Genomic DNA, 56,342 nt, shown 5'->3' on the forward strand with positions numbered 1-56,342 from the left:
TCCGGATTTTGTTCTCGTAGGATACTGAACGTCTTTTTCAAGTTCGCTTGTGCCGTCGTGACGGTTTCGGCTGTCTTCTTCGCATTGAAGTTTGCGACGCCTTCACCACGATTGAATAAGTCATTTCCGCCAATCGTCACCGAGATGACTTTTGCTTGTTTGATTGAGCGTAAGACTTCTTTTTGTTCTAGTTGTTTCAGTAAATCTTCCGTCCGGGCACCACTGACGGCAAGATTCTGGAAGCGCTCGACAGTGTTATCTTTGACAAGATCGCGTCCGACGATTGCAGCGTAACTATTGCCGTTTGATGCTCCGACACCACGTGTCAAGGAATCACCAAGCGCGACGTACGTCCCGCCTTTTTTGACAGGCTCTTCCTTCGTAGGTGTCAAGACGGCACGTTTTGGTGGGTTGACGACGTCACTATAGGCACTGACGAAGCCGTATCCAAAGATTGCCGTCAAAACGAGTGAGACGGTTAAAAACAGGGGCCAGCGTAATCGCTTCATGAACGTTCCTCCTTCTAGGTTCTAACCTGATTGTAGCAAAAGTTGAAAGAATGTGCGGAAATGAAGTGTTCTGACAAGTCAAATGATTCATTATTCCGCTAGAATAGACAATAAGAGGTGAGAGACGTGAAACCAACAGTGAAATTAGAAGGTGTAACAAAGGTGATCGGAAAAAAGACGATCATTGATAATATCTCGTTTGAGATCCAACCAGGTGAAGTCTTTGGCTTCCTTGGACCGAACGGGGCAGGAAAAACGACGACGATCCGGATGCTCGTCGGCTTGATCAAACCGACGTCCGGTAAAATCACGGTCTGTGACTTCGACGTCCGCAAACAGTTCGTCCAAGCGATGGAGCGGATTGGCTCGATCGTCGAGAATCCAGAGTTGTATAAGTATTTAACGGGTCGCGAAAATCTACAAGTCTTTGCCCGGATGTTACCGAATGTCGATGAGGCTCGGATTCAGGAAGTCATCGATCTCGTCGATTTGACGGCGCGTGTTGATGATCAAGTCCGGACATACTCGCTCGGGATGCGTCAGCGTCTCGGCATTGCACAAGCATTACTCGGACGACCAAGCGTCTTGATTCTCGACGAACCGACGAATGGTCTCGATCCGATGGGGATTCGGGATTTACGTCAATTCATCCGCCGGCTCGTCGAGGAAACGGGACTGTCGGTCCTTGTCTCGAGTCATATCTTGGCTGAGATTGAAATGCTAGCTGATCGAGTTGCGATCATGAGTTATGGCAAAATCGTTCAAGTCGGAACGGTCAAGGAACTGGTCGAGTCGCTCGCACCAGGCGTTGACTGGCGTGTTGACGATGCCTTTAAGGCGAATGAGATTTTATCAGCATCCGATTTAGTCCAAGTGTCCGAAGTCGTCGATGCGAATACGGTTCATACTTTGATGGATGCAAGCAAGACACCAGCGCTCAATAAGCAGCTGCTCGAAGCAGGGGTCGAAGTCTGGACGATTGAACGGAAGGTCCAAACGCTCGAAGATCTATTCATCACGTTAACGGGAGGCGATCACATTGCGTAATCCGAACATGATCGGTCTCGTACGAAATGAAGTGACGAAAATTGCTTCGAAACGTCGTTTTGCCGTCGTTGCGATCATTCTCGTCGTTCTTGTCTCGATGTTTACGTACGCACAGTACCGAGACATCCAAGAACAAATCAAAAAGCAGGGAACGCTCGATTGGCGGGTTGAGTTACAACAAGACATCGTCGACACGCAGAACCGTCTTGCTTCCAGCAGTATTCAAGATGAGTTCCGTCAGTTCCTGGAGTTTGACCTCAAACAAAATCAATACTATCTCGATAACGACATCAACCCGAACTATCCGGGAGCCCCGACGTTCATCCGGATCTTCTTCTCGCAAGGATTGACGCTGATCTTACCGCTGTTCATCATCGTCATCATGGCGGATATCGTCAGTGGGGAGCAAAATGATGGAACGATCAAGACGCTCCTGTCGCGACCAGTCCGGCGCTGGAAAATCCTGATGGCGAAATGGTTGACGGTGTTACTCTATACGTCGATGTTGATGGCATTGACCGTTGCCGTCTGTTACGCGATATCCGGGATCGTCCTCGGCTATGACGGCTGGACCGCACCGATCTTGACCGGTTTCCAAGCCTCACCGAGCGGTACGTTCTCGACCGAGTTCGTGCATACGTTACCGATGTGGGAGTACCTCTTGATGGCAGTCGGTCTAGCGTGGATCGTCACAGCCGTTGTCGGAACGATCGCCTTGATGGTCTCTGTTCTCGTCAAAAACACAGCGACAGGGATCGGGATCATGATGGCAGTCTTGATTTCCGGTACGTTACTGACGACGCTTGGTTCAAGTTGGACGAGCTCGAAATATCTCGTCAACGTCAATTTCGGACTGATCAACTATCTCGATGGACAAGCACCACCAATCGAAGGAATGACGCTTCCGTTCTCACTTGCTGTCCTCGGTTGTTGGACGGTCGCGGCGCTAATCGTTGCGTTTTGGAACTTCACACAAAAAGATATGTATTAAGACGAACGGGTCCACCTATAGAGGGGGACCCGTTTTTCATGGATGAAGCGACAAACGATCGTATGTCTCGATTATTTTTTGATACTGAAGTTGTGTCGATAACGAAGCATCTACTATCAGAATCGGGGAAATCGACTGGTCCATCTGATACTGGTGTTCTGCGAACGTACCGATCATCGATGGATCCGTCGCCGTGTGATACGTCCGGCACCAGTCAAGGAATTCATTGGAGCCTGTAAAATCTGGGTATCGTGCTTTTTCGCGCGCGATGAGACGTTCCATCCGAACCGATTCGTCGAGCGACAGGAAGACAAGCAAGTCCCGATTGATGAAACCATCCGGATGCCAAGCGAAGACAGAGCCGGAGACGATGTAATCGTTGTAAGACATAAGATCTGCTTCATACATGGAAAATCGCTCGGAGACGTCTCGCTTTTCAGTGAACGTCGTATCTGTCCAAAGATAATGGTCGGTATCAATCCAGGGAATCTGTTCAGCTTGTCCGATGAAGGCGCCCAGTGTACTTTTTCCGGTACCTGATCCACCAATGATTTGAATACGCACGACAATCGGCTCCTTTCGAAATAATGTACCGGCACGCAGAACAGGCCCGGGCATGATGCCGGACCTGTCGCTTGGAAGAACGAATTCTCCCTATGTCGCCTCGTGCAAGCACAAGACATGGAATCGAGAGGCAGTGCCTCTAATAGGAAGCCGATGCAGGTCAGCCTCCGCGCTACGTACCAATCGTACTTTTATCATACTGATTCCAAGAATTGGTGTCAAACCTGCTCGAAAGGGTTTATATTCTGTGTAAACCGTCAAAAGAGAGAATAACGATGATTAGAGGAGGAACGACCATGGCAGATTGGGGCATCATGCTGACAGGCGTCGTCATTTGTGGGTGGTGCATCTTTAGTGCCATTTATGACGATTTCATCCGTCGCGTATAAGACGAGCAAGTGGAAGCCGTCCAGAATGGGCGGTTTTTTCATTGATTTTTTTAATCCGAGTAAGTGGCTGTGGTACACTCGAATCAGAATGAAAAGATAGAGAATGGGTGAAGAAAAATGAAGAAACAACCAGTCATCGTCATCGTCGGACCGACGGCAGTCGGAAAAACGAAGACGGGCATTGAACTAGCCAAACGATTAAACGGAGAAGTCTTATCGGGAGACTCCGTCCAAGTCTATCAAGGCATGGATATCGGATCAGCAAAAGTGACGACCGAAGAGATGGAAGGGGTGCCGCATCATCTGCTTGATCTTGTGACACCGGATGATGAGATGAGTGTAGCGCGTTTTCAGACGGTTGCCCGAGCGACGATCGATGAGATCGCAAGTCGGGGTAAGTTACCGATCATCGTCGGTGGAACAGGGCTTTATATCCGTTCGATTTTATATGATTACCAGTTCACTGAGCAGGCGGAAGATCCAGCCTTACGGGCTGAACTCGAAGCGTACGCGGCGACGCACGGTGCGAACGCGCTACATGATCAGTTGAAGGAACTTGATCCGGTGCGTGCCGAAGCGATTCATCCGAATAACATTCAGCGGGTCGTGCGGGCGATCGAGGTCGCGCGGACCGGTCAGACACAAACGACCGGTAGTAAGCCTGCACTTTACGAGAGTCTACTGTTCGTCCTACACATGGAAGACCGGGATCGCTTGTATGATCGGATCGATCAGCGGGTGGATTTGATGGTCGAAAGTGGGCTTCTTGAAGAAGTGGCGCGTCTGGATGCTGCCGGGTATCGACACACGAAGGCGCTACAAGCGATTGGTTATAAAGAGATGTTACCGGTCCTTGACGGGGCACCACTCGATCCTGCCGTCGATATGCTGAAACGGAACACGCGACGCTTCGCGAAACGTCAATTGACGTGGTTCCGTCACCAATTTGATGGCGTTTGGGTGGATATGGGAAAGTTTTCATTTGAAGAAACGTTCAAAATTATCTATGATAGAACTGTAGAGTTTCTGAAAGCGGTTAAATAAGAGTTGCCCGAAGACAGAAACAGATAAAAAGAGGGGGCACGGGGAATCATGAAAGCGACATACAACATTCAGGACGTCTTTTTAAATCAATTACGGAAAGATGCAGTCCCGACAACGGTTTTCTTAATCAGCGGGTATCAATTACGGGGGCTGATCAAGTCATTCGATAACTTCACGGTCATTTTGGAGTCGGAAGGCAAACAGCAGTTGATCTACAAGCACGCAATCTCGACGTTCGCACCAGCGCGCAACGTGACGTTATATGAGCAAGAAGAGACACAAGAAGTCTCTCGCTAAGTAAAAAAGACGACCGGGGGGTCGTCTTTTTTTGTTGACTTCATTATTTATACGCTGGCTGAGCAAGCGTACGAAGAACGTCGACAGGATATCGTTCTAAGTCAAGGATATCAAATCCGATAAATCCGGTATGATCGGATTCAGCGAAGTAGAACGTAACTCCTTGGAGGTGAGACGAACTTTTCGGAATCGTGTTTCGCAATCGGAGCGAGAAACGATCTGTATGTTCTGCGTATAAGAATGCTTGTGAATGGACGGCGCGGATCACGTTCGCTTCTTCATTGAAACATTCAATCCCGACGATGCGTCCCTCTTGATCAACGTCTACGTTGAGGAATTCATTTTCTTCTAGCTCGTCCGTTTCTTCAATCGCGGGAGTAAATGTTTCTGGGAAGAGATATAGATATCCCATTTCTGCTTCTTGATCATAAGTCATTCGAATCGTCATCTATGTCACATCCAAGCCTAATGATTTTTTTACAACAACGGTGTCAGTTCCTCGACCGCCTCTTCATAACGTCGGAGCGAGACATCCTTATAGAGGCATGTCTTCTGCAGACGTTCTTCCTTCGTCATCTCGTCCTGATACGTTTTTAAGATGAAACTGTTGCGTAACATCGACGGTGTCAAGACCCGTTTATTATCGGACCGTTCATTCAACTGACGCATCATCTTCGTGATCATGACGATCGACAGTTGCTTCGGTGCATTTTTGCTGTAAACCCAGCGGAACGTCATCCGAGCAAAGTCGAAGGCGACGAAAAAGGGGTCGGTGCTGTGATAACGGGGACGGACCGGTTCCGGAATCGTCTTCAAGTAACGCAACATGATGTCTTGATCTTCCCGCTCGAGATGGAGCAGGTAACGGTTACCAAGGCGATCGTGGACAGTCATCTCTTGCTGGGCGAAATTAAGGTCATGCATCTTCAAACCAATGATGTGATGAACACGTAGACCGTAGCGATAAAACAATCGAAGGATCAGTTCGTTTCGATCGATTAAAAACGGACGTGCCTTCAATTGATGTTCCGTCAAGCCGCGATCGGATTGATTCGTCCGGACCAATTGTTCATATTCCTTGAAGGAAGCGACGTGTTTTGCCGTCAATTCGTGCGTCGGTTGTGCGTATTCAATCAGCTTCGCCTTCGTTTGTCGAATCTGATAATTGACTTGATTGATGACGGTGACGATCCGGGCAACCGTTGCTTGCTGGTAGAGTTTCTCTTCGATCAAGTATTCATTGATGAACGTCTTCCACGTCTCGATCGAAATCGCCTTGAAATCGTCGATCGTCTCGAGTGGTTGGTCGACATCGGTCATGTAGCGATGGACTTCGATTAAATCATAGCGATAGCGGCGGACGGTCGAAAGTTGCCGTCCACTTGTCGTTAGATAAAACAAATAGCGTTCAATGAACTCTGGAAGCGTATACGACTGTTCGCGTGCCATGGTTTTCCTCCCCTTATCGTAATCTTTCTTCCATCATAAACCGAACGGATGTTTCCTGTCCAAAAAAGTTCAGACGAATCGGTGCCTGTGGTATGATAAAGGGCGCAGTACGTCTTTACTCGTGAAAGGAATGATATTATGTCAGAACGCGTCATCGTCGTTGGTTGCCAGCTCCCCGGTGTCCCGGACCATGTCTATGAAGAATCGGTCGCGGAGCTCGAAGCACTCGTCACGACTGCGCATGGTGTCGTCGTCGGTCGTCTGGATCAAAAACGACAAGCGATTGATCGCCGTACGTTCATCGGAAAAGGAAAGGTTGAAGAACTCGTTGCTTTAGCAGACGAACTTGAACCTGATTTAATCATATTCAATGCCGAGGTCACGCCCGGTCAGATGAAGAATATCCGGATCGCCTTGTCGGACCCGGAAGCCATCAAATTGATTGACCGGACGCAGTTGATCCTCGATATCTTCGCTGGCCGAGCCCAGTCACGCGAAGGGAAATTGCAGGTCGAACTGGCACAGATGAGTTATCTCTTACCACGTCTTGCCGGGCAGGGAACACAACTGTCACGTCTTGGTGGCGGAATCGGGACGCGTGGACCAGGTGAATCGAAACTCGAGACGGACCGCCGTCATATCCGGCGTCGGGTCGATGAGATCTCGAAACAACTCGAGACATCCGTCGCGCACCGTGCCCGTTACCGGGAACGTCGCAAAGAGAACCAAACATTCCAAATCGCGCTCGTCGGTTATACGAATGCCGGCAAATCAACGATCTTCAACCGGTTGACACAAGCCGACACATACGAGAAGGATGAGTTGTTCGCGACGCTTGATCCGTTGACACGTCAAGTCGATTTGCCGGAAGGTGGTCAAATCCTCCTGACGGATACGGTCGGTTTCATTCAAGATCTCCCGACGAAGTTGGTCGCGGCGTTCCGTTCGACACTCGAGGAAGTGCTGGAAGCCGACTTGATCCTCCATGTCGTTGATGCGTCGAGTGAGCATTACTTGAATCAGATGCAGACGACGAACGATGTCCTCGATGAACTCGGTGCCGGTGACATTCCGCAACTGGAAGTCTACAACAAGAAGGATCAATTGAATCGCTTGTTCACAGGTGGAAAACTGCTGATTTCTGCGCTTGACCCGCAGGATATCCAGCGCTTGATCGAAGAGATCGAACGTTCGATCAGCGAAATCCTCGAGTATCTCGAGATTCGCATTCCAGTTGACGGATTTGCCCATTACAATCCGGCGAAAGAAGTCATGATGAATTTGAAGGAATCGTTCGAAGAAGATGGTTCCGTCATTCTAAAAGGTTACTTGCGTAAAGATACGCGTCTATACGCGACATTGAAACAATACGAGGTGTAAACATGTTTTCAGAATTAACCCATTACGAAACGCTCCGTCCGCTCATTGACCGGGCGGAGGAACAGATCGCCCCGTACGTCAAGAAAGCGCAAGAGGTCGCGGAATACAATCAATTCCGTGTCCTCGATGCGTTCCGACGTCACAAGGTCAGTGATTTTCACTTCATGCCGTCAACAGGTTACGGCTACAACGATGAAGGACGCGATACGCTCGAACGGATCTATGCTGATGTCTTCGGTGCAGAAGCCGGTCTTTGTCGTCCGCAAATCATCAGCGGAACCCATGCAATCGGTATCGCGTTGTTCGGTTTGTTATTGCCTGGCGATGAATTGCTTTATATCACAGGAAAACCATACGACACGCTTGAAGAGATCGTCGGAATTCGTGGTGACGGACGCGGTTCATTAAAGGAACTGGGCGTCCAGTATGATGTCGTCGAGATGAAAAACGCCGAGACGATCGACGTACCGGCCGTTCTCGAACGGATCACACCACAGACGAAGGTCGTCGGGATTCAGCGTTCAAAAGGCTATGCGACGCGACGTAGTCTGCCGGTCAACGAGATCGGAGAAGCGATCGCCATCATAAAAGCTGTCCATCCGCACGTACTGATCTTCGTCGATAACTGCTACGGTGAGTTCGTCGAGACGATCGAACCGACACACGTCGGGGCGGACTTGATGGCAGGATCGTTGATTAAGAACCCGGGTGGTGGACTTGCGAAGACTGGCGGTTATCTCGTCGGTCGGACTGATTTGATTGAACGAGCGTCGTTCCGGATGACGACACCAGGGATTGGCGCCGAAGCCGGTCCATCGTTATCCGCACTTCCGGATATGTACCAAGGCTTCTATATGGCACCACATACGGTGAGCCAAGCGTTGATGGGCGCGATGTTCACGTCGAGCATGCTTGGTCAGTTCGGCTTTGACACGGCACCTCATCATACGGCAGAGCGGACGGATTTGATTCAATCGGTCTCGTTCCATGCGCCAGAGCCGATGATTGCCTTCTGTCAGGCGATTCAAGCCGCTTCACCCGTCAATGCACATGCGTTACCGATTCCGGATTATATGCCGGGCTATGCGGACGATGTCATCATGGCAGCAGGAACATTCGTACAAGGATCATCGATTGAGTTGTCAGCGGATGGTCCGATCCGTGCGCCCTATACCGCATACGTCCAAGGTGGTTTGACGTATAGCCACGTCAAGATTGCCATTATCTCAGCCGTCAATCACTTGATGGAAAAACAATTAATTCCAGAAAAAAACGTTTAATACTAGAATATCTCGTGAAAAGACCTCTGAACGACTTCATGTAAAGTGATTAAAAAAGTTGTGTTAACTTTTCTTACATCGCTTGACAAGTTGCCTGACAGAGGTTTATTCTCATGGAGTAAGGAAAAAGGAGGAACCACATGGCAGACTCATCACGCCAGTCCAAGCCACTATTTCCCATCGGAGTCGTTCAAGAGTTGACCGCGTTATCTGCCCGCCAGATCCGATACTACGAAGAACAAGGACTGATCAAACCGGAGCGGACAGAGACGAAGCGTCGCCTCTATTCGTTCAACGATGTCGATCGTCTGTTGTCGATCAAGGAATACCTGGATCAGGGACTGAATATCGCAGGGATCAAATTGATTTTTGAAAACGATCTCGTCAAACGCGAACGCGTTGCGGAGAGCGTCGTCGAGACGCGCCCGGAACTATCTGACGGCGAATTGTATAAACTCCTGAAAAATGAATTGAAGGAAGCAGGACGACATGGAAAGACGTCGCTCATCCAAGGTGAGCTCGGGCGTTTCTTCAAGTAAGGACCTGTAACCATATAAAAACGAATCGGAGAGGGGATTTGTCACATGACACGTCGCAACATTACACGAGAAGACATTTTGAAAATCGCTAAAGCTGAGGATGTACGCTTCATTCGCTTACAGTTCACAGATATCCTCGGAACGATCAAGAACGTTGAGATTCCAGTAAGCCAATTGGAAAAAGCACTTGATAACAAAATGATGTTCGATGGTTCATCGATCGAAGGATTCGTCCGGATCGAAGAATCAGATATGTATCTCTTCCCAGACTTGAACACATGGGTCGTCTTCCCATGGACAGAAGATGGAACAGGGAAAGTTGCACGTTTAATCTGTGACATCCACAATCCGGATGGCACGCCGTTCGCAGGAGACCCACGTGGTCAGCTCAAACGGGTACTTAAAGAGATGGAAGAGCTCGGTTTCTCATCATTCAACGTTGGACCAGAGCCAGAATTCTTCCTCTTCAAGAAAGATGAAAAAGGTCGTCCGACACTTGAATTGAACGACCAAGGTGGATACTTCGACCTCGCACCAGTCGACCTCGGTGAAAACTGCCGTAAAGAGATCGTCATTGAGCTCGAGAACATGGGCTTTGAAATCGAAGCATCACACCACGAAGTCGCTCCAGGTCAGCACGAAATCGACTTCAAATATGCGGATGCGATCACGACAGCGGATAACATCCAAACGTTCAAACTCGTCGTCAAGACGATTGCTGCGAAGCACAACTTGCACGCGACATTCATGCCAAAACCACTCTTCGGTGTCAACGGATCAGGCATGCACGCGAACATGTCGCTCTTCAAAGGCAACGAGAACGTCTTCTTCGATGAAGGCAACGAAGACATGCAATTGTCGGATGATGCACGTGCCTTCACGGCAGGTATCCTCAAACACGCTCGTGCGTTCACAGCGGTTTGTAACCCGACAGTCAACTCATACAAACGTCTTGTTCCTGGCTACGAAGCACCTTGCTACGTCGCATGGTCAGCACGTAACCGTTCACCACTCGTCCGTGTTCCTGCAGCACGTGGACTCTCGACTCGTATCGAAGTTCGTTCAGTCGACCCAGCAGCGAACCCGTACCTTGCGCTTGCGACATTGCTTGCTTCAGGTCTTGATGGAATCAAGAACAACTTGAAAGCACCGGCTCCAATCGACCGCAACATCTACGTCATGGACAAACCGGAACGCGTTGCAAACGGAATTGATGATCTTCCATCAACACTCAGCCACGCACTCGAAGTCTTGAAAGCGGATGACGTCGTCATGCACGCTCTCGGCGATCACATCGCAGAGCACTTCGTTGAATTGAAAGAAATCGAATGGGATATGTTCCGGACGCAAGTCACGGAATGGGAACGCGATCAGTACATGGTCTTGTTCTAATCCAACTCAAGCACTTTCGGACTTCTGTCCGGAAGTGCTTTTTTCATAGCGCCGACAGGGATTGAGTCAAGGATGTGGAAAGATATAAGAGTACAAAGAAAGGGAGACGATACATCATGAAAAAAGGATATGAAGGCAAAGAAATCACGGTCTATTTTGATTCGGAAGTCTGCATTCACTCTGGTCATTGTGTACGAAGTCTACCAACTGTCTTTGATGTCAAGCGGCGTCCGTGGATTGAAGCGGACGGGGCACCAGTGGACGATGTCATGCGGGTCGTCGACGGTTGTCCGAGCGGCGCCTTATCTTACGAACGGAGGGAAGCAAATGGAGCTGAAACGAGCGGAACGTAAAATCGAAGCCCATCAGGAAGGGGAAGTGATTGGGGAAATCACTTACAGCGATACGAACAACGGCATGTGGATCATTGATCACACATACGTCGATCCCTCGCACCGCAATCAACAGATCGGAGAACAACTCGTTGCCGAGATCGTCAACTGGGCACGAGAAGCAAACGTCAAGCTGTTACCGTTATGTCCGTTTGCGAAAAAAGAGTTTGAACATCAATCCGATTATCAGGACGTACAAGCAAATACGTGAACACAAAAATCTCCTCTAGTCTCTCAAGACCAGATGAGATTTTTTCGAGTCATTGTTTATGATCCCTAACTTTCATTTTGAGAGAAACCATCAGCGTGCCGAAATAGGCGATGACGTACAACACAATCAATCCTTGTTTTAGCAGATAAGGCAGATCCATTTGACTCGCGATTATAAAAATGACGCACAGCAATATCAAATAGGGTATGAACTGCTTATTTGGCATATCAGGACCTCCTTCACTATCCATTTATTTCTATTATAAGGATAACACAAGAGATGCATCGAAATAGGCTAAAGATGAATGACTTGCTTATAGATACAATCGTAGAAACGCCATCGTGACAACACCAGTCACGACCGTCCAGGATAAACTTTTACTGAAAATCGCGACCGCCATGGTCGGGAGTGCGGCGAAGACATGAAGCGTCGAAACCGTCGGAAACGCCTCATCTTGAGCGATGAGAAGATTTTGAAAGAAAAGGGCACCGAGCAGGCAGACCGGAATGAACGAGAGCCATTCTGTTACGAGGCGCGGTAACGTTAGTCCATGAAGGACGAGAAACGGTAAGACGCGTGGAATCCAAGTGACGAGTCCACAAGCTAAAAAAAGAGCGATTAATTCCGGGCGGATTTCCATCGTGTGATCACGACTCCTATACTTGCACCACCGAGCGTCGCGCAAAGAACGGCGACTTCTGGAGAAAAGTAGCGCATGGTTATGTAAAGCAATAGTAAGACAATCAGTAGGAGGCAACTATTCACGGCAATACGGGAACGTTCCCCTTCAAACTGTAAGTACAATAAGCCGATGAACATCGCTGTCAGGGCAAAATCGAGACCGAAGCGCTCGGGATCAGGGAACCAGCTGCCGACAAGGGCGCCGAGAACGGTTGCGACGATCCAGCTGAAGTAAGCAGTCAGATTCAAGCCATGCATGAAGGACGGGGAGAGCTTCCCTTTTTGCGCAGTGTTCATCGCGACAGCGAACGACTCATCCGTCAGTAGCGTTCCGGTACCGAGGCGGTCGCGGAGATGACGTGTCTCGACATGTGGCGCAAGCGTCAGACTCATTAACAAGTGCCTGAGATTGACGATGAACGTCGTCAGAATGATGGCAGAAGCAGGACCATTTAATAGTAAGAGACTCGTGATGATGAACTGAGCGGCGCCGGCATAGATGAAGACGGACATGAATCCGACTTCAAGAGGGGATAAGCCGGAGGCACGACCGACGATCCCAGCTGAAAAACCGATGCCGATATATCCGAGGACAGTGGGTAGACAGGCACGGACGCCTGCTTGAAAGGCTGATGACATTCGATTCCTCCTCTTTTTTAAGAGCATAGCACTCATGCGGAATATCGTCACCAACTGGTCAATATTTTCATCATTTTTTTCGACATATTCGACTTGATTTGGTGGTAAAGAGTAAGTGGTACGGCAAAATCAGTTAGGTAAAGGAGCGTTTTTCATGCACAAATTAATGAAAGATTCAAACCGGTTCGTTTCAGACATGGTCGACGGACTCGTACTAGCTCACCCTGATTTGTATAAAAAGGTCGAAGGAGTCAATGTCGTCGCGCGAAAAGTACCGCTTGATGGAAAAGTCGGTCTTGTCTCTGGTGGAGGAAGTGGTCATGAACCAGCGCACGCTGGATTCGTGGGGGACGGTATGCTTGCTGCGGCTGTTTGTGGGGAAGTCTTCACGTCACCGACACCGGACATGGTGCTCGAAGGTATCAAGGCAGCCCATGGTGGAAAAGGTGTCCTCCTTGTCGTCAAGAACTACTCCGGTGATGTCATGAACTTCGATATGGCGAAGGAACTCGCTGAACTCGAGGACATCGAAGTCGACACGGTCGTTGTCAATGATGACATCGCGATCAAAAAGGAAGAGGATCGTCGTGGTGTCGCGGGAACGGTCTTCGTCCATAAGATTGCCGGAGCTGCAGCTGCAGAAGGGAAATCACTGAGTGAAGTCAAAGCAGTCGCGGAAAAAGTCATCCAGGGCGTTCGTTCGATCGGAATGGCACTCTCACCATGTTACATGCCAGAGAGCGGCAAGCCGGGCTTTGAGTTGCACGATGACGAGATGGAGATCGGAATTGGCATCCATGGTGAAAAAGGACTTGAACGAAAAGCAGTCGCTTCCGTTGATGCGATCGTTAAAGAGTTGCTCGATCGTCTGACAAAAGAAGTACCAGACAAAAAAGTCGCAGTCATGGTGAATGGGATGGGTGGAACACCAGAATCCGAACTGTATATCACATATAAATATGTCGCGGAAGAACTTCAGGCACACGGTTACGAGATTGCCCGTTCGTTCGTTGGAAACTATATGACGTCGCTCGAGATGCACGGATTCTCAATCACGCTCTTACCAGTAGATGATGAACTGCTTGGGTATCTCGATGCAGAAACGAAAGCGATTGGATTCTAATTTAGATAAACGGGGTGTACAAAGATGAAGTTGACGACGGAACAGTTACGAAGCGCGCTCATCAAAGCAGCGGAACAGATTGACCAGCACAAGGATGAATTGACGGACCTTGACCGGGAAATCGGTGACGGGGACCACGGGATCAATATGTCACGTGGCTTCCAAGCAGTCCAAAAGACGTTAGAAGAACACGGCGAGTATGAGGACTTAGGAGCTTTATCGAAAGAGGTCGGGATGACGCTGATCAAGACGGTCGGTGGGGCATCCGGTCCTTTGTACGGCACGGCATTCGTTAAGTTCGCTGGTGCGTTCAAAGGAAAAACAGAAGTCGAAGGTGCAGAACTCGCGGATGCTTTCCATGAAGCGACGGAAGGCATCAAATCGCGTGGGAAATCGGAATTCGGTCAAAAGACGATGGTCGATATTTGGACACCGTTCCAAGAGGCGCTCTCGCAAGACGGGGATTTGAAAGCGGCAATCGATCAAGCGCTTGCTGATACGAAAGCGCGTATCGCAACGAAAGGGCGTGCGTCTTATTTCGGTGAAGCGACGGAAGGCGTCCAGGACCCAGGTAGTCTATCAAGTGCGTTGTTACTTGGCGAAATCGCGGAGGTGCTTCATGGTTAATCTTGTACTCGTTTCCCATAGTGAAAAGCTTGCGACTGGACTAAAGGAACTGTTGGCAGAGATGGCACCGGATACGCCAGTCTTAATAGCAGCAGGTCTTGAGGACGGTAGCATTGGAACGGACGCGACGCGAATCGAAGAAACACTAAATACACTGGACGATGATGGAGTCGTTTTAACGGATATCGGTTCTGCGACGATGAACACGGAACTGGCCCTTGAACTATATAGTGGCGAACGGACGGTTCGGTTTATCGACGCACCACTCGTCGAAGGTGCGTTTTTAGCGGCAGTCTTAAGTGGTCAGTCGAAATCCGTTGATGAGATTGAAGATGGATTGAAAAAAGAGTTTAGCAAATAAGTAGTAAATGCCCCTTTGCGAGTAGGCGAAGGGGCATTTTTTCTATTCGTATTAAAACTTAGATGAGTGTTTCATGAATCAAAACGACTGAAGCCATTTTGCTAACCACTCTCTAGGCAAACTAATTGTAGATAAATCAATGGTCTGTAATTCATTTAGAGAATAACTGTTAGCAAGATAAAGATCCCATTGTGCATCAATATCGTTTACTACTTCAGTCGCTTGCTCACTTAACGGATAGCTCCTACGTCCGTCGGTTGCAATATGATAAAGATCGTTCTGGTACACGTTTGTCATGTATCGATAACACCAATCTGCTAGTTTTTCATGCGTGATGTTGCCATCCAGCGCGGCCTGAATGTGTTCTTTTAGCTGTTGATCAGAATAAGTAGAATTCATGACACACCTCTCGCTATATTTTTTATAAGATATCAAAAACCCGGTCTCTCTGAAAAAGGGACCGGGTCAATTGTTTTATTTTGATGGTTTGAAGACCATTGTCGCTTCCACCGCTTTTTGCCATCCAGCATAGCGTTGCTCACGATCGTCTTCTTTCATCTCTGGTTTGAACTGGTGATCCAGCTTCCATTGTTGTTTGATTTCCGCTTTATCTTTCCAGTAACCAACAGCTAATCCAGCAAGGTAAGCTGCACCGAGTGCTGTCGTTTCGTTAATTTGCGGACGATCGACAGGAACGCCGAGAATGTCCGATTGGAACTGCATCAAGAAGTTGTTGGCTACAGCACCACCGTCGACACGAAGTGTCTTCAGTTCGATCCCAGAATCTTGTTCCATCGCTGTTAACACGTCGCGTGTTTGGTAAGCGAGTGATTCAAGCGTTGCCCGAACGAAGTGCTCCTTATCTGTTCCGCGTGTTAATCCGAAGATTGCCCCGCGAACATCTGAATCCCAGTACGGCGCACCAAGACCAACGAAGGCAGGTACGACATAAACACCGTCTGTCGAGTCAACTTTCGTTGCGTAACCTTCTGAATCTTTCGCATTTTTCAGCATCCGGAGTCCATCACGGAGCCACTGGATCGCAGAACCAGCGACGAAGATCGAACCTTCCAGCGCATATTCGACTTTTCCATCGACACCCCAAGCGATCGTCGTCAAGAGTCCATGATCAGAAGAAACAGCTTTCTCACCTGTGTTCATGAGCATGAAGCAACCTGTTCCGTATGTGTTTTTCCCTTCACCCGCTTCGAAGCACGTTTGACCGAAGAGTGCAGCTTGTTGGTCACCCGCAATACCAGCGATTGGCACTTCGTAACCGAAGAAGTGATACGGTACCGTTTTGTCGTAGACTTCACTCGACTGACGAACTTCTGGCAACATCGAAGCAGGAACACCGAGGATATCGAGTAATTCTTCATCCCATTTTTGTTCGTAGATGTTGTACATCAATGTTCGTGAAGCGTTCGTGTAGTCCGTGATGTGCGTTTTTCCACCAGACAGTTTCCAAACGAGCCACGTATCGATCGTACCGAAGAGCAATTCACCGTTTTCCGCTTGCTCCCGCGCACCTTCGACATTATCAAGGATCCATTTGACTTTCGTTCCAGAGAAGTAGGCATCAATCAGAAGTCCTGTTTTATCGCGGAACTTCTGGTTCAAACCTTGTTCTTTTAAATCGTCACAGATACCAGACGTTTGACGCGATTGCCAAACGAGTGCGTGATAGACCGGTTTACCTGTTTCTTTGTTCCAGACGACCGTCGTTTCGCGTTGGTTCGTAATGCCGATTCCGGCGATTTGCTCAGGTTTGATATCTGCTGTTCCGAGTGCTTCGGCCATGACGGCAAGAATCGAACCCCAGATTTCGTTTGCATCATGCTCGACCCAGCCTGGTTGTGGGAAGTACTGTTTGAATTCCCGTTGTGCCGAATTGACGATTTTCCCATCGTGATCGAAGATGATCGCACGTGAGCTTGTCGTACCTTGGTCGAGTGCTAGGATATACTTGTTTTCCATTTCGAAATCCCCCTTGAGCGGTATGTGTTAGTGAGACGTGATCTTAGTAGATCAATTGATAGATGAACACGGCAATCGCTCCACCGATGATTGGACCAACGACAGGAATCCATGAATAGCCCCAGTCAGATGAACCTTTATTCGGAATCGGTAGGATAGCGTGCGCGATACGCGGTCCAAGGTCACGAGCCGGGTTGATGGCATACCCTGTTGTACCACCGAGCGAGAGACCGATGACGACGACGAGTAAACCGACGATGAGTGGTTTTAAGCCATCTCCGAACGTTGTTAAACCAAGTGCCAAGATACCGAAGACGAGAACAAATGTCCCGATGATCTCAGAAATCAAGTTCGACGGCGTATGACGAATCGCTGGACCTGTTGCGAACACACCGAGTTTTGCAGCTTGATCATCAGTCGCTTCAAAATGTTTCATGTAATGAAGCCAAACGAGAATGGCGCCGATGAAAGCTCCGACAAGTTGTCCGGCAATGTAGATCGGAACGTCTGCCCACGGTAGGTCAGAGTTCAAAGCAAGTGCGATTGTCAATGCGGGGTTCAAGTGTGCTCCACTTTCAGCAGCGACGAATGCTGCTGTCATGACGGCAAGACCCCAAGCGAACGTGATGACGATCCATCCGCTGTTTTCCGATTTCGTCTTTTTCAAGACGACACCGGCGACGACTCCATCCCCGAGCAGGATGAGGATCATCGTACCGATCATTTCTAGTACAAAGTTATTCATGCAAAAACCCTCCCTTTGGATTAAAGCAGATAATGGCCTTTCTACTTTAAATTACTCCGATTTGAGAACGTTTTCAATACATATAATTGAAATATAGGAATGGAAATTTTTTATTTTGATGTTTAAAAATACGAAAAAGTGGATAAGAAAACACCTCTTCCTGCCTGCAAGCAAGCAAAAGAGGTGTTACCGACGACGTTTTTTTCTTTTTTTAGGTCGAAACCAACTGCTGGAATAATCTAGTAGGATATGAATCGTACTCGCCACCATGATGCCAACGATGAATGCAGGCAAGGAAGCAAACCACGAATCAATCGTAGCGGAATCAAGAACCTGAAAATATAGACTTATAAATAGTAGGGGAATCAGAATCGCAGCACTATAAAGAAGCCGAATGATGTCTCCGATGATCAGTCCATGCGACCAGATCGATCGGTGAGGCATGATCTTGACATACGGCATCCAAAGAACTCGAAATGGTCCAAAGCGATAATACGGTTCTGACTTTAAATCGAGGTCGGGTGACAACCAAAGGGTACCGACAGCGATACCGATGGCAGTCGGTAACCAATCGGTTTGTTGCGTTGCGACCGAATACGCAACGTAACCCGTCAGTGCGACGGTATTGACGGTATCATGTACATTTCCTGATGGCATGAAAAAAGACCAGTCGTAACTGGTCCCTCCGTCAATGAATCGTCCGATACACGCCGATTACCTTACCAAGAATGGAGACATTATCGAAATACATCGGATCCATCGAGTCATTTTCTGGTTGTAGACGTACCTGTTGATCTTCTAAGAAGAACCGTTTCACCGTCGCTTCGCTATCTTCGGTCATAGCTACGACGATTTCTCCGTTTTCTGCTGTGTTTTGTTGGCGCACGATGACACGATCGCCGTCAAGAATACCTGCGTTAATCATCGATTCACCATCGATCGTCAACATGAAGACCGTCTCGTTCCCTACATAATGTGCAGGGAGTGGGAACTGTTCTTCGATGTTTTCAATCGCTGTAATCGGAAGACCTGCTGTGACTTTCCCGATGACGGGAACATGGACGATGGCTTCCGTGATTTCTTCAGGCTTATCAAGCAATATCTCAATCGCACGTGGTTTCGTCGGGTCACGGCGAATCATTCCCCGTTTCTCGAGTCGATCCAAATGACCGTGTACCGTCGAGCTAGACGCGAGTCCGACTGCTTCTCCGATTTCACGAACTGATGGTGGATACCCCTTCAGTTTCACTTCAGAGACGATGTAGTCGAGAATCTCTTGTTGGCGCTTAGACATTTTCCGCATACGAATTGCCACCTCTTTCTGGATTGAAGTTTGAAATGTAAGAATATATGTTTCTAGATTCACTATAACATAGAACAAATGAGCGTACAAACAATTGTTCGACATTTTGTGTTGACCGAACACGGGTTCTGTGTTTATTATGAGTTATGCGAACAATTGTTCCGCGAACATTTATTCTAACTCATTCATTTCATATTTGGAGGGATTCATGATGATTCATACGATTCGTACTCATGCTTTTTCAATTCTCTTCTATGCATTAAGTATTGCCTTCGTGATCTTTTTACTCACACCGCGCCCGGATGAAAAAGTGGCGCAACTAATGACTGCTTCCGTTACGGTCGATGAGAACGCTACAGTTGAACAAATCGCTGAAGTCTACAATGACGGTTCGATGTCAGATGAAGAATACGTCAACTGGTTGATTAAAAATAATGATGTCGAGACAAAACACGTCATCTCAAAAAGCAAAATCGTTGTACCAATCGCACAACAATGACAAAATGGAAAAGTTGTGAAAGAACGAACAGGGATGTGAGGTACGATGAAGGTCGTGATTTATTGTCGGGTGTCGACCGAAAAAGAAGCACAAGATAGTTCGATTGAACGCCAACGGATGGAACTTTCGAAGGTCGCGTCTCAAAAGGGTTTTGATGTCGTGGATGTCGTCTCTGAAAAAGAGAGTGGATATGACGTCGATCGGGAAGGGATGCTGACGGTTCTTGATCATGTGACACGTGATGCGGTAGATGCGGTCCTCGTAACGGATGACACACGGATTGGTCGAGGGAATGCGAAAATCGCTATTTTGCACACGTTTAAGAAGCACGGTGTTCGGTTGATGACACTTGATTCCGATGGAGAATACCAACTTGCTGATGCAGAAGCTATGGTCCTTGAGATCGTCTCACTCGTGGAAGAATATCAACGTAAACTGCATAATGCAAAAATCGCGCGCGGCATGCGGCGAGCGGTCGAACAAGGCTTTCGCCCGGAACGAAATCTGAATCGCCAAGGAGAGAACGCCGGGCGTAGCCGAAAGGACGTACCGATCGAAGAAATCGTACGTCTCCGTGAACTCGGACTGACGTTTTCAGATATCGCCGTTACGCTTCGCGGGATGGGACATGATATTTCAAAGGCAACGGTCAATCGTCGATACCTTGAATACCGAGAATTGACGCCTAGCCCGGAATGAGAAGCAAGTAACCCGTCGACTGACGCGGTTAACTTGCTTTTTTTAGTAAGCTCTTTTACAGTAAGAATACAATTGAACTACTCAAGTTTGAGTCGTACAGAAAGAGGGATTCCATGTTATCACAAGAACAATTAGATCGAATCAACGCATTAGCGAATAAATCAAAAGTCGAGCCGTTATCAGAAGCAGAAGCGGCAGAGCAAAAAGAGTTACGTGCAGCGTATCTCGCAGCATTCCGTGGATCGTTCAAAAACCAACTCATGGGCATGAAGATTGTTGATGAAGAAGGTACGGACGTAACACCAGAGAAATTAAAACAAGCACAAGAAGAAGAACGGAATAAACAATAATCGTTTGTTTCTTCTATAGAAGAAAGAGGTTCGCGTTAAGCGGACCTCTTTTTTGTTTAGCGCTGTTAGATGAGGAAACATTGCACGATAGCAATACATCTTAATAACGATCTTTCATCAATTCATGCATCCTGTATGAGTCGATAGAACGGCTATAGATAGCGCATTCATTTTAATGTGACATACTATTTAGAAAAGTTGTATCACATTTAAGAGTGTGCTAAAATGAGTAGGAATTTGTGAAAAAGAGAGAGGATGATTGTTTTGACGAACATGACGACAGTAGAACAATTAGCAATTAATACGATTCGTACCTTATCGATTGATGCCGTACAAAAGGCGAACTCGGGTCACCCAGGTATGCCAATGGGAGCAGCGCCGATGGCATTCTCGCTTTGGGCGGATCATATGAACCACAACCCTAAAAATCCAGAATGGTTCAACCGCGACCGTTTTGTACTTTCAGCCGGACACGGTTCGATGCTTCTCTACTCACTCCTCCACCTATCGGGATATGATCTATCAATGGATGATCTTAAATCATTCCGTCAATGGGGATCAAAAACACCAGGTCACCCGGAATACCGTCACACGGCTGGTGTAGATGCGACGACAGGTCCACTTGGTCAAGGGATTGCAATGGCAGTTGGTATGGCGATGGCAGAACGTCATCTTGAAGCAAAATACAACCGTGACGATCTCAACGTCGTCGATCACTTCACATACGGAATTTGTGGAGATGGAGACTTAATGGAAGGTGTCTCAGCTGAAGCGGCTTCACTCGCAGGTCACCTTGGTCTTGGTAAATTGGTCGTATTGTATGATTCAAACGATATCTCACTTGATGGCGATCTCGATAAATCATTCTCTGAAAACGTCCAGAAGCGCTTCGAAGCGTACAACTGGCAAGTCATTCGCGTAGAAGACGGAACGGATATCGATTCGATTTCGAAAGCAATCGCGGCGGCGCAAGCAGAGACGACAAAACCAACATTGATCGAAGTCAAGACAGTCATCGGCTTCGGTTCACCGAACAAATCAGGGAAATCGGCTTCTCACGGTGCACCACTCGGTGAAGCGGAAATCAAATTGACGAAAGCTAGCTATGTATGGGATCACGAAGAGTTCTACGTCCCTGAAGAAGTCAAATCATTGTTCGACGAGCGGATCGTCCAACGTGGTGCTTCTGCGGAAGACGCATGGAACGAAACGATGAAACAATACGAAGCAGCTCACCCGGAATTGCATGCGGAACTCGTTCGCGCGATCGCAAACGAATTGCCAAGCAACTGGGAAGCAGATCTTCCAACGTACGACTTGTCATCGAAAAAAGCGACACGCCAAACGAGTGGTGAAGTCTTGAACGGTCTTGCGAAGAACGTTCCGACATTGTTCGGTGGTTCAGCTGACCTTGCAGGATCGAACAACACGATGCTCAAAGGCGAAGCAGACTTCGATATCGACCCAAGTGGTCGTAACATCTGGTTCGGTGTACGTGAATTCGCAATGGCTGCGGCTGTCAACGGTATGGCACTTCACGGCGGCGTCATTCCTTACGGCGCGACATTCTTCGTCTTCTCGGATTATCTCCGTCCAGCAGTTCGTTTAGCAGCATTAATGGGACTTCCATCAATTTTCGTCTTGACGCACGACTCGATCGCTGTCGGTGAAGATGGTCCAACACACGAGCCAGTCGAGCACTTGATGAGCTTCCGTGCAATGCCGAACGTCACGATCTACCGCCCAGCAGACGGAAAAGAGACGATCGCAGCATGGAAAACAGCAGTTCAAGCGAAAGACAAACCGACACTTCTTGTCTTAACACGTCAAGGTCTTCCTGAACTTGAAGGCACAACGACGGAAGGCGCAGAAAAAGGCGGTTATGTCATCGCTGGTGACGTCACGAAAGCCGACACGCTCTTGCTCGGTACGGGTTCAGAAGTTCACCTTCTTGTCGAAGCACAAAAAGAACTTGGTGAATCAGCAGCTGTCGTTTCGCTTCCATCATGGGAAGTATTTGAAGCGCAGTCAGCAGAGTATAAAGAATCAGTTCTTCCAAAACACATCACGAAACGTGTTGCGATCGAAGCAGGCGCTTCGCTCGGTTGGTACAAATATGTAGGAACAGAAGGACAAGTCATCGGAATCGATCGTTTCGGCGCATCTGCGCCTGGAGACTTCCTCTTGAAAGAATACGGCATGTCTGTTGAGAACGTTTTAGCGACAGTCAAACAACTCGGATAATCTTTTCCGGAAAAACGGGTCCGATCTTACGTCGGGCTCGTTTTTCATCTATTATCATCTATGCAAACAATTGGAATTATAGTATAGTAAAAAGCGACGTTTTAAGTTAGAGGAGGAAGCAACTTGGCTACATGGATTTGGATTTTAATTGCCCTTCTTTGCTTGGTAGCAGGTGTCGCCCTTGGTTTCTATATCGCTCGTCGATACATGATGAACTACTTGGAGCAAAACCCACCAATCAACGAAGATATGATTAAGACATTGATGATGCAAATGGGTCAAAAGCCATCACAAAAGAAAGTCAACCAAGTGATGCGTTCAATGAGTGGTTCAATGAAATCACCTAAAAAATAAGCTGTACGAAAGGGGACTAAATGGTCTCCTTTTTATTTGCTATTTTTTAGAAAGAGAACTAATCTAAAATGTGAGACTATTTCAAATAATCATAGGATTTAAAAAAGGGGGGAGACTTGAATGGGAGTCTTCAGGAAACTCGGTTGGTTTTTCCGGCGAGAATGGAAAGCGTATAGTCTTGGGGTCGTCAGTTTGATTTTTGTAGCGGCGTTAGAGTTGATTCCGCCAAAAATCATCGGGACGACGGTCAACGGTCTGAGTGAGGGAAGCTTGACGAAAGATGATTTGATTCGTCTCGCAGGTACGTTGTTGCTCATCGGGGTCGCGACATATATCATTCGTTATTTTTGGCGCTTTTATATCTTTGGAGCATCGATTCGTCTCGGTCGATTATTGCGCAGCCAACTGTATGGACATTTTTCAGATTTGGATCAATCGTTCTATAAGAAATATCGGAGCGGGGACTTGATGGCGCATGCGACGAACGACGTACAGGCGGTATCGATGACAGCAGGTGCCGGTATTCTCACGCTCGTCGACTCGGTGACGATGGGGAGCTTTGTCATCATCACGATGGTCACGACGATCAGTTGGAAATTGACGCTCGTATCACTTCTACCGATGCCGCTGATGGTCTACTTGACGTCACGCTACGGGAAAATGTTACATTCGCGTTTTCACGACGCGCAGGAAGCATTCTCCGATTTGAATGACAAGGTCGCGGAAAGTATTAGTGGTGTCCGCGTCTTAAAAGCAACAGGGGAAGTGGAATCAGACGTGCAGACGTTTACGGATCTATCGGATGACGTCGTCCAAAAGAACCGTCGTGTCGCAAAAATCGATGCATTATTTGATCCGACGATTTTTGGATTAGTCGGTCTATCGTACATCATCGCTGTCGGATATGGTGCATATCTGTTACAACAAGGTGAAATCCGAATTGGTGACATCGTCTCATTCACTACATATCTTGGTTTATTGACATGGCCAATGCTTGCCTTCGGTTGGTTGTTCAACATTGTCGAACGTGGTCGTGCTTCCTACGATCGGATCGAGCGAATGCTTGCGATCGAACCGGAAATTAAAGATGCGAAAGAAGCAGCAACAAGTGTTTCCTCACCTGAACTCCACGTTGGGATTGAGCGTTTCATCTATGATACGCAACCGGTCTTACAAGACATCGATGTGACGTTGAAGCCCGGTAAATCGCTCGGAATCGTCGGGAAGACAGGTGCTGGGAAATCGACGTTCGTTCGCTTATTGTCTCGCGAATACGACGTCAAACAAGGCGCCATCACGATTGGTGGACGAGACATCAAACAATTGACGCGTGACACCGTCCGTCGTCAAGTGGCGATCGTTCCACAGGATCATTTCTTATTCTCCGCGTCGATTGCTGATAATATTGCCTTTGCAAAACCGGATGCATCAATGGAAGACATCATGGAAGCAGCTCGGATCGCAGCGGTTCATGATGATATTCTTGGATTTAAGGAAGGGTATGCGACGATGGTCGGGGAGCGTGGGGTGACGTTATCCGGCGGTCAAAAACAACGGATCTCGATTGCCCGGGCATTACTAGCAGACTGTCCGATTTTAGTGCTCGATGATGCCTTATCTGCGGTTGATGCCAAAACTGAGGAAGCGATCATCCACCACTTCCGCACGGCGGATCACGATCAGGCACAAATCATCGTTGCTCATCGCCTGTCGGCTGTGTCACATACCGATGAGATCATCGTCCTTGAAGACGGTCGGATCATCGAGCGAGGCACACATGAGCAGTTACTCGCTCATGACGGTTGGTATAAAGAGACGTACGATCGTCAGCAACTAGAATCACTCGTCGAACAAGGAGGGCGTTCTAATGAATCATGATATCAATGAAAAAGCCGTCCTGAAACGATTACTTGATTTCGTCAAACCGTTCAAAAAACAGGTCAGTATCGCCTTCATCCTGCTGTTCATTACGACAGCGGCAAAACTCGGGGGACCGTATCTCGTCAAGATTTTCATTGATGAATACGTCGCACCGGGTACATATCCCGTACAGGAAGTCGCACTTTTGTTTACAGCGTACTTGTTACTGCATACGACAGGGATCATCGTCGATTACTTACAGGCGTTCGAATTCCAAAAGATTGCCTTGCAAGTCATTCAACGCTTACGGATTGATGTGTTCCGGCACGTCATGCACTTACGGCTTGCCTATTTTGACCGGACGCCTGCTGGAGTGCTCGTGTCCCGGATCACGAACGATACGGAAGCGATCAAGGAGCTCTACATCGGTGTCCTGTCGACATTCGTGCAAAGCGGCGTTCAGTTGATTGGAACATATATCTTCCTCTATCTGCTAGAGCCGCGACTCGCGACGATTGCGTTACTATTGTTACCGCTGTTTTATTTCATCATTTGGATTTACCGGAAGTATTCGACGAAGTATTACGCGGAAGTCCGCGATTTACTATCGAAAATCAATGCCCAACTGAACGAATCCATCAACGGGATGGCAATCATCCAACAATTCCGCCAAGAAAAACGCTTAATGGCAGAGTTCGAGGAGACGAACGTCGCCCACCAAAATGGACGTTATAAGAACTTGAAGCTCGATAGTTGGTTACTGCGACCCATCATTGAATTGTTACTGGCGGTTTCGATCGCAACACTCGTAACATATTTCGGTGTCCTATCGTTCTCGCAAACGGTCCAAGTCGGTGTCGTCTATGCCTTCATCAGCTACATGGAGCGGATTTTCCAACCGGTTCAGCAAATCATGCAACGGTTGTCCGAGTTCCAACAAGCTGTCGTCTCAGCAGACCGTGTGTTCAAGGTCCTCGATACGGATGAGCCGGAACCAACGAAACAACTCGAAGGAGATGCACGAGTATCGGAAGGACATATCGTCTTTGAAGACGTGCGCTTTAGTTATGACGGAGAGAAAGATGTCTTGAAAGGAATTTCGTTCGAGGCGAAAAAAGGACAGACGATTGCCCTCGTTGGTCATACGGGAAGTGGAAAAAGTTCAATCATCAATATCTTGATGCGCTTTTACGCATACCAATCGGGTCGGATTTTGATCGATGGTCAACCGCTTGAGCAGTTATCAGAAGAAGAACTACGACAGCATGTCGGACTCGTGTTGCAGGATTCATTCTTGTTCACGGGAACGGTCGCGGACAACATTCGATTATTCGATAGTTCGATTTCCTTTGATCGTGTCGAAGCAGCTGCTAAATTCGTACAAGCGGACGGATTCATCAATCAACTGGATCATCAATATGACAGTCCCGTTGCGGAACGGGGGGCGACGTTCTCAGCTGGGGAACGTCAGTTAATCTCCTTCGCACGCACGATGGCGCGGGATCCGAAAATCCTGATCCTTGATGAAGCGACGAGTTCGATCGATACGGAGACAGAGGAGAAAGTGCAAGTCGCACTTGAACGGATGCGTCAAGGGCGGACGACGATTGCTATTGCCCACCGTCTATCGACAATTCAAGATGCAGATTTGATTCTTGTATTGCATCAAGGGGAAGTGATCGAGCAAGGAAATCACCAAGAATTGATCGCACAAGATGGTCTGTATAAGAAGATGTATCAGTTGCAATCCGGTCATGTTACGGTTTCTTAAAAAAATAGACAAAAAAAGCCTGCCAGGCGATCTCGCCCGGCAGGTTGTTTGTTTTGATTAGTAGACTGTAACTGTAACGTTTTGGCGTCCCCAGTTGAGTGCTTCTTGTTGTGAACCAACGAGAAGGTCAAGTTTGTTACCTTGGATTGCGCCACCACGGTCGAGTACGATTGCTTCACCAATGCCTTCGATGTGCATACGTGTACCGATTGGGTATTGTGAAGAAGCTGCTACGATACGCATACCATTGTACGTGATCGTATTTGTAACGTCATAACCGCTTGCTGTCAACGCACGACCGTTGTAGAGTTGGCTACCGTTGTTAGATGGGTCGTTCGTGTAAGCACTGACGTTCATCGTCACTTTCGTACCTGATTTTGCAGGTGTTGATTGTTTTGTTGCAGTAGCTGGTTTAGCTGCTGCTTTTGGTGCTGGCTTCGCAGCAGGTTGTGCTTTTGCTGCTGGTGCTTTCGATACGCCAGCGAGTGAAGTATAGTCGCTGTGTACGTAGCGCGTTTTACCATCGATTGTTGTTTTGATCCATGCACCAACTTTACCTTCTACGTTGACTTTTTCGCCTTTGTAGAGGTTACCGACATCTTTCGAGCTTGTCGTTGGTTGTGTGCGGACGTTTAGTACTGCCGTAGTAACTGTCGCTTTTTTAAAGTCGAATGAGCCTGCTGCAGACGTATACGCACCATGGACATAACGTTTTTGACCGTTAACTGTTGTTTTGATCCATGCGCCAGAACGTCCTTCGACATTTAATGTTTGACCTTTATATACATTGCCTACGTCTGCTGATGCAGTTGTAGGTGCTGTGCGTACGTTGAGTACTGGTGTATTTACTGTTACCGTTTCTGAGGCAGCCTCTGTCTCTTGGGCAAATCCTACTGATAGAGCTGTTGCTGCAAGACCGGCAGCGAAAACTGCTTTTTTCATTATTGATGTCCTCCTGACATATGCTGTGTTTACTGTTCCTACTTTACACGGCAAATCTGACCTGTGCGTTTACAGGTCAATGTCATTCGAGTTACAAACCGAGCTTTTGTGACAACAAGATTGCAAAAGGACGGTTTTTGTCATCGATAGGACATACTGATTATGAAAAACGGACGTTTATAGGTATTTTGGCTTACTGAATATAAAAAATTCGCACAATTCAACAGAAAAAAGCCTTAAAGATAGAAAGTGTTGAATCCTTCTATCGTCTGATGATGAAAAAGTGAAACGGATGATACGTAGATCAATACTTGACGATCGTCGTCACGCCGAACGCTGTCAGGTAAGAACGATGATACAATTCCTGCATCCAATCGTTAGCGGAAAGTTGAAACGTGCCGTGAATCGTTTGGTACGTTCGCTGGCGAATATTGATTTCGATTGGTTCTAGTAGCGGAGTGGACGGTAGATGGTCATGCATGCTGTCATTTTGATTTTCGATATAGAGCAGCTCGAGGACATCTCCTTCTTCCATATAACGCTGTAGATAAATTATGAACTCCCACTGATCGGCACCATCGATCGTAGACAAGTAAGGTATCGTGAATTGTCCTCGCTTCAATGAGACGTATTTCAACCGCTTCGACTTCATGTACGTATAATTGAGGGAGATCGTCAGGTATATAAAGGGGACGAGAGCTAGAAATGAATGTAAGAGCGGACGTCAAGCACCCCATCAGAAATAAGAAGCCATAAAAAAGTCAGCATTCGCACTCGAATGCTGACCAAATCGCGCATTAAGATAAGAGCGGTTCGTTCGAACCGTGAATGGTGTAGTTTTGGACTGTCCGTGAATATTCTAAAAGCAGGACATCAAGTTCATGGCTAAGTTGTAGAACACGCGGGGAGGTGAAGCTGGACTGGTCAGCTTGATGATATAGTTCGCTACGTTTGGCTTCGATGGCTAACGTCAATAGTTGTTGTGTCGTCATAGCAGTCTCCCTTACATTGGTGTCGTATCCATATTCTAGCAAGTCCATTTACGAGGTGCAATGAGATTTCAGTAAAATCGATGAAATGTAATTTTTTTGTAATTTTGGCGGACACGAATCTTTTGCAACTTTCTGTGAGATAATAGGTGCTAAATGCAGAGGAGTTTGGCAAAATAGAGGAGGAACTTCTTCTATAGTAGTAAAGAAAGGGGATGCTCATATGGAGCTCTCATTATGGTTAGCGTTTGGAGCAGGATTATTATCTTTCGTCTCTCCATGTACGCTACCACTGTATCCTGTGTTTCTCTCATACATCACAGGCGTGTCGGTAACGGATTTAAAAGAACGGGGCGTACGAGAAAAGCGATCCTTGTTTCATACGTTAGCGTTCCTCGTTGGTTTTGCGATGGTATTCGTTGTACTCGGTTTATCTACATCGTTGTTCGCAGATGTCTTTATCACATATCGAGATACGTTACGGATGGTTGGGGCACTCGTCATCTTCGTATTTGGGATTGTTCTCGTCGGATTATGGCAACCAACATTCTTGATGCGTGAAAAGAAACTGAATCTCGGGGAACGAAAAGGAGGATACGTCGGGACGGTACTCGTCGGAATCGGTTTTGCAGCCGGTTGGACACCGTGTACAGGTCCGATTCTCGCAGGAGTCATCGGATTAGCTGCGACCAATCCGAGTCAAGGCATGTTCTACATGCTCGCGTATGTCCTTGGCTTCTCGATTCCGTTCTTATTGATGGCGTTCTTCGTCGGTCGTTCGCGCTTGTTCGTGCAGTATAGTCTGAAATTAACGAAATTCGGGGGAGCCTTGATGATGGTGTTCGGAGTCATGCTGTATTTTGATGGCTTGAGTAAATTCGCAGCATGGATGAGTGACATCGTCGGATTCACTGGATTTTAATCAAGGAAGTGATCGGATGATTTGGATATCAACTGGGGTAGCGCTCGTCATGGGATTGCTGATCAGCTTCATTCGTGTGAAGGCATCAGCAAAACCGACGAATGCTAAAAAAATCTTGATCCCGCCCTTTGCGATGTCGACGGGGATGCTACAGTTTTTATACCCAGCATCCCGTCTGACATGGACGGAGGTAGCAGAAGCATTGCTCGTTGGAGCCATCTTCAGTATCTTTTTGATCAAGACATCCAATTTTTATGAAGCGGAAGGGCAAATTTATTTGCAACGTTCGAAAGCATTTTTCATCGTCTTATTCGGCATCTTACTCGTTCGGACGGTTGCGAAATTTTTCATCGGCGGACAGATCGATATCTTCGAAACGGGTGGGATTTTTTATCTCGTTGCCTTCGGAATGATTGCACCGTGGCGCTTCGCGATGTATATGAAATACAAACGAGTCAAGTCGGGCATCGTGCCGGTTGCGCACTTACCTCACTAAAAAAACCGCTGAAGGCGACTTCGGCGGTTTTTCGTGCATCCTTCAATTTTGGAAGTATAATGCGTAGTCTCGCCAGTCGATGGCGTGCTCCGTTAGTGCTTTTTTCAAGAATTTATGATCGCGTTTCGGTGTCGCAGAAATATATCCTTTGACGACCAGTTCGGATGTCATCTCTGTCGCCCGTTCTTCAAGTGCGAACTGTCCGATCCGCCCGGCAATCTTGCGGCGTGCGACATCACGAAATGCCGATGGAACCGGCATGACGAGAGCGTTCAACAATTCCATCGTCTCATCCGTCCAAAGATGTCGTGTTTGGTCGATGTACTCATCTTCCCAGTCCATCATCGATTTACCGTCTTCTTTCGGTAACTTCTTGAGGAACTTCCGGAACATGAAAAACCCGCCAATTGCCATGAGTGTGATCATGATAAAGCCCCAGAGCAGAATCCCGTTCATGAACCATTCCATGCGCGACTCATCCCCCTTTCACATCAAATATAGATTAGCATAAATCAGGTGGACGTGCTATGATGAATGACGGAGAAAGTGAGGCGAAAGAATGCTGCAACCATACGTACAATTGGACGAGACCGGACAGCCCCGTAAAGGTGTTTTACCTGAAACAGCGGACGGTCGGATCGTTGAATTCTATTATGATACGAAGGGTGAAGAGATCACGGTGATCTTCGTCACCGTTCCGGCAGAAGATGCGAGCCGGAAGCGTGCGTTTACGGTCGGGAAAACGTTCAAGACGGTTTCGACACTCGAAGACTTCACGTTACTTCACTATGAATGGGCAAATGACCAGATTTTTGCGACACTTGAGATGTTCGCGGATGGGTCGAAACGTCAAATCGACGCTTCGAGATTGCTCGACTATTAAAAAAGAAGGAGATGCGGATTGCCGCGTCTCCTTCTTTTGATATTCAAGAAATATGAAGTCGGATGACCTCGTCATGCAGTTCCACCTGACCACCAATCGGGAACGTGAACAAAGGACTCGTATGTCCGAAGTCGACATTCGCAAGAACCGGTACGTGCTCTAGGAATGGATAGAGTGAGATCAGATATCGCAGATGCTCTTCCGTCATCTTCGTTGTGAGTTGGAAGCGTCCAAAGACGATCCCACGAATCGTTTCCGCACCTGGTTGTGCCATCAAAGAGGCGAAATCACGGGCGAACGTCGCTGGATGGACTTCGTAATCATCTTCAAGGAATAAAATCGTATCCCGTAAATCAGGGAAGTGCGGTGTGCCTTGCAGGAGATTTAACGTACAAAGATTCCCACCGAGCAGTCGACCGCTTGCTTGCCCATTGGATAAAAGAATCGGTCCTTTGTTTGGTAACGTAATGATATGTCCACGATCGGTATCACGCCAATGGACTGAAGGCTTGATCGTAACGGGTTCTGTTCCGAACAACACTTGCTTGAAGTAATCGATCGTATAAGCATCGCGATCACGGAAAGCCCGTAACATCGGTCCGGAGTAAGTGATTAATCCAGTGTTCGTTAGAATGGCGTGACTGAGTGCTGTGATATCGGAGAAGCCACACAGGATTTTCGGATGTGTCCGAATCAATTCGTAGTCGAGTAAGTCGACAAGTTCATTCGTGCTGAACCCACCGCGAACGCACAGGATCGCATCAACGTTCGGATCAGCGAACGCGGCATGGAGGTCTGCGACGCGTAATTCAGGATCACTGGAACCGAACGGATTGACGGCACGCGCATGTTGACTGATCGAGACACGTAATCCAAGCGATTCGAGCGTTTGGATCGCACCATCGATGATCTTCATCTCGACCGTTGAGAGGCTAGAAGCGGGTGCGATTAAGCGGACATGAGAACCATCCGTCAACTTCTTTGGCGTTAACGTCGGCAGGTGGGCAGCGATGATCTCTAAACGGTTACCGAATGGATCGATTGTGAAGAAACGACGACGTGGCGCAAGGCGTGTGTCATGCTCAACCGGATAACCGGCAGCTTGAAGAGAATCGCTCAACGCTTCGAACGCAGCGACGGTTAATCCAGGATGCGCTTTTTTAGCAGGGGAGAAGGGATCCTCGATGCCGAGATGAAGTGCTGCACCATGTTCTTCGAACCAGACACCACCACTGGCTTGAACACCAGTCGGTTTTTCGACTTCCTTCATATGTAAAAGCCCGGCATAAAATGCACGGGCGCGATCTTCTTCGTTTTTCGGCATAGCGAGCTGGACATGATCTAACATGAAGACACTTCCTTTACGAATTAGATTCAGGCAACGAACTGAGTGATCCGTTTCAGTTCACGTTCGACGAGGTTCAAGTAGAAGACACCTTCGATCCGGCGATCGAGAGATTGTGCGATCTCATAGAGATTCGTCCGAAGCGCTGCGAGATACGACGCTTCCTCACCAAGAGATTGACGATGGGCGAACGCATAGTGAGCGAGTAAGAACTGAAGATACCCACGATCAGTCAAGAATGGAATCAATTGTTTTTTCTCTTCCATCGACCAGGTATAGTTCGTATCGTAATACATCTTCGCATATAGGTGGTACGGCTCGTCGCCACCTGTAAAGAGGGTTTCACCCCGTTTGACTTCTTCGATCAAGCGTTCACTCCAATCGAAGCGTTCTTTTTTGCGACTAAGGAACAACGGTAGGATGTATGGATGTGCCTGATCCGGCATCCGTGAACAACCCCGTTCATGCCGAAGTGCTGCATAAAGTAACAAGGCACGATCTTCGAAGCCACGTTCGATCGCATACGTCATCCGGCTAAATGCTTCGCAGGATGGGCAATCACTAAGTTCGTCACTTGGCGCGTCAACCCATTCCGATAGATAATGATCGGCTTGTTCCTCGTCACCGAGTTTGCTATAGACCATGAAGCTGATATAGTCGCGCGTCCGAATAAAGCCATGCGCGTCACAGAAATCGATGAAGCGATCGAGATCTTCTTCGAGAAGCGAGACCGTCACGTCTTCTTGTTCTGCCATATAGATCAAGTAGGACTTGTAGTTCCAGTACAAATCAAGTTCTTGTTTTGGAGTCAGTGTCATCTCATCTTTTCGGATCCATTCCATCAAGAGCGTGAAGGACACAAGAAACGATCGGAAGTGTCCTAAATCAAATTGATTTTGTGAAAATGTCCATAAGGAGAGGAAGCGGAGTGAATCATCAGCTGTTTCCTCAAAGATGGCCCATAAGGCCTCACCGCGTGCAACGGAGGGTTCTTCTTCCTTTAAACGAAGATATAAGAGATGGAGTTCTTCTTGAGGGTTCATCTGTACCCCTCCTTTCTTATATAAGTATACCACGAGCGTTTTGAGAAATCGCAATTGAGCGAGGACGGAATAAAAAAAGATTCCGAACCCGCTCAATCGCGGTTCGGAATCATTTCAAGTATTTGTGGATGAGTTTCAGCTGTCGGATGTAGCAAATCATGTACTGTGTAACCATTGAGTACTTGATGGAACGCCGCAATGGCATCATCGAAAGCATCACGTGCTGGATTGAGCGAAGGAATCTCGTGAATGCCTTCTTGCGGATCGAGAAAATGAACGGTTGGTTCAAACAGTTGTACGACGTCACCGATATGAATTGCATCCGGAGGGCTCGCTAATCGAAAACCACCTCCACGACCACGGACAGATTCAATCAGACCACTCTGTCCTAAACGATAGACTACTTTCATCAAATGATTCTTAGAAATGTCGTAACAATCCGCTACTTCCTGGATTCGGACTAAACGATCGGGATGAGCTGCTGCGAACAGCAGGGACCGAATCGCGTAATCCGTATAACGTGTCATGCGCATTTTCATCACCTACTTAACACACATACTAGGGGGGGACGCAAGCATTTACAACTTTTAATGTGCAAAAAATAAGATGCATTTTAGAGATTGTTTTTGAGAGTGGATTCACGCATAATGGACGGTGAAAGGTAGGTTAAATTATGCATTTCGATCAGGCATTACACCTTTTGCAACAGCTCGGTCCATCGATGGAGCAAAAGGGATTGCGGATCGCGACGCGCTTCTATGACTCGCTCGAGGCGACGTACGAAGAAGAATTGCGCGCGCTTCGAGAAGCAGGAGCTCAGGACGGAACTCGCGCATTACGGATTTTACGCCTGAGTCAATTACTGAACCAGATTACCAACCAGCACGAATCGAGTGAACTGTTTAAATTGATTTTGCTGAATGAAATCGATCAGACGAAATCGTTTCTGCTGACGTACCCGGACATCATCAGTCGTGAAATTCTTCAAGCTATTCAAATCGAATATGACCTTAAAGAAGATGCACCTTTACTTCAAGCATGGGCAATTGTTCACCATCAACTCGTCGATACGTGCCGCCATTTTTGTAAATACCGTCATGCTGAAAATTGGCGTCAACAAGATATTTTGTTGATCGCAGAAGAACATCATCTCGGAGCCGTCATCGATGAAGCCAGGCACGCGCTCTTGAGTGGTCGAAAAACGACATTGTTACATGTCTCAGCTGAGGAACTGGCAGAACGAATGTTAGCGAATGTCGTATCCTTGACGACGAAAGGGATGGTCGTTCATCACATTCGTCAAGAAGGATGGGAACAACAGATGCACGAATTCTTGACGATGATCACGGCGAATGATCCGATTGTCTTCGTCAGTGGATCGACGAATTTCATTGAAGAAATCCAGCAACGACTTGATCCGCTACCGGTCCTGTTCGGTCCGTTCGTAGCGGCAAATCAATTACCCTCTTAACGAGAAAAGCGATGTGTAACGCTCTGACAAAAGTCGGAGCATGACACATCGCTTTTTTAAGCTGATTTCGTTAAGCGTTTCGCGCGTTGAATCGATCGGTCTAGTGCGAGATAGACCCCACCTGATACACAGCAGAGCAGTCCGACGAATCCGAGCGCAAAGTCACCTTTTCCGGTATCAAGGAATAACGATCCGAGAAGCGGTGCGGTGACGCCGCCAATCAACCACTGGAGACTCGCAGCACCGTTATACGTTCCGCGGAGGTGTTCTGGGGCGATCAAAGCGATGAACGTCATCTGGACAGGTGACATGATCATCTCACCAAGCGTATAGAACGCATAAATCGCAAGCAATACCGTTACGAGCACGACATAACTCGTTCCGAGTGAGAACAGGTAGGACGGCACGAACGCGAGGAAAATCATACCGATGCCGAAAATCGATGCCCCGAGCAACATGACTTTTCCGAATGCTTTGCCGGACAAGCGAGCAGCAATCGGGAACTGGAACAAGACGACCATGATTCCGTTCAGAGCCATCAGATAAGGGAACGGATTTTGTTTCGTTGGTAATCCCGGTAGTGCTTCCTTCAAGAAGACCGGTAACATACTCTCGACGAGGGCAAATCCCATCGAGATGAAGACACCCGCCCCGATGAAGATTAAAAAGACATGATCCTTCCGCAATACAGTGAGCGGTGATACTTTGACTTCGTCCGTCTTTTCGATATACTCCGGTTTCGTCTCTTCGATGAAGAAGTAGAGAACGAGTCCGTACAGGAAAAAGACGAAAGCGGCAGAGTAGAAGATGAGTGAACGGTCAACGAACAGGACGGCACTTCCGAGAAGTGGACCGAATGCGGCCCCGACGTTATGCCCCATCCGGAGCAGACCGAACGATTCGTTCAGGCGTTCTGGTGGTGTGACGTCAGCGACCATCGCGCTTGCTGCTGGATGGAACAGTGAACTGGATAAACCGAGTAGCGCGTTCAACGCGAGAAGCGGTCCGAATGAATCAGCGAACGAAAAACCGATTAAAGCAATGACGTCACCGATGATCGAGAGGACCATCAGTGGTTTTCGACCGAATTTATCGGCGAAGTGACCACCGAGAACGGCGCCGACGAGCGACATGATCGGTCCGGTCGCCATGATGACACCGACCAAGAAGTAGGAATCGAGTCGATCCGCATAATAAAGAACTAAAAATGGTGCAATCATGAACATCATGATCCCCGTGATCGTTTCCCCGACGAACCGGATCCAGATGTTGCGATCAAGCTGTTTGAGTGCGTTAAACATAGTAAAAACCCCTTATATTCCGTTTTTAGACAATAGAAAAGACGGATACGCACAAATATGGGCATACCCGTCCTAATATAAGAGGGCAGCATGTACGTATACGCATACGCACACCCTGCTTAATTAAAAATTAAACGATTGGGTGACGTACAGTTGTAGCCGATACAAAGACAGTGTGGACAGATGTCCGGGCTTGATGGAATACCATTGTACGTCTCCTCCTTCTGTAATAGTGAACTTCCTAGTCATCGTAAAGAAGATCGTGATGAATTGTCAACATTTAATCTGAAAATTAAGTCAATGAAGTGAAATGGACGAGACCTTGAAAATTCGGTATGATAGACTAGTTGCGAAAAAGATTGATCGGACTTTTGAATATATCGGTGAAAGGAACTACCATACATGACAAACATTCTACAAACGGAAGTCGAAAAGCGTCGGATTTTCGGCATCATTTCCCACCCGGATGCGGGTAAGACGACATTAACTGAAAAATTCCTCCTGCATGGAGGCGCAATCCGTGAGGCAGGTTCTGTCAAGGCACGGAAAAACTCGAAATTTGCGAAATCGGACTGGATGGAAATCGAAAAACAACGCGGAATCTCCGTTACGTCTTCGGTCATGCAATTCGAATACAACAAAAAGATCGTCTCGATCATGGATACACCGGGTCACTCGGACTTCGGTGAAGATACGTACCGGATCCTCACAGCGGTTGACTCAGCGATCATGGTCATCGATGCGGCGAAAGGAATCGAGTCGCAAACGAAGAAACTGTTCCAAGTCTGTCGGATGCGCGGAATTCCAATCTTTACGTTCATCAACAAGATGGACCGTCAAGCGCGTGACCCGCTCGAATTGATGGAAGAACTCGAAGAAGTCCTCGGCATCCCGTCGGTTGCTGTGACGTGGCCAGCTGGTTCGGGTCAACAGTTCGAAGGGGTCTATGACCGTGTCAAAGGACAATTCCATTGTTTCAAGAACGATCGTAAGTCGATCGAACTCGGTGAGGAAGGTCTCGCGAACGAAGAACTCGCGACGACGATCAACTCGGAAATGTATGAGACGTTGATGGATGAAGTCGACTTACTCGACGGCGCAGGTAACGAATATGATGAAGAATTGATCGCAAAAGGTGAACTGACTCCAGTCTTCTTCGGATCAGCACTCGTCGATTTTGGTGTCACACCACTTCTTGAACATTACTTGAACTTGTCTCCTTCACCGACACCACGCGAGTCGAACAAAGGGAAAGTCGAGCCGGCACAAGACTTCTTCAGCGGTTTCGTCTTCAAGATTCAAGCGAACATGAACCCGAACCACCGTGACCGGATCGCGTTTGTCCGTATTTGTACGGGTAAATTTGATCGTGGAATGGACGTCGTCCTGACACGGACAGGCAAGAAGATGAAGTTATCTCAATCGACACAATTCATGGCGGATGAGCGGGAAACGGTCAATGAAGCGTTCGCAGGAGACGTCATCGGGTTGTACGATTCAGGCAACTATCAAATCGGTGATACGATCACGAACGGTGATCCATCATTGCAATATGAAGCACTACCAACGTTCGCACCAGAACTCTTCTTGAAGGTCTACACGAAAAACGCCTTGAAGTCGAAACAGTTCCAAAAAGGTGTCGAACAGCTCGCGCAAGAAGGTGCGATCCAGGTCTACAAGACGGAATACAACGAAATCATCCTCGGAGCAATCGGACAACTCCAATTCGAAGTCTTCGAGCACCGGCTCAAAGGCGAGTATGGCGTTGACATCTTGAAGGATGCCGCGAACTTCCAAGTCGCGAAATGGATCAAGCCAGCTGAAGTCACTGCCGTCAAACAATTGACGGATTCACGGACGGTTCTCGTCTACGACCGTTGGGAAAATGCTGTTCTATTATTTGCGAATGATTTCGTTTACGAGCGATTCGTTCAGAAGAACGAAGGAACGATCACATTGGTCGATTCACCGCAACAACTCTAAGTTTTTGACGGACTACTTTTCGAAGTGGTCCGTTTTTTCGTTCCTGAAATCTCGTTTGATGGCAAGCGAACAAGGGTAAAAACAGAGCGAGTTTGAATTCATATGAAAAAGGAAGGTGTCATGTGATGGCGAAACGGTTTGTTGGAATCTATCAGGATCAATCGAGTCTGGAACGAAAAATCGAGGAATTGAAACAACAGGGGCATCATGATTCGGATTTTTCTGTCGTCGGTCGAGATGACGCGGCAGACGAAGCATCGGGTGCAAGTTGGATTGATCAGGTCAAATCAAAATTTTCTAAAGAACCACCGCTCCGCGAGACATTAAAACGTGTCGGACATTCGGACGATGAGGCAGAACGGCATTACGCAGAAGTCGAGCGTGGCGGTCTTGCATTGTTCGTCAAGGATCGAGATCTCGATCATGACCACGACCATGAGCACCATCATCACCATGACCATGATCATGACCATCGACACGATGATAACAAGGTCGAAAATCCGGGGAACAATGCCTATGAATCCAATCACCGCGGGGACGGTGAGAAGAGCGACCGGGCGAAGTGGAAAGCGGACGATCTCGACTAATACCTAAAAGTGAAGGCGCCGCTTGCGGTGGACTTCACTTTTTTTCATATCTGGAGGCGTAGGGCGAGATGTGTGAGGAATCGAGGTGCTATACTGAGAGCATCGAAGAGGTGATAAGACATGAAAAAAATAGTGACAGCTTTAGCAGGAATTGGTCTTGCCAGTGCTTGGTTCATTAACCGGTACCCAGTTTTCGGGAAACGACCAAGCCGTGCAGAGCGGCTGAGTTTCGAACGATCAGATCGTTTTGTCGACGGGAAGTTCAAAAATGAGATGGATTTCCAGTTGAAGATGGAATGGGACTCGATGAAAAGTATCTTAAAGGATTACGGAAGAAACATTCCGAATCTGCGTCCTGTCAAAGCGTTACCGACGCTTCCGTATCAGCGACGTCAAGACGATAGTGAAACACCACGTGTCACATGGTTCGGACATTCGGCATTTTTACTCGAACTCGATGGGCAAACGATTTTCTTTGACCCGATGCTCGGGCGCGCACCATCACCGTTCCCGAAACTGGGCGGAGGACGTTTTCAAACGACGCAGAAGGTTGATCTCGAACGTCTACCGTTGATTGATGTCGTCGTCTATTCGCATGATCATTATGATCATCTCGATTATCCATCCGTCCTCGCCTTGAAAAATCGAGTCGGTCGCTTCATCGTGCCGCTCGGTGTCGGAAGTCGTCTCCGTGGATGGGGCGTCTCGGCTGAGCGAATCACGGAACTCGACTGGCATGAATCGACACAAGTCGGTGGCATCAAACTGACAGCGGCTCCTTCGCGCCATTATTCAGGACGAAATGGTCTTGATCAATTTTCAACGCTATGGGCGTCATGGGTCATCGAAGGCTCGCAAAAGGTCTTCTTTAGTGGCGATAGTGGATATGGTCCACACTTCAAAGCAATCGGCGAACAATATGGTCCGTTTGATTTGACGATGATGGAATGTGGACAGTACGATGTCCGGTGGTCCAATTCGCATATGTTACCGGAACAAACAGTTCAAGCTCATCGAGATGTCAAAGGTCGCGTCCTGATGCCGATTCACTGGTCTGCCTTCATCCTCGCTTTTCATGCCTGGTTCGAACCGGTCGAACGGTTGCTCAAGGAAGCGAAACGCGATGAGATTCCGGTTCTGACACCAATGATCGGGGAGAGTGTGACACCCGAGAGCACGACACGAAAATGGTGGCGGGAAGTGCGTTGAGTAAAATAACTTTTTGATTTTAATTGAATGAAATGAGAAAAAAGTAGCCTTATCGAATCACATCGAAAAGGCTACTTTTTTAGGTGAATAAACAGACGAAATGTTCATCCTCGACCCTTACAGGAAAGCGAGGATGATGCCATCGTCCGGTCGTACAATACCATTTAGCTCGCCAATTGATCCGCTTGTTTCGCGCGACGAGAACGAACTTTTTCGATGATTTCGAAACCGAGCACAAGCATCGTTCCGACGAGTAATCCGTTACTGAGGAACGGACGAAGCGTCAAAGGCAGGACTTCCGCGATGACGGTCGATTGCAACAAGATACTGATGCCGATGACGGCACTGATCGCAAACGCATGGCGGCGGCGACTGTTCTCCATGTTACTTTCCGCAGACTGCCAGGCAATCAGGAACATGTGCGGCAATGTCGCAAGCAACGCGGCACTCGCAACGCTACGCGGTAATGTCGCGATGATCCCGATCAAGCTTGGGAAGAAACCGATCAGTGCGATGACGAGCGAGGCAATCAAGAACGGGCGACGTTTCCGGCTTCCCGTTTGCGCGATGAATCCGCTCGTGATGGGTAATGGCACCGGGACAAGCGTCGAGAATGTAGCAGCGAGTAAATGAATGACACCTTCGATGGATAATCCTTGGTGCAGACGTCCTTGTTTTTGAAGCGTCGCTTCGACGGCGCTTAAAGCGGCAATTAAATTGACGACGAGCAAGATCGCGAACGGAATCGCGACAAGGAATGCACTGCCGTCAAACTGTGGCCATCCGAACGGTAGCGCTTGCGGTGGTGCGAACAAACTAGATGATGCAGGAAGCGACGGACGGCTGACGAGCCAACCGACGATGATTCCGATCATCAAGGCAAACGGACGTAAGCGACTCGGTCCAAATTGGCTGAGTCCGAGCACGAGCAAGAACGTGACGATTCCGGCGAGGCGTGTTGCCTCGACGGCGAGAACGGCACCGAGCATAACACCTGTCAATTGAATACATAATAAGAGCAAAAACGTTCCGCTGACGAGCGGTGTAAAGACGGGTAATAAGTACTTCGTCCATCCTGTCAAACCGAGAATGATGAGGACGACGCCGGCAATGACGACGGCTGCCATCGCGATTGTAAAGGCAGTTTTTGAATCGACCGGTAGTGCGGCGATGACGACGAAGATGCTGACCCATGATCCGGCAGGTCCCGATACGATCGGAAGCCGGTGGCCGAAGGCTCCGTGTAGGAAACAGGCAATCCCGCCTACAAAGAACGACCGTTGGACAAGGGAAGCAGTCTCAACTGATGAGAGGTCGAACAGACTGGCGACGACGATTGGTAAAGCAATCGTGTTCGCGAGTAAAAAGACGATCCACTGGAAGGTAGAAGTCGTTTGTTTCATGAAAAAGCTCCTTTCTTAAACTTCAGATATTCCTGCATCATAGCATATGATTGATGTTATGATTCATATATCTTTATACATGAAAACATATGAAAGAGATGATGAATATGGATTTACGCCAGTACCGCTATTTTTGTGCGGTCGTCGAGGAACAATCCGTCACGCGGGCAGCGGAGCGCTTACGGATGGCGCAACCTGCCTTGACGCAGCAAATTCGGCGGATGGAAGAAGAGCTAGGCGTTCGTCTGATTGAGCGGGCAGGACGCGGGATCCGGATTACCCCGAGCGGCAACCGCTTATATGAACGAGCGGTTTCTTTGCTGCAGTTCGAGCAGGAGACACGGATGGAAGTGAGCGACATCGAAGCCGGACGAACGGGAATCTTGCGCATTGGTGTGAACACTTTATCAGCCAGTCGGCTCGTCGAATGGATTGAACAGATGAAACGACGACATCCTGGCATTATCTTACAAGTCCATCAAGGAGAATCGAGTGCGCTCATCGAACGGTTGAAAGAGCGGTCGCTTGATGCGGCGTTCGTCCGTCTGCCGATTGATGCGCAAGGGATTTCGATTGAATGGATGGAAGAAGAACCGTTTCATCAAGTCTGGCACCCCGATCATCCGACTGCGGATCTCATCATTCCGAGTCAGGAAGGACTCGGTGTCTTTCAGACGTTAAGTCAACGGCTCGGCGTCGTATCGCAAGAGACGTGTTCCGATGTTTTGACGCTGATCGGACTTGTCCGCAGTGGACAGGCGGTGACTGTATTGCCGGAGAGTACGTTGCGGGAACTGGATATGACAGGACTGCACCAGACATACCTATCCGGTGCAGCAAGTACGACAGCCTTCGTCTGGTTGACGGAGACGGGACCGACGACACTGACGAAACAATTCATTGAAATCATGAAAGAAACAGCAGATTGATCAACTGACAGGAAAGAAAGGATAGATCGTATGAAAACGATTCAAGGCACGTATGGAGAAGCAAAGATTTTCACGGATAACGTCGACGACCTGACGATTAAGCAAGTCACAGCTATGTTAGAGGAACAATTTGCGACAGACAGTCGCGTCCGGATCATGCCAGATTGCCATGCTGGAAAAGGATCTGTCATCGGAACGACGATGCATGTGACGGACGAGGTCGTACCGAATCTCGTTGGTGTCGATATCGGTTGCGGCATGTTATGTACACGACTTGCTGAACAAGAACCAATCGATTATGCGAAACTTGACGCGACGATTCAGCGTCTCGTTCCAAGTGGCATGTCGGTACGTCAGCAAGCTCATCCATTGTCCGAACAGGTACCGTTTGATCAAGTACTTGCACCGTTTAATGAGACACGGGCACGATTATCGATTGGTACGCTTGGTGGAGGGAATCATTTCATCGAACTGAACCAGGATGCAGCAGGACAGCGCTATCTCGTCATTCATTCTGGTAGTCGCAATCTTGGGAAGACGATTGCCGAACATTATCAAGCAGAGGCAGAAACTGCACGCTTCCAATTTGACGCTGACCAAGTCATCGCCGAATTAAAACAACAAGGGCGCGAGTCGGATATACAGACGACCTTACAGCAATTGAAGGAAAAACGGTCTACGTTTAACAAAGATTTAGCATCTGTTTCCGGCGAAGCGATGGAGCGTTATCTCCATGATCTTAAGATCGCTCAACGATACGCAGCATTGAACCGTCAGGCGATGACCGAGGTCATTTTCGAGGCGATGGGATGGACGGTAGCGGATCAATTCGATACGATCCACAACTACATCGATCTTGACGCGATGATTCTACGAAAAGGTGCCATCTCTGCAAAAGCCGGCGAGCGGGCAATCATTCCGATGAACATGCGTGATGGTTCCTTGATCGTCGTAGGAAAAGGAAATCCCGATTGGAACTATTCCGCGCCACACGGAGCAGGACGAATCATGTCGCGGTCAAAAGCATTCAAAACAGTTGAACTGGATGCGTTCGAAAAGACGATGACCGATGTCTGGTCAAGTTCAGTCGTCGCATCGACGCGTGACGAGTCGCCGTTCGTCTACAAGCCGATGGACGAAATCATCCGTAATACGAAAGAAACGGTCGATGTCGTCGAGATCATTAAACCGCTGTACAATTTTAAGGCGAAATGATGGAAGGTTATTATCAATTGGGGAGGATATTCTATGAATTATAAGGGGACTATGTTGATTCTGTTTTCAAGTGTGTTTTTGATCGCTGGATGCACGGATGAGGCGGTCACGACGGAACAGAAAAAAGTAGAAGTCAAAACTACTACGCATACGAATCAGACGAAACACCCCATCTTAAATCCAGTTCAGTATGAAAAGCTGTTCAAGCATATGAATGAACACTTGAAGATGGATCAGTTTCAGTTGAAGGATAGTACGATCGGTGCAGATTTCACGGCTGTCGACCAATCCTTGAGTTTTGAGAAGAGAAGATGGTTAACGGTTGACGGAACGATTGATACGCCATCGACCCAGGAGACACTTTATTTTGAAAACCAAAAACAAGATACGCAGTTAGCGATTCATTTTGCGTATACGAATCGATACATAGGCAATGATCTGGTTCAGTATCAATCAAACGGTAGTTACGGCGAGCTCCTCATCATTAGCTACAAAAACATCCTCATATCCGTACAACAAAATTCATTAAACAAAGTAGATCCTGACACGACACAGGAAGCAGCAAAACAGGTGATCCAGGAATTAAAAAACGTCCCCGTTTAAAACGAGAACGTAAAGGTGACAACTCTGATTTGATTAGACCGTACCATCCGGTAATGTCTCACCAGTCCGACGAATCGTCGCGCCAAGTTCAGCGGCGATCGCATTGACGGCTTCTGAATCTTCGTTGACCTCACTGATCAAGATGACACCGTAATGGTCAGGATTGATCTGATTCAGCGTCCGGTTGAACAAATCAAATGATTCCCGCTCGTTCTTCTCATCCCGGTTCGCACCAATCAAGTAACCAGCAACGGAGCCGACGAGCATACCGAACGGACCACCAACGACACCGATTGCCATGCCGATCAATGAGCCTTTGAAGGATTGGTCCTGTTGCGTGAAGTCGATGGCATCGATGAAAGAGAAGCCCTCTGCTTCGTCACGTTTTGCGAGAACCATCTGATCCATCTCGATTTCCTTTATTGCCTCGAGATCCTTAATCATCGCAAAGCCTGTTTTTGCTTTTTCTAAATCACTAAAAATGATTGTCGTAATAACGTGCGTTGCATCGCTTTTGTATTTCGCCATAATAAACGCCTCCACAAGAATCGGATATCGTACTACACTTTTTAAGTACCCTGAACATTCTAAATGGAAACGCGAGACTGGAAATATGAAAAAAACAGGACAACAGAATAATTTTCTAATATCGGCAATAAGTAAAACTTATCGAAAGTCTTTTGTTCTTTCAAATTGTAACGGAATCCATATTATACTATGATAGAACTGTACAAGTAAGCGGTATCAGGGGCTTGATGTCGTGAACACTTAAAGGGGGAATCACCATGAAGCAAACAGATGTGTCGCAAGATGTCTTTGGCGCACGCCGTTCGTTTGAAGCAAACGGTAAGAATTATCAGTACTATAGTCTTGAAAAATTGGAAGAACTCGGATTGACGGAAGTCAAACGCCTTCCATACTCGATTCGTGTCCTGCTCGAGTCAGTACTTCGTCAACAAGATGGTCGTTCGATCACACGTGAACACGTCGAGAACTTGGCGAAATGGGGAACAGCTCAAGTTTCGAACGATGTCGATGTGCCGTTCAAACCGTCACGCGTCATCCTTCAGGATTTCACAGGTGTTCCAACGGTCGTTGACCTCGCGTCACTTCGTAAAGCCATGCAAGATCTCGGTGGAGACCCATCGGTCATCAACCCAGAAGTACCAGTCGACCTCGTCGTTGACCACTCGGTTCAAGTCGATGCTTACGGTTTTGCTGGAGCACTTGCAGAAAACATGGATCTCGAATTCGAACGTAACGAAGAGCGTTACAAATTACTTCGCTGGGCGACATCGGCATTCGATAACTACCGTGCCGTACCACCAGCAACAGGGATCGTCCACCAAGTTAACCTCGAGTACTTGGCATCTGTCGTCCTTGAAAAGGAAACAGCAGACGGTACAGTTGATGTGTACCCGGATACACTCGTCGGAACGGACTCACACACGACGATGATCAACGGTCTTGGCGTCCTCGGTTGGGGAGTCGGTGGGATCGAAGCGGAAGCGGGCATGCTCGGACAGCCATCGTTCTTCCCAGTACCAGAAGTCATCGGTGTACGCATTACAGGTGAGATGCACCCAGGAACGACAGCAACAGACGTTGCCCTTCGTGTAACGGAAATGCTCCGTCAAGAGAACGTCGTTGGTAAATTCGTCGAGTTCTTCGGTCCATCACTCCACTTGATGTCACTTTCTGACCGGGCAACAATCGCGAACATGGCGCCAGAATATGGTGCAACATGTGGATTCTTCCCAGTCGACACAGAAACATTGACGTACCTTCGTCTGACAGGTCGCGATGAAGAATTGATCGAAAAAGTCGAGAACTACTCGAAAGCAAACGGTTTGTTCTACACGCCACAAAACGAAGATCCAACATTCACGAAAACAGTCGAACTCGATCTTTCGACAATCGTTCCTGCCCTTGCTGGACCAAAACGTCCACAAGACCGGATCGATTTGACGGATGTTCATACATCATTCAAAAAAGCGTTGACGGCTCCACAAGGAAACGCTGGATTCGGCTTAGCGGAAGAAGAAGCGAACAAAGTCGCTGTCGTTCAGTTCGAAGACGAAGCAGTTGAAATGCGTACGGGTGACGTGGCAATCGCTGCGATCACGAGCTGTACGAACACATCAAACCCATACGTCATGATCGGTGCTGGACTCGTCGCGAAAAAAGCGATCGAACTCGGTCTTTCGGTTCCAAAATACGTCAAGACATCACTTGCGCCAGGATCGAAGGTCGTTACGGATTACCTCGAGAAATCAGGACTCCAAACGTACCTTGACGAACTCGGCTTCAACACGGTCGGTTACGGCTGTACGACATGTATCGGGAACTCTGGTCCACTCGACCGCGCAGTCGAAGACGCAATCCTCGGTTCAGACTTACTCGTTTCGTCTGTCCTCTCCGGTAACCGTAACTTCGAAGGTCGTGTCCACCCGCTCGTCAAAGCGAACTACTTGGCTTCACCGCCACTCGTCGTCGCGTATGCACTTGCAGGAACAGTCGACGTCGATATCATGAACGCGTCACTCGGAACAGGCAAAGACGGACAAGAAGTCTTCTTCGCTGACATCTGGCCGTCACGTGATGAGATCCAAACGATCATCAACACGGTCGTCACACCAGAAAGCTTCCGTGCAGAATACGATTCAGTCTTCACAGGAAACGAACGTTGGAACAATCTTGACGTGCCAACAGGGGATCAGTACGACTTCGACGGTGAGTCGACGTACATCCAAAACCCACCGTTCTTCGAGAACTTGGCGAAGGAAGCTGGTCAAGTCGAAGCCCTCAACGGACTCCGTGTCTTCGGTAAGTTTGCTGATTCGGTTACGACGGACCACATCTCACCAGCGGGTTCATTCTCGAAAACGACACCAGCCGGTCAATACCTCGTCAACAAAGGGGTTGCACCAAAAGACTTCAACTCATACGGTTCACGTCGTGGTAACCACGAAATCATGATGCGCGGAACGTTCGCGAACATCCGCATCCGTAACCAAGTCGCACCAGGTACAGAAGGTGGCTTCACGACGTACTGGCCAACAGGCGAAACGATGGCGATGTACGATGCTGCGATGAAGTACAAAGAAGATGGCACAGGTCTCGTCATCCTCGCTGGTAAAGATTACGGTATGGGTTCTTCACGTGACTGGGCAGCAAAAGGAACGAACTTGCTCGGCGTCAAAGCCGTCATCGCGGAAAGCTTCGAGCGGATTCACCGTTCAAACCTCGTCATGATGGGTGTTCTTCCACTGCAATACGTGGCAGGCACGACAGCTGAAACACTTGGTTTAACAGGTGAAGAAGCGATCAGCATCGCAATCGATGAGTCTGTTCGTCCACGTGACATCGTTAAAGTCACAGCGACAGCGGCAGACGGAAAAGTCACTGAATTCGAAGCGATCGCTCGTTTCGACTCAGAAGTCGATATCGATTACTACCGTCACGGCGGGATCCTTCCAATGGTCCTTCGTGAGCGTCTCCAACAAGCATAAGTTGTCTAATCAAAGGTGGGGGAAACCCCACCTTTTTTTGACGAGAGGAGGAAAAAGGTGAACCGATTCAAGAAGTGGTTTCAACCGAAGGAAGACCAGCCGTTGCCGATGCGTGACGTGACGCTTGATGAAGTCAAACAAGCGACGCATGCCTTTGAATCCGAACTACCGAAAGGGACGAATCGGACAGTGCTTCTAGATAATGAGCAACGCATTGACTTAAAGCAGCTGGAGCCGTATTTGAAAGCACGTTCGACACAAGTGTTTTACATGTCGCGTGAGACATTCACCATCATGGAGGCAAAAGATCGGGAACTCGTCTATGAGATGGATCATGTCCAGGTTGCCGTCGATCGCTATTTTGACCGGGTGAAGAAACTCCCCTTGAAACCGTATAGTAAAACGTTCCAAGTCGACTGCGCGATGTTGTTTCAAGATGGCTATTTGCGTGAAATGCCGCATCATAGCTATTACTTGGTCGATGAGTCGATGATCGTCTCGCTGACGCCGAAAGAAGCATAAACGTAATCAAGGGTGGACCGAATTCATTCGGTTCGCCTTTTTTTGTCGTCCTGACCATTTTCTGATTTGTTCAAAAGTCTGACGAATTTAGTCAGAAATCGTGAAATCTCGGACAAACCCTTTGTATTCTCCTTATAAAACCGATACGATGATAAGGAATAGAGACTTGAGCTAGGAAGGTGTACATGGCATGACGAAACGAACGAGCACGTGGATTGCAGTAGCAATCGTGGCAATGGCGATCCTCCTTGCCTACAATTTTTATCTCTTGAACAAGACGCAGACCGCAAGCGATGAAAAAGCCGCGACGGTCAAACCGTTTTATACGATGACACGCATCCAATATGTTGAGAAGAAGCTCGCGACGAAAAAAGATGAACTTGAATCACGCACGTATGAAGTCGTCTTTAATGACAAAGGTCATTTCCGGACAGAAGTCGTAGACGGTCCGTCAAAAGGATCGCTTGCGATCTGGAACGGGACGATGTTCCGTGAGTATGATGCGACAGGGAAGTTAGTCAATGAGACGAAAGCCGGCAAAAGTGTCAGTGCGCCGCGCCCATTCCTCTCACGTGGCTTCAACGAACAGATCCTCGCCTTCATCAACAAAGGTGACTTCGGACAAGTCGAGGGAGAAGCGGACATCGCTGGAATGGCAGCAGACGTGTACGTGAAAAAAGAACCATCAAGCACGGTACCAGAAGACTGGATCAAACAATATCCATCGATCTTCGATAAAGAAAACAACCAAGAACAAGCAACGTATTATGTCGCTTCCGACCGTTCGAAAGTACTCGGTGCGGAGTCACGTAATAACGGTAAGCTGTTCTACTCTGTCAAGATGAAGAGTTTTGAAACGATCGATACGTTCGATCCGGATTGGTTAAAAGCAAAATAAACAAGAAACGACCGGCGATGACGCTACGAAACGGTAGCGGACAAAGTCGGTTTTTTCGAGACGCAGGAGGTTCAACATGGAAGCATTCTCGAAAGAGGAGATGTTCAATCAAATCAAAGCGTGGGAAGAGGGCGCGAAGGTCGAGGAGGTGCTCGCCTTACGGTATGCTCAAAGTAGCCGGTTGCTTGGAGAGACGGAAGCACTCGTCCGCATCTTGGCGTTACTCGTCGAACATCGCTATATCATGACGGGACGACTGGATGCCTTAGCTGAGAGTTGGATGCAAGAAATCCGTCAGCATGGTCGTTTGCCAGCTCGTCTTGAGCAGTTGTTGACGGAACAACAATTACAAAGTACGTATCAGCGCCTTGTTGCGCATACGTTTCCGACGATTCGCGAGACGGACAATGCGAACGCCAAACGATCAGCGACGAAAGAACTGATTCTCCAAGCAAGCCAAATCGTCGAGGAGACGGAACAAATCGTCGAACTGACGGAACGGTTGCGTCGATTGGATGCTGGTCGCTGGACGGAACTGTTCGAAGCTGGAACGGCATTACTGCGTTCGAGTGCCACGCTTGAACAGACAGCGCAGACATTCGTCGATAGCTTGCAAGAGCGTTTCTATTCCCGAGAAGCGTTTCGCGAGATGACGGAACTGAAAGCGACGACAATCCAGGATCTCAAACGTGTCGTCGCTTTGCTCCCCGTCGAAAGCAAACAAGTCGAACGCTCAGCACTCGAAGAACTCGACGCGATGATTGGTCTCGAAGACATCAAACAACGGGTCCATCATATGTATCGCTTCTTGAAGTATCAACAAAAACGATCGGAAGATGGCTACCGTTCAAGCGATCAACCATCGCTACACATGATCTTCATGGGTAACCCCGGAACCGGAAAGACGACGCTTGCCCGTTTGATGGCAAAAATCTATCACGAGCTCGGACTTCTCGAACGACCGGAAGTCGTCGAGACGGATCGTTCATCGCTTGTCGGTGCGTTCGTCGGTCAGACGGAAGAACAGGTCATGAGTAAAGTCCGCGAAGCCGTCGGAGGGGTGCTCTTCATCGATGAAGCCTATGCCTTAAAACGTGCCGGACAAAGTGGGAACGATTATGGTCAGGCCGCGATCGATACGCTCGTCGCAGCGATGACGAGTGGGGAATATGCAGGGCGATTTGCGGTCGTGCTTGCTGGTTACCCAGAAGAGATGCGTGATTTCCTGAAGGCGAACCCTGGACTGCGGAGTCGTTTCCCGGAATCAAATCATTATCTACTCGCCGACTATACGGATCAGGAGCTGCTCGCCATCGGACGGTCGATCGCGACCGCGAACGATTACGTCTTGACGGAACAAGCAGAGCGGGCGTTGCTCGGACGGCTTGAGCGAGAACGAGTTGACGCCAGTTTCGGAAATGGACGCGCCGTCCGTAATATCGTGCTTGATGCGATCTTCAAGAAGGGATCAAGCCTTGGAGAGAGTGCTAGTCACGAAGACTTTGCCTTACTCGAACAAGAAGACTTCGAGATGGTGCAAGAACCGGACGCAACCGTTGAGGAGCGGATCGCTTCGCTCGTCGGATTGTCTGATCTCAAAGATGAACTCAAACAGATTGAAGCTCTGTTGTCGATGCAAAAACGTCGCCGGGAAGCCGGTTATAAAGTCTTACCGGTCGAATTGCATGCGGTCTTTAGCGGCAATAGCGGAACCGGAAAGACGACTGTCGCGCAGCTTTATGCTGATGTGTTACGACAATGCGGTTATTTGAAACGCGGACATCTGAAAGTCGTCAGCCGGGCGGATCTCGTCTCCGGTTACGTCGGACAAACAGCGCAAAAGACGCGCGACGCAATTCGCGACGCGCTGGGTGGTGTCTTATTCATTGATGAAGCGTATGCGTTAAACGGTGGAGCGAACGACTTCGGGAAGGAAGCGATTGATACGCTCGTGGATGAGATGACGAAACATCAAGACAATCTCGTCGTCGTCCTTGCGGGTTACGAGCAACAGATGAACGCTTTGCTTGCGAGTAACCCAGGACTGAAATCACGCTTTAAGCGATCGTTCCACTTCCCGAATTATTCGCCAGACGAGTTGATTCAAATCATTGAAGGATACGCAGCACGGTTCGGATACGAGCTGACGGAGGACGCACGGTTGACGCTTACCGAGAAGATTGATGTCGTTCCGAACGGAAACGCACGGGCGGCGATCACGATCGTCGAACAGGCGATCGCGAAGCAGTCGATGCGATTAATTGACAAAGTTAGCTTGTCCGGTTCAGAATGGTCCTATCTTGAAAAAGAGGATTTTTAAGGGGGAAGCTACATGCACACGATTGAAATACCTGTCCGCTACGCCGAGACGGACATGATGGGCATCGTCTATCATTCGAATTATCTCGTCTATTTGGAACTCGCACGGACAGAATTAATCCAGTCCTTGGGTCTTGATTACAAGGAGATGGAAGATGCGGGTTATGTCTCCCCTGTCACGAATGTCAATCTCGATTACAAACGCTCGTTGACGTACGGTGATACAGCGGTCGTCACGGTTTGGATTGATCATTACGATGGACTACGGACGATTTATGGCTATACAGTCAAACATCCGGACGGGAAGCTTGCGGTATCTGCGAAAACGACACACGTCGTCGTCAAGAAGGAAAACTTCCGACCGATTCGCTTGCCGAAGGTGTTCCCGAACTGGCACGAAATTTATGAGAAGATGAGCGAGACGGACGCAGCACTCTTAACGGAAGCGTGAAGAGATACATCAAAAGCGGAATCGATTTTTGAATCGGTTCTGCTTTTTTCTTTTTCAGTCTGAACAGTAAAATTTAGCACTTGGTACTAACGACCGATGACAAAGTCAGAATCATTTGCGAAAATAAAGAAGCTGAAGTAAGGTAGGGACTTACTCTATCTGTCGGAAGTAGACTCGACGGATGGAACGATTAGCGGTAACATAGAGAAGCATAAAAAGAAGAGGGGTCTTACTCATGAAAAAAATCGTAACCGTCAGTACGTTAGCGCTTCTCCTTGCAGGATGTAATCCTGGGGATCAACAAGCGGATGATACAACAAAAACGGAACAGAAATCAGATGAGACAAAACAATCAAACGACGAAACGAAAAAAGAAGACACAGCAAAAGACACGAACAAAGACGAAACAAATAAAACAGACGAAACAGCAAAAGACGATACGTCAGAAGAAGCAAAACAAGAAGACAATTCGTCTGACGCGGCAACGCAAGAAGATCAAGGTTCTTCGGATGAGACGAAAAAAGAAGAAGAACAAAAAGACGATACACCAGCTTCAGAGAACAAAACAGAAGACAACAAAGACGAATCGACGGATAAACCGGATAGTTCATCTCAGGATCCAGAACAAGAGAAACCGTCGAAACCAGAAGATGAAACACCGGACGTCGATAAATCAGCAAATGCCAAAGCAAATCTATCACTGGGTAATCTCGTCGTCGTCAATAAGAAATACGGCTTGCCGATCGACTACAAGCCATCGGATCTTGTCGTCCCGAACGTCAGCTTCTCATACTCGGGCGTGCTCGAGCAAAGCTACATGCGGGCGCCGGCTGCGAAACAGATGGAGAAGATGTTTGCCGCTGCTAAAAAAGAAGGCGTGACATTGAACGCTGTTAGTGGATTCCGTTCAGGCGAACGTCAAAAAGTATTGTATAATAATTATGTTGCACGTGATGGCAAGGCTGCTGCTGATCAATATTCAGCTCGCCCTGGTAACAGTGAGCACCAAACAGGTCTTGCTTTTGATATTTCGGCACCAAGCGTTGGTAACGGATTGACGGCTGCCCTTGGTGATACGAAAGAAGGAAAATGGATCGCGAATAACGCAGCCAAATATGGTTTCATCGTGCGCTACGATCGTGGCTTCCAATCACGGACAGGCTATACGTATGAGCCATGGCACATTCGTTATGTCGGTGTCGATGTCGCGACACAAATTAAAAATAACGGACAGACTCTTGAGGAATATATGAAAGTCGGTCACTAAGAGGTTGGAGGTTGACTATGATTGAAATCATAGGGATTTTAGTTCTTGGCTATCTGCTTGGTTCGATTCCGTTCGCACTCCTTGTAGGGAAGTGGGGACATGGAATCGATATTCGCCAACATGGTAGTGGGAATCTCGGGACGACGAATACGTTTCGTGTCTTAGGGAAAAAGGCAGGAATCATCGTATTGATTGGTGATCTCGGAAAAGGAGCTGTCGCAAGTCTCGTTCCGATCTTAATGGGAGCGGATGTACATCCGTTGTTTGCTGGACTAGCAGCTGTCGTCGGTCACATCTATCCGATCTTCGCGAAGTTCAAAGGTGGAAAGGCAGTTGCAACGTCCGGAGGGATGTTGCTCGTGACAAGCCCTGTTCTGTTCGTCTTCCTGCTCGTCTCCTTTTTGACGACACTCCGTCTGAGCCGGATGGTGTCGCTCAGTTCAATCGTGGCGGCAAGTGTCGGAATCGTTGTTTCCATCACGATTGGAGTCTTGACGAACGACTGGATCGTTCCGACGTTCTTTACGGTTCTTGCCTTGTTCGTCATCTTCAAGCATCGCGAGAACATCCAACGGATTCGCCAAGGAACAGAATCTAAGATTCCACTCTTTGCAAAGAAATCGTCTGAATGAGTCATTAAGGCGCATCTGCATCTCGTTCATTGAGATGCGGATGCGTCTTTTGTTTGTGAAAAAAGTCGGATAACGGACGAATTCAACGACATTTCATAGGAACTACACGTTTATTTACATCGGATTTACAAGACCTTTACAGACGTTCGATACACTAGAACTAGAACTTGTCTGTGAAGGGGGAAGCGCACGTGTCGTTGTTAGGAGAAGAGCGGAAATCACGCATCATGGAATGGCTGGAAGAGGAAGGGAAAGTCATGACGAAGGATTTGATCGAACGTCTCGATGTCTCGGGAGAAACGGTACGACGCTACTTAGAGGAGCTAGAACGGGAACGTCAGCTAAAACGCGTGTATGGGGGAGCGATTTATCAAGGAGGAAAACGAGAGACACCGATCTCACGTCGGACGGATCAGTTGTCTCGCCGTTTAGCGCGTTATGCGAAAGGATGGCTCAGCGATTATTCCTGTATCTTTCTTGGGCGAGGCGAGCCGGTCGAGCATCTGTTGCCGTATTTAACGGGGAACGCGACAATCGTTACGAACTCACTGATGGTCGCTAGTCACTTGGAGCAGTGCCGTAAGACGGGACCGTTCAAAGGTGAAATTCGATTACTCGGTGGGACAGTCGATGCCTACGGGCAGACGGTCGGAGTCGAAGTCTTGCAGGCGCTCGATGCTTACGCTTTTGATGCCTGTTTTCTATCGTTTGACGGTGCCGAAATCGAACGGGGATTCGTCAGTGATGATATCGAGTCGTCACTCATCCAAAAAGCCGTCATCAGCTGTACGAAGGACGTCTATGCCTTTTTGGCAAATGATGAATTCCAAGGCAATCGTAAATATAAGGTGGCAGAGTTCCGCCGTGCGAAGATCGTTCTCAGTCCAGCCTCCTATCCACCATCGTGGGAAATGAAACTGTTCAACGAACGCGTGAACTGGATGGTCGTCTCATGATACACTGATGCGGGAGGGATGCATCATGTTAGAAATCATCGCATCGACTGTAGAAGAAGCGGTCGCAGCAGAACAAGCCGGAGCGGACCGGATCGAGCTCGTTTCCGCATTATCCGAAGGTGGATTGACGCCGAGCTATGGACTGATTCGTCAAGTCGTCTCGACGGTCGAGATTCCAGTTCACGTCCTCGTGCGACCGCACAGCAAATCGTTCGTCTATTCGAAATCAGACGAAGAGACGATCATCACGGATATCGACTTGATCCGTGAACTCGGTGCTGCCGGGATCGTCGTCGGCTCATTGACCGCAGACGGTCGTGTCGACGAAGGCTTCCTTGGTCGAATCATCAAACATAAAGGGGAACTGTCATTGACGTTCCACCGGGCGATCGACAGTAGTCGCGATATTCTCGAAGCGGCAGAAGTGCTCGCTGATTTTCCAGAAGTCGACCGGATCTTGACGTCGGGTGGTCAAGCGACGGCATTAGAAGGTAAAGAGACGATTGCGCGCTTGATTGAGGAACATCCGGATCTGATCATCTTACCAGGGTCCGGGATTACGCTTGAGAATGCGGAAACGCTTCTTGAAGCGACGAAGGCATCGGAACTACATGTGGGATCCGCGGTCTTACAAGACGGTATCATTCAAAAAGAACGTGTTGAAGCATTGACGCGACTTCTCGGCTAATCCTATACCGCACGAATCCATTTTTCGAATCTGATGAGATGAGGGAAATGGATTTTTTTGTATGTCTTCGTGACGGATTTTCGACGATTCCGTGACGCGATTGAAAAGCAGAGCGGGATAACTAGGTTTTTCAACGGGACTACGCTAGAATCAAAGATGGAAATAGTGGAAATGAAGGAGTACGACATGATACCAAAACAATTAAAACAAGACGCCCTGGGTACACTAAAAGGACGCTGGCTGGTCGGGCTAAGCATCTCGATCATCTACTTCCTTATCTTTGCGCTTGCAGCGAGCCGGATGTCCTTTGACCAAGATGACATCGACAGCATGGTCCGTTTCATCGGACTGAACATGGTCGTAACGATCGTCCTTGCTCCGGTGACGGTCGGACGAACGATTGCTTACTTACGCTTCACACGCGGGGAATCTGCTGGCATCGGAACGTTATTCGAAGGATTTTCTTCGTTTCGACGTGCTTTCCGGACGATTGCCGCTTACGCGATCGTGACGGTATTGGTCTATGTCGGATCATTTTTGATTTTACCGGCATTGTACTTTTATCTAGCGTATCGCCTCGTTCCGTACATTTTGGTCGACCGACCGGAATTGTCGTTTTGGCAAGTACTCGGTGAGAGTCGTCGGATGATGAAAGGGCATAAGCGTGAACTGATCATGCTTTACCTGAGTTTCATCGGCTGGGGTATCCTCGCACTACTTAGTACTGTGGGGGTCATCTTCTTGACGCCATACTTCGATACGACGATGGCACACTTCTATGAACGCTTGAAACCAACACGTCAATCATCCGTCGAGGGATGAACGAAAAAAGCCTGTACATTACGTCAGTAGACGTAGCGTACAGGCTTTTGCTCATTCTACCGAAGCGCGTGAACGTTCGGCGAGCAACAGATAAAGCGCTTGTGTACCGGAATCGGCATGACCCAGCTCAGCAAGTTGTTCATATAAATCCTTCGTCAGTGCAAGACCAGGTGTCGCAATGCCCATCTCAGCGCCGCGTTCGAGGGCAAGACGCATATCCTTGATGAAGTGCTTGAC

Annotated in this window: 62 protein-coding genes (2 of these 62 cut by a window edge); 40 read left to right on the plus strand and 22 right to left on the minus strand. The window is 48.2% G+C overall.

The window, feature by feature from the left end; all coding sequences use genetic code 11:
• Positions 1–509, minus strand: partial view of an SGNH/GDSL hydrolase family protein gene (locus U719_RS05475; protein WP_023467747.1) — the 5' portion only. The gene continues 256 nt to the left of window position 1, outside the view; the window shows 509 of its 765 coding nt (coding positions 1–509); its start codon is at positions 507–509; its stop codon lies beyond the left edge, outside the window.
• Positions 510–635: 126 nt separating this feature from the next.
• Between U719_RS05475 and U719_RS05480 the strand changes: the two genes are divergently transcribed.
• Together U719_RS05480 and U719_RS05485 are read left to right on the plus strand one after the other, a co-directional pair.
• Positions 636–1,556 carry an ABC transporter ATP-binding protein gene (locus tag U719_RS05480; protein ID WP_023467748.1) on the plus strand — a complete coding sequence of 307 codons (921 nt, stop codon included), beginning with the start codon at positions 636–638 and terminating at the stop codon, positions 1,554–1,556.
• Positions 1,549–2,547 (plus strand): ABC transporter permease, encoded by a 999-nt coding sequence (locus tag U719_RS05485; protein WP_023467749.1) that lies wholly within the window; start codon positions 1,549–1,551, stop codon positions 2,545–2,547. Before U719_RS05480 ends, U719_RS05485 begins: the two co-directional genes overlap by 8 nt.
• Positions 2,548–2,583: 36 nt before the next feature.
• On the opposite strand, the gene U719_RS05490 is transcribed toward U719_RS05485, so the two are convergent.
• Positions 2,584–3,111 (minus strand): hypothetical protein, encoded by a 528-nt coding sequence (locus U719_RS05490; RefSeq protein WP_023467750.1) that lies wholly within the window; start codon positions 3,109–3,111, stop codon positions 2,584–2,586.
• 506 nt (positions 3,112–3,617) lie between these two features.
• Here U719_RS05490 and miaA point away from each other — a divergent pair.
• Both miaA and hfq read left to right on the plus strand, forming a co-directional pair.
• On the plus strand, positions 3,618–4,544 hold the full coding sequence (gene miaA, locus U719_RS05495; RefSeq protein WP_023467752.1) for a tRNA (adenosine(37)-N6)-dimethylallyltransferase MiaA: 927 nt from the start codon (positions 3,618–3,620) through the stop codon (positions 4,542–4,544).
• A gap of 48 nt (positions 4,545–4,592) precedes the next feature.
• Positions 4,593–4,841: an RNA chaperone Hfq gene (gene hfq, locus U719_RS05500; RefSeq protein WP_023467753.1), complete on the plus strand. Its 249-nt coding sequence runs from the start codon at positions 4,593–4,595 to the stop codon at positions 4,839–4,841.
• 43 nt (positions 4,842–4,884) lie between these two features.
• Here the strand turns inward: hfq and U719_RS05505 are convergent, their stop codons facing one another.
• A complete protein-coding gene (locus U719_RS05505; protein WP_023467754.1) occupies positions 4,885–5,289 on the minus strand; it encodes a DUF2283 domain-containing protein in 405 nt (134 codons plus the stop codon).
• A 29-nt stretch (positions 5,290–5,318) separates the two neighbouring features.
• The gene (locus tag U719_RS05510; protein WP_023467755.1) at positions 5,319–6,290 is read right to left on the minus strand and encodes a tyrosine-type recombinase/integrase; all 972 of its coding nucleotides are present in this window, start codon (positions 6,288–6,290) and stop codon (positions 5,319–5,321) included.
• A 138-nt stretch (positions 6,291–6,428) separates the two neighbouring features.
• Between U719_RS05510 and hflX the strand changes: the two genes are divergently transcribed.
• From hflX to U719_RS05540, 6 genes are all read left to right on the plus strand, one after another.
• Positions 6,429–7,670: a GTPase HflX gene (gene hflX, locus U719_RS05515; protein WP_023467756.1), complete on the plus strand. Its 1,242-nt coding sequence runs from the start codon at positions 6,429–6,431 to the stop codon at positions 7,668–7,670.
• Between the two features lie 2 nt (positions 7,671–7,672).
• Complete coding sequence (locus U719_RS05520) at positions 7,673–8,950, plus strand: methionine gamma-lyase family protein (RefSeq protein ID WP_023467757.1); 1,278 nt, start codon at positions 7,673–7,675, stop codon at positions 8,948–8,950.
• A 140-nt stretch (positions 8,951–9,090) separates the two neighbouring features.
• Positions 9,091–9,489, plus strand: coding sequence for a MerR family transcriptional regulator (locus U719_RS05525; protein WP_023467758.1), 399 nt, complete (start codon positions 9,091–9,093; stop codon positions 9,487–9,489).
• 45 nt (positions 9,490–9,534) lie between these two features.
• A complete protein-coding gene (gene glnA, locus U719_RS05530) occupies positions 9,535–10,881 on the plus strand; it encodes a type I glutamate--ammonia ligase (protein ID WP_023467759.1) in 1,347 nt (448 codons plus the stop codon).
• A 116-nt stretch (positions 10,882–10,997) separates the two neighbouring features.
• Positions 10,998–11,234, plus strand: coding sequence for a (4Fe-4S)-binding protein (locus U719_RS05535; protein ID WP_041255043.1), 237 nt, complete (start codon positions 10,998–11,000; stop codon positions 11,232–11,234).
• A complete protein-coding gene (locus tag U719_RS05540) occupies positions 11,209–11,484 on the plus strand; it encodes a GNAT family N-acetyltransferase (protein ID WP_041255045.1) in 276 nt (91 codons plus the stop codon). Before U719_RS05535 ends, U719_RS05540 begins: the two co-directional genes overlap by 26 nt.
• A gap of 313 nt (positions 11,485–11,797) precedes the next feature.
• On the opposite strand, the gene U719_RS05545 is transcribed toward U719_RS05540, so the two are convergent.
• Positions 11,798–12,124 (minus strand): AzlD domain-containing protein, encoded by a 327-nt coding sequence (locus tag U719_RS05545; protein WP_023467761.1) that lies wholly within the window; start codon positions 12,122–12,124, stop codon positions 11,798–11,800.
• Positions 12,103–12,804, minus strand: coding sequence for an AzlC family ABC transporter permease (locus U719_RS05550; protein ID WP_023467762.1), 702 nt, complete (start codon positions 12,802–12,804; stop codon positions 12,103–12,105). The genes U719_RS05545 and U719_RS05550 overlap by 22 nt, the downstream gene beginning before the upstream one ends.
• A gap of 154 nt (positions 12,805–12,958) precedes the next feature.
• Here U719_RS05550 and dhaK point away from each other — a divergent pair, with 154 nt between their 5' ends.
• From dhaK to dhaM, 3 genes are read left to right on the plus strand one after another with little or no spacing between them, the layout of a single operon-like run.
• Complete coding sequence (gene dhaK, locus U719_RS05555) at positions 12,959–13,927, plus strand: dihydroxyacetone kinase subunit DhaK (RefSeq protein WP_023467763.1); 969 nt, start codon at positions 12,959–12,961, stop codon at positions 13,925–13,927.
• 24 nt (positions 13,928–13,951) lie between these two features.
• Positions 13,952–14,554: a dihydroxyacetone kinase subunit DhaL gene (gene dhaL, locus U719_RS05560; RefSeq protein ID WP_023467764.1), complete on the plus strand. Its 603-nt coding sequence runs from the start codon at positions 13,952–13,954 to the stop codon at positions 14,552–14,554.
• Positions 14,547–14,915 carry a dihydroxyacetone kinase phosphoryl donor subunit DhaM gene (gene dhaM / locus U719_RS05565; RefSeq protein ID WP_023467765.1) on the plus strand — a complete coding sequence of 123 codons (369 nt, stop codon included), beginning with the start codon at positions 14,547–14,549 and terminating at the stop codon, positions 14,913–14,915. Before dhaL ends, dhaM begins: the two co-directional genes overlap by 8 nt.
• 78 nt (positions 14,916–14,993) lie before the next feature.
• Here the strand turns inward: dhaM and U719_RS05570 are convergent, their stop codons facing one another.
• The 5 genes from U719_RS05570 to lexA form a co-directional block, all read right to left on the minus strand.
• Positions 14,994–15,314, minus strand: a complete 321-nt coding sequence (locus U719_RS05570) for a hypothetical protein (RefSeq protein ID WP_023467766.1) — start codon at positions 15,312–15,314, stop codon at positions 14,994–14,996.
• A gap of 75 nt (positions 15,315–15,389) precedes the next feature.
• Positions 15,390–16,892, minus strand: a complete 1,503-nt coding sequence (gene glpK, locus U719_RS05575) for a glycerol kinase GlpK (RefSeq protein WP_023467767.1) — start codon at positions 16,890–16,892, stop codon at positions 15,390–15,392.
• Between the two features lie 43 nt (positions 16,893–16,935).
• The gene (locus tag U719_RS05580) at positions 16,936–17,637 is read right to left on the minus strand and encodes an MIP/aquaporin family protein (protein ID WP_023467768.1); all 702 of its coding nucleotides are present in this window, start codon (positions 17,635–17,637) and stop codon (positions 16,936–16,938) included.
• 186 nt (positions 17,638–17,823) lie between these two features.
• On the minus strand, positions 17,824–18,294 hold the full coding sequence (locus tag U719_RS05585) for a metal-binding protein (RefSeq protein WP_023467769.1): 471 nt from the start codon (positions 18,292–18,294) through the stop codon (positions 17,824–17,826).
• Between the two features lie 31 nt (positions 18,295–18,325).
• Positions 18,326–18,940: a transcriptional repressor LexA gene (gene lexA, locus U719_RS05590; protein WP_023467770.1), complete on the minus strand. Its 615-nt coding sequence runs from the start codon at positions 18,938–18,940 to the stop codon at positions 18,326–18,328.
• Positions 18,941–19,148: 208 nt separating this feature from the next.
• Between lexA and U719_RS05595 the strand changes: the two genes are divergently transcribed.
• From U719_RS05595 to U719_RS05625, 7 genes are all read left to right on the plus strand, one after another.
• Positions 19,149–19,439, plus strand: a complete 291-nt coding sequence (locus tag U719_RS05595; protein WP_231925710.1) for a hypothetical protein — start codon at positions 19,149–19,151, stop codon at positions 19,437–19,439.
• A 45-nt stretch (positions 19,440–19,484) separates the two neighbouring features.
• The gene (locus tag U719_RS05600; protein WP_023467772.1) at positions 19,485–20,138 is read left to right on the plus strand and encodes a recombinase family protein; all 654 of its coding nucleotides are present in this window, start codon (positions 19,485–19,487) and stop codon (positions 20,136–20,138) included.
• Positions 20,139–20,251: 113 nt separating this feature from the next.
• A complete protein-coding gene (locus tag U719_RS05605; RefSeq protein WP_023467773.1) occupies positions 20,252–20,488 on the plus strand; it encodes a DUF896 domain-containing protein in 237 nt (78 codons plus the stop codon).
• 273 nt (positions 20,489–20,761) lie between these two features.
• Positions 20,762–22,732, plus strand: a complete 1,971-nt coding sequence (tkt, locus tag U719_RS05610) for a transketolase (RefSeq protein ID WP_235147633.1) — start codon at positions 20,762–20,764, stop codon at positions 22,730–22,732.
• A gap of 123 nt (positions 22,733–22,855) precedes the next feature.
• Entirely contained in the window at positions 22,856–23,086 is a 231-nt protein-coding gene (locus U719_RS05615; protein WP_012370001.1) for a YneF family protein, read from the plus strand.
• Positions 23,087–23,206: 120 nt separating this feature from the next.
• Positions 23,207–24,964 carry an ABC transporter transmembrane domain-containing protein gene (locus tag U719_RS05620; protein WP_023467775.1) on the plus strand — a complete coding sequence of 586 codons (1,758 nt, stop codon included), beginning with the start codon at positions 23,207–23,209 and terminating at the stop codon, positions 24,962–24,964.
• Complete coding sequence (locus U719_RS05625; protein ID WP_023467776.1) at positions 24,954–26,717, plus strand: ABC transporter ATP-binding protein; 1,764 nt, start codon at positions 24,954–24,956, stop codon at positions 26,715–26,717. The genes U719_RS05620 and U719_RS05625 overlap by 11 nt, the downstream gene beginning before the upstream one ends.
• A gap of 57 nt (positions 26,718–26,774) precedes the next feature.
• On the opposite strand, the gene U719_RS05630 is transcribed toward U719_RS05625, so the two are convergent.
• The 3 genes from U719_RS05630 to U719_RS05640 all read right to left on the minus strand — a co-directional run bounded on the left by U719_RS05630 (position 26,775) and on the right by U719_RS05640 (position 28,651).
• The gene (locus U719_RS05630) at positions 26,775–27,659 is read right to left on the minus strand and encodes an SH3 domain-containing protein (protein WP_023467777.1); all 885 of its coding nucleotides are present in this window, start codon (positions 27,657–27,659) and stop codon (positions 26,775–26,777) included.
• A gap of 304 nt (positions 27,660–27,963) precedes the next feature.
• Positions 27,964–28,251 carry a hypothetical protein gene (locus U719_RS05635; protein ID WP_156357181.1) on the minus strand — a complete coding sequence of 96 codons (288 nt, stop codon included), beginning with the start codon at positions 28,249–28,251 and terminating at the stop codon, positions 27,964–27,966.
• A 205-nt stretch (positions 28,252–28,456) separates the two neighbouring features.
• Entirely contained in the window at positions 28,457–28,651 is a 195-nt protein-coding gene (locus U719_RS05640; protein WP_023467779.1) for an aspartyl-phosphate phosphatase Spo0E family protein, read from the minus strand.
• 220 nt (positions 28,652–28,871) lie between these two features.
• Between U719_RS05640 and U719_RS05645 the strand changes: the two genes are divergently transcribed.
• A complete protein-coding gene (locus U719_RS05645; protein ID WP_023467780.1) occupies positions 28,872–29,570 on the plus strand; it encodes a cytochrome c biogenesis CcdA family protein in 699 nt (232 codons plus the stop codon).
• A gap of 16 nt (positions 29,571–29,586) precedes the next feature.
• Positions 29,587–30,066 (plus strand): CcdC family protein, encoded by a 480-nt coding sequence (locus tag U719_RS05650; RefSeq protein WP_023467781.1) that lies wholly within the window; start codon positions 29,587–29,589, stop codon positions 30,064–30,066.
• Positions 30,067–30,108: 42 nt separating this feature from the next.
• Here U719_RS05650 and U719_RS05655 read toward each other — a convergent pair whose 3' ends face one another.
• Entirely contained in the window at positions 30,109–30,534 is a 426-nt protein-coding gene (locus U719_RS05655; RefSeq protein ID WP_023467782.1) for a DUF2621 family protein, read from the minus strand.
• A gap of 91 nt (positions 30,535–30,625) precedes the next feature.
• Between U719_RS05655 and U719_RS05660 the strand changes: the two genes are divergently transcribed.
• Positions 30,626–30,949, plus strand: coding sequence for a hypothetical protein (locus U719_RS05660; protein ID WP_023467783.1), 324 nt, complete (start codon positions 30,626–30,628; stop codon positions 30,947–30,949).
• A 43-nt stretch (positions 30,950–30,992) separates the two neighbouring features.
• On the opposite strand, the gene U719_RS05665 is transcribed toward U719_RS05660, so the two are convergent.
• The 3 genes from U719_RS05665 to U719_RS05675 all read right to left on the minus strand — a co-directional run bounded on the left by U719_RS05665 (position 30,993) and on the right by U719_RS05675 (position 33,864).
• A complete protein-coding gene (locus tag U719_RS05665; RefSeq protein ID WP_023467784.1) occupies positions 30,993–32,297 on the minus strand; it encodes an LD-carboxypeptidase in 1,305 nt (434 codons plus the stop codon).
• A gap of 26 nt (positions 32,298–32,323) precedes the next feature.
• On the minus strand, positions 32,324–33,337 hold the full coding sequence (locus U719_RS05670) for a hypothetical protein (RefSeq protein WP_023467785.1): 1,014 nt from the start codon (positions 33,335–33,337) through the stop codon (positions 32,324–32,326).
• A 92-nt stretch (positions 33,338–33,429) separates the two neighbouring features.
• Positions 33,430–33,864, minus strand: a complete 435-nt coding sequence (locus tag U719_RS05675; protein ID WP_231681780.1) for an Rrf2 family transcriptional regulator — start codon at positions 33,862–33,864, stop codon at positions 33,430–33,432.
• Positions 33,865–34,010: 146 nt separating this feature from the next.
• Here U719_RS05675 and U719_RS05680 point away from each other — a divergent pair, with 146 nt between their 5' ends.
• Positions 34,011–34,808, plus strand: a complete 798-nt coding sequence (locus U719_RS05680) for a hypothetical protein (RefSeq protein ID WP_023467787.1) — start codon at positions 34,011–34,013, stop codon at positions 34,806–34,808.
• A gap of 56 nt (positions 34,809–34,864) precedes the next feature.
• Here the strand turns inward: U719_RS05680 and U719_RS05685 are convergent, their stop codons facing one another.
• Entirely contained in the window at positions 34,865–36,109 is a 1,245-nt protein-coding gene (locus tag U719_RS05685) for an MFS transporter (protein ID WP_023467788.1), read from the minus strand.
• 402 nt (positions 36,110–36,511) lie between these two features.
• Here U719_RS05685 and U719_RS05690 point away from each other — a divergent pair, with 402 nt between their 5' ends.
• The 3 genes from U719_RS05690 to U719_RS05700 all read left to right on the plus strand — a co-directional run bounded on the left by U719_RS05690 (position 36,512) and on the right by U719_RS05700 (position 39,888).
• Entirely contained in the window at positions 36,512–38,092 is a 1,581-nt protein-coding gene (locus tag U719_RS05690) for a peptide chain release factor 3 (RefSeq protein ID WP_023467789.1), read from the plus strand.
• 125 nt (positions 38,093–38,217) lie between these two features.
• Complete coding sequence (locus tag U719_RS05695; protein WP_023467790.1) at positions 38,218–38,679, plus strand: general stress protein; 462 nt, start codon at positions 38,218–38,220, stop codon at positions 38,677–38,679.
• A 120-nt stretch (positions 38,680–38,799) separates the two neighbouring features.
• The gene (locus U719_RS05700) at positions 38,800–39,888 is read left to right on the plus strand and encodes an MBL fold metallo-hydrolase (RefSeq protein ID WP_023467791.1); all 1,089 of its coding nucleotides are present in this window, start codon (positions 38,800–38,802) and stop codon (positions 39,886–39,888) included.
• A gap of 164 nt (positions 39,889–40,052) precedes the next feature.
• Here the strand turns inward: U719_RS05700 and U719_RS05705 are convergent, their stop codons facing one another.
• A complete protein-coding gene (locus tag U719_RS05705; protein ID WP_023467792.1) occupies positions 40,053–41,291 on the minus strand; it encodes a purine/pyrimidine permease in 1,239 nt (412 codons plus the stop codon).
• A 107-nt stretch (positions 41,292–41,398) separates the two neighbouring features.
• Here U719_RS05705 and U719_RS05710 point away from each other — a divergent pair, with 107 nt between their 5' ends.
• The 3 genes from U719_RS05710 to U719_RS05720 are packed head-to-tail and all read left to right on the plus strand — an operon-like array spanning position 41,399 to position 44,038.
• Positions 41,399–42,220 (plus strand): LysR family transcriptional regulator, encoded by an 822-nt coding sequence (locus U719_RS05710; protein ID WP_023467793.1) that lies wholly within the window; start codon positions 41,399–41,401, stop codon positions 42,218–42,220.
• A 30-nt stretch (positions 42,221–42,250) separates the two neighbouring features.
• The gene (locus U719_RS05715) at positions 42,251–43,435 is read left to right on the plus strand and encodes an RNA-splicing ligase RtcB (protein ID WP_023467794.1); all 1,185 of its coding nucleotides are present in this window, start codon (positions 42,251–42,253) and stop codon (positions 43,433–43,435) included.
• Positions 43,436–43,468: 33 nt separating this feature from the next.
• The gene (locus tag U719_RS05720) at positions 43,469–44,038 is read left to right on the plus strand and encodes a hypothetical protein (RefSeq protein WP_023467795.1); all 570 of its coding nucleotides are present in this window, start codon (positions 43,469–43,471) and stop codon (positions 44,036–44,038) included.
• A 33-nt stretch (positions 44,039–44,071) separates the two neighbouring features.
• On the opposite strand, the gene U719_RS05725 is transcribed toward U719_RS05720, so the two are convergent.
• Complete coding sequence (locus tag U719_RS05725) at positions 44,072–44,566, minus strand: hypothetical protein (protein ID WP_023467796.1); 495 nt, start codon at positions 44,564–44,566, stop codon at positions 44,072–44,074.
• Positions 44,567–44,823: 257 nt separating this feature from the next.
• Between U719_RS05725 and acnA the strand changes: the two genes are divergently transcribed.
• The 10 genes from acnA (at position 44,824) to U719_RS05775 (ending at position 56,105) form a co-directional block, all read left to right on the plus strand.
• Positions 44,824–47,550: an aconitate hydratase AcnA gene (gene acnA / locus U719_RS05730; protein ID WP_023467797.1), complete on the plus strand. Its 2,727-nt coding sequence runs from the start codon at positions 44,824–44,826 to the stop codon at positions 47,548–47,550.
• Positions 47,551–47,607: 57 nt separating this feature from the next.
• Entirely contained in the window at positions 47,608–48,072 is a 465-nt protein-coding gene (locus U719_RS05735; RefSeq protein ID WP_023467798.1) for a DUF3939 domain-containing protein, read from the plus strand.
• Positions 48,073–48,262: 190 nt separating this feature from the next.
• Positions 48,263–48,970: a hypothetical protein gene (locus U719_RS05740; RefSeq protein ID WP_023467799.1), complete on the plus strand. Its 708-nt coding sequence runs from the start codon at positions 48,263–48,265 to the stop codon at positions 48,968–48,970.
• Between the two features lie 76 nt (positions 48,971–49,046).
• The gene (locus tag U719_RS05745; RefSeq protein ID WP_023467800.1) at positions 49,047–51,290 is read left to right on the plus strand and encodes an AAA family ATPase; all 2,244 of its coding nucleotides are present in this window, start codon (positions 49,047–49,049) and stop codon (positions 51,288–51,290) included.
• Positions 51,291–51,302: 12 nt separating this feature from the next.
• A complete protein-coding gene (locus tag U719_RS05750; protein ID WP_023467801.1) occupies positions 51,303–51,740 on the plus strand; it encodes a thioesterase family protein in 438 nt (145 codons plus the stop codon).
• A 235-nt stretch (positions 51,741–51,975) separates the two neighbouring features.
• Positions 51,976–53,007, plus strand: coding sequence for a D-alanyl-D-alanine carboxypeptidase family protein (locus tag U719_RS05755; protein WP_023467802.1), 1,032 nt, complete (start codon positions 51,976–51,978; stop codon positions 53,005–53,007).
• Between the two features lie 17 nt (positions 53,008–53,024).
• On the plus strand, positions 53,025–53,639 hold the full coding sequence (gene plsY / locus U719_RS05760) for a glycerol-3-phosphate 1-O-acyltransferase PlsY (RefSeq protein WP_023467803.1): 615 nt from the start codon (positions 53,025–53,027) through the stop codon (positions 53,637–53,639).
• A gap of 191 nt (positions 53,640–53,830) precedes the next feature.
• On the plus strand, positions 53,831–54,595 hold the full coding sequence (locus U719_RS05765) for a DeoR/GlpR family DNA-binding transcription regulator (RefSeq protein WP_023467804.1): 765 nt from the start codon (positions 53,831–53,833) through the stop codon (positions 54,593–54,595).
• A 25-nt stretch (positions 54,596–54,620) separates the two neighbouring features.
• Positions 54,621–55,283 carry a copper homeostasis protein CutC gene (locus U719_RS05770; RefSeq protein WP_023467805.1) on the plus strand — a complete coding sequence of 221 codons (663 nt, stop codon included), beginning with the start codon at positions 54,621–54,623 and terminating at the stop codon, positions 55,281–55,283.
• Positions 55,284–55,469: 186 nt separating this feature from the next.
• A complete protein-coding gene (locus U719_RS05775; RefSeq protein WP_023467806.1) occupies positions 55,470–56,105 on the plus strand; it encodes a DUF975 family protein in 636 nt (211 codons plus the stop codon).
• A 51-nt stretch (positions 56,106–56,156) separates the two neighbouring features.
• On the opposite strand, the gene U719_RS05780 is transcribed toward U719_RS05775, so the two are convergent.
• A protein-coding gene (locus U719_RS05780; RefSeq protein WP_023467807.1) for an NAD(P)-dependent oxidoreductase crosses the window boundary here: on the minus strand, positions 56,157–56,342 show its 3' end. Its footprint extends 696 nt past the window's final position; the window shows 186 of its 882 coding nt (coding positions 697–882); its start codon lies off the right edge, out of view; its stop codon occupies positions 56,157–56,159.

Origin of the sequence: Exiguobacterium sp. MH3, assembly GCF_000496635.1 — a bacterium.
GTDB lineage: Bacteria > Bacillota > Bacilli > Exiguobacteriales > Exiguobacteriaceae > Exiguobacterium_A > Exiguobacterium_A indicum.

What these genes read in the sequence shown, in the direction of transcription:
- U719_RS05595 (WP_231925710.1), top strand. Translation starts at nt 19,149, where the DNA reads ATGATGATTCATACGATTCGTACTCATGCTTTTTCAATTCTCTTCTAT.
- U719_RS05580 (WP_023467768.1), bottom strand. Translation starts at nt 17,637, where the DNA reads ATGAATAACTTTGTACTAGAAATGATCGGTACGATGATCCTCATCCTG.
- U719_RS05705 (WP_023467792.1), bottom strand. Translation starts at nt 41,291, where the DNA reads ATGAAACAAACGACTTCTACCTTCCAGTGGATCGTCTTTTTACTCGCG.
- plsY (WP_023467803.1), top strand. Translation starts at nt 53,025, where the DNA reads ATGATTGAAATCATAGGGATTTTAGTTCTTGGCTATCTGCTTGGTTCG.
- lexA (WP_023467770.1), bottom strand. Translation starts at nt 18,940, where the DNA reads ATGCGGAAAATGTCTAAGCGCCAACAAGAGATTCTCGACTACATCGTC.
- U719_RS05775 (WP_023467806.1), top strand. Translation starts at nt 55,470, where the DNA reads ATGATACCAAAACAATTAAAACAAGACGCCCTGGGTACACTAAAAGGA.
- U719_RS05520 (WP_023467757.1), top strand. Translation starts at nt 7,673, where the DNA reads ATGTTTTCAGAATTAACCCATTACGAAACGCTCCGTCCGCTCATTGAC.
- U719_RS05550 (WP_023467762.1), bottom strand. Translation starts at nt 12,804, where the DNA reads ATGTCATCAGCCTTTCAAGCAGGCGTCCGTGCCTGTCTACCCACTGTC.
- dhaM (WP_023467765.1), top strand. Translation starts at nt 14,547, where the DNA reads ATGGTTAATCTTGTACTCGTTTCCCATAGTGAAAAGCTTGCGACTGGA.
- hfq (WP_023467753.1), top strand. Translation starts at nt 4,593, where the DNA reads ATGAAAGCGACATACAACATTCAGGACGTCTTTTTAAATCAATTACGG.
- U719_RS05720 (WP_023467795.1), top strand. Translation starts at nt 43,469, where the DNA reads ATGAATTATAAGGGGACTATGTTGATTCTGTTTTCAAGTGTGTTTTTG.
- U719_RS05505 (WP_023467754.1), bottom strand. Translation starts at nt 5,289, where the DNA reads ATGACGATTCGAATGACTTATGATCAAGAAGCAGAAATGGGATATCTA.
- U719_RS05620 (WP_023467775.1), top strand. Translation starts at nt 23,207, where the DNA reads ATGGGAGTCTTCAGGAAACTCGGTTGGTTTTTCCGGCGAGAATGGAAA.
- U719_RS05640 (WP_023467779.1), bottom strand. Translation starts at nt 28,651, where the DNA reads ATGACGACACAACAACTATTGACGTTAGCCATCGAAGCCAAACGTAGC.
- U719_RS05710 (WP_023467793.1), top strand. Translation starts at nt 41,399, where the DNA reads ATGGATTTACGCCAGTACCGCTATTTTTGTGCGGTCGTCGAGGAACAA.
- U719_RS05545 (WP_023467761.1), bottom strand. Translation starts at nt 12,124, where the DNA reads ATGGAAATCCGCCCGGAATTAATCGCTCTTTTTTTAGCTTGTGGACTC.
- U719_RS05740 (WP_023467799.1), top strand. Translation starts at nt 48,263, where the DNA reads ATGACGAAACGAACGAGCACGTGGATTGCAGTAGCAATCGTGGCAATG.
- U719_RS05585 (WP_023467769.1), bottom strand. Translation starts at nt 18,294, where the DNA reads ATGCCATCAGGAAATGTACATGATACCGTCAATACCGTCGCACTGACG.
- U719_RS05535 (WP_041255043.1), top strand. Translation starts at nt 10,998, where the DNA reads ATGAAAAAAGGATATGAAGGCAAAGAAATCACGGTCTATTTTGATTCG.
- U719_RS05745 (WP_023467800.1), top strand. Translation starts at nt 49,047, where the DNA reads ATGGAAGCATTCTCGAAAGAGGAGATGTTCAATCAAATCAAAGCGTGG.
- U719_RS05675 (WP_231681780.1), bottom strand. Translation starts at nt 33,864, where the DNA reads ATGACACGTTATACGGATTACGCGATTCGGTCCCTGCTGTTCGCAGCA.
- U719_RS05540 (WP_041255045.1), top strand. Translation starts at nt 11,209, where the DNA reads ATGGAGCTGAAACGAGCGGAACGTAAAATCGAAGCCCATCAGGAAGGG.
- U719_RS05600 (WP_023467772.1), top strand. Translation starts at nt 19,485, where the DNA reads ATGAAGGTCGTGATTTATTGTCGGGTGTCGACCGAAAAAGAAGCACAA.
- U719_RS05625 (WP_023467776.1), top strand. Translation starts at nt 24,954, where the DNA reads ATGAATCATGATATCAATGAAAAAGCCGTCCTGAAACGATTACTTGAT.
- U719_RS05645 (WP_023467780.1), top strand. Translation starts at nt 28,872, where the DNA reads ATGGAGCTCTCATTATGGTTAGCGTTTGGAGCAGGATTATTATCTTTC.
- U719_RS05770 (WP_023467805.1), top strand. Translation starts at nt 54,621, where the DNA reads ATGTTAGAAATCATCGCATCGACTGTAGAAGAAGCGGTCGCAGCAGAA.
- U719_RS05715 (WP_023467794.1), top strand. Translation starts at nt 42,251, where the DNA reads ATGAAAACGATTCAAGGCACGTATGGAGAAGCAAAGATTTTCACGGAT.
- glpK (WP_023467767.1), bottom strand. Translation starts at nt 16,892, where the DNA reads ATGGAAAACAAGTATATCCTAGCACTCGACCAAGGTACGACAAGCTCA.
- U719_RS05510 (WP_023467755.1), bottom strand. Translation starts at nt 6,290, where the DNA reads ATGGCACGCGAACAGTCGTATACGCTTCCAGAGTTCATTGAACGCTAT.
- dhaK (WP_023467763.1), top strand. Translation starts at nt 12,959, where the DNA reads ATGCACAAATTAATGAAAGATTCAAACCGGTTCGTTTCAGACATGGTC.
- tkt (WP_235147633.1), top strand. Translation starts at nt 20,762, where the DNA reads ATGACGACAGTAGAACAATTAGCAATTAATACGATTCGTACCTTATCG.
- U719_RS05670 (WP_023467785.1), bottom strand. Translation starts at nt 33,337, where the DNA reads ATGAACCCTCAAGAAGAACTCCATCTCTTATATCTTCGTTTAAAGGAA.
- U719_RS05660 (WP_023467783.1), top strand. Translation starts at nt 30,626, where the DNA reads ATGCTGCAACCATACGTACAATTGGACGAGACCGGACAGCCCCGTAAA.
- U719_RS05650 (WP_023467781.1), top strand. Translation starts at nt 29,587, where the DNA reads ATGATTTGGATATCAACTGGGGTAGCGCTCGTCATGGGATTGCTGATC.
- U719_RS05655 (WP_023467782.1), bottom strand. Translation starts at nt 30,534, where the DNA reads ATGGAATGGTTCATGAACGGGATTCTGCTCTGGGGCTTTATCATGATC.
- U719_RS05725 (WP_023467796.1), bottom strand. Translation starts at nt 44,566, where the DNA reads ATGGCGAAATACAAAAGCGATGCAACGCACGTTATTACGACAATCATT.
- U719_RS05665 (WP_023467784.1), bottom strand. Translation starts at nt 32,297, where the DNA reads ATGTTAGATCATGTCCAGCTCGCTATGCCGAAAAACGAAGAAGATCGC.
- U719_RS05605 (WP_023467773.1), top strand. Translation starts at nt 20,252, where the DNA reads ATGTTATCACAAGAACAATTAGATCGAATCAACGCATTAGCGAATAAA.
- U719_RS05755 (WP_023467802.1), top strand. Translation starts at nt 51,976, where the DNA reads ATGAAAAAAATCGTAACCGTCAGTACGTTAGCGCTTCTCCTTGCAGGA.
- U719_RS05525 (WP_023467758.1), top strand. Translation starts at nt 9,091, where the DNA reads ATGGCAGACTCATCACGCCAGTCCAAGCCACTATTTCCCATCGGAGTC.
- U719_RS05630 (WP_023467777.1), bottom strand. Translation starts at nt 27,659, where the DNA reads ATGAAAAAAGCAGTTTTCGCTGCCGGTCTTGCAGCAACAGCTCTATCA.
- miaA (WP_023467752.1), top strand. Translation starts at nt 3,618, where the DNA reads ATGAAGAAACAACCAGTCATCGTCATCGTCGGACCGACGGCAGTCGGA.
- U719_RS05700 (WP_023467791.1), top strand. Translation starts at nt 38,800, where the DNA reads ATGAAAAAAATAGTGACAGCTTTAGCAGGAATTGGTCTTGCCAGTGCT.
- glnA (WP_023467759.1), top strand. Translation starts at nt 9,535, where the DNA reads ATGACACGTCGCAACATTACACGAGAAGACATTTTGAAAATCGCTAAA.
- U719_RS05750 (WP_023467801.1), top strand. Translation starts at nt 51,303, where the DNA reads ATGCACACGATTGAAATACCTGTCCGCTACGCCGAGACGGACATGATG.
- dhaL (WP_023467764.1), top strand. Translation starts at nt 13,952, where the DNA reads ATGAAGTTGACGACGGAACAGTTACGAAGCGCGCTCATCAAAGCAGCG.
- U719_RS05570 (WP_023467766.1), bottom strand. Translation starts at nt 15,314, where the DNA reads ATGAATTCTACTTATTCTGATCAACAGCTAAAAGAACACATTCAGGCC.
- U719_RS05685 (WP_023467788.1), bottom strand. Translation starts at nt 36,109, where the DNA reads ATGTTTAACGCACTCAAACAGCTTGATCGCAACATCTGGATCCGGTTC.
- U719_RS05690 (WP_023467789.1), top strand. Translation starts at nt 36,512, where the DNA reads ATGACAAACATTCTACAAACGGAAGTCGAAAAGCGTCGGATTTTCGGC.
- U719_RS05695 (WP_023467790.1), top strand. Translation starts at nt 38,218, where the DNA reads ATGGCGAAACGGTTTGTTGGAATCTATCAGGATCAATCGAGTCTGGAA.
- U719_RS05680 (WP_023467787.1), top strand. Translation starts at nt 34,011, where the DNA reads ATGCATTTCGATCAGGCATTACACCTTTTGCAACAGCTCGGTCCATCG.
- acnA (WP_023467797.1), top strand. Translation starts at nt 44,824, where the DNA reads ATGAAGCAAACAGATGTGTCGCAAGATGTCTTTGGCGCACGCCGTTCG.
- hflX (WP_023467756.1), top strand. Translation starts at nt 6,429, where the DNA reads ATGTCAGAACGCGTCATCGTCGTTGGTTGCCAGCTCCCCGGTGTCCCG.